At 62.8% G+C, this 43,913-nt stretch carries 33 protein-coding genes and 3 pseudogenes (1 of these 36 running past the window's edge); 24 read left to right on the top strand and 12 right to left on the bottom strand.

Annotation, left to right across the window (positions count from 1 at the left end; genetic code table 11):
• Positions 1 to 384: 384 nt before the first annotated feature.
• Positions 385 to 1,314: an aspartyl/asparaginyl beta-hydroxylase domain-containing protein gene (locus tag AC5ZG5_RS16205; RefSeq protein ID WP_456643069.1), complete on the top strand. Its 930-nt coding sequence runs from the start codon at positions 385 to 387 to the stop codon at positions 1,312 to 1,314.
• Between the two features lie 105 nt (positions 1,315 to 1,419).
• Here AC5ZG5_RS16205 and AC5ZG5_RS16200 read toward each other — a convergent pair whose 3' ends face one another.
• Positions 1,420 to 2,256 carry an alpha/beta fold hydrolase gene (locus AC5ZG5_RS16200; RefSeq protein ID WP_456643068.1) on the bottom strand — a complete coding sequence of 279 codons (837 nt, stop codon included), beginning with the start codon at positions 2,254 to 2,256 and terminating at the stop codon, positions 1,420 to 1,422.
• A gap of 396 nt (positions 2,257 to 2,652) precedes the next feature.
• On the opposite strand from AC5ZG5_RS16200, the gene AC5ZG5_RS16195 reads away from it, so the two are divergent.
• Complete coding sequence (locus tag AC5ZG5_RS16195) at positions 2,653 to 3,993, top strand: MFS transporter (RefSeq protein WP_130228951.1); 1,341 nt, start codon at positions 2,653 to 2,655, stop codon at positions 3,991 to 3,993.
• Between the two features lie 22 nt (positions 3,994 to 4,015).
• Positions 4,016 to 4,378, top strand: a complete 363-nt coding sequence (locus AC5ZG5_RS16190) for an SPW repeat protein (protein ID WP_456643067.1) — start codon at positions 4,016 to 4,018, stop codon at positions 4,376 to 4,378.
• Positions 4,379 to 4,513: 135 nt separating this feature from the next.
• On the opposite strand, the gene AC5ZG5_RS16185 is transcribed toward AC5ZG5_RS16190, so the two are convergent.
• The 3 genes and pseudogenes from AC5ZG5_RS16185 to galE all read right to left on the bottom strand — a co-directional run bounded on the left by AC5ZG5_RS16185 (position 4,514) and on the right by galE (position 8,381).
• A complete protein-coding gene (locus tag AC5ZG5_RS16185; protein ID WP_456643066.1) occupies positions 4,514 to 5,215 on the bottom strand; it encodes a fumarylacetoacetate hydrolase family protein in 702 nt (233 codons plus the stop codon).
• Positions 5,216 to 5,461: 246 nt separating this feature from the next.
• Positions 5,462 to 7,246 (bottom strand): annotated as a pseudogene (locus AC5ZG5_RS16180) (ABC transporter ATP-binding protein); the annotation flags it as partial.
• Positions 7,247 to 7,367: 121 nt separating this feature from the next.
• Positions 7,368 to 8,381 carry a UDP-glucose 4-epimerase GalE gene (gene galE / locus AC5ZG5_RS16175; protein ID WP_130228947.1) on the bottom strand — a complete coding sequence of 338 codons (1,014 nt, stop codon included), beginning with the start codon at positions 8,379 to 8,381 and terminating at the stop codon, positions 7,368 to 7,370.
• 128 nt (positions 8,382 to 8,509) lie between these two features.
• Between galE and AC5ZG5_RS16170 the strand changes: the two genes are divergently transcribed.
• Positions 8,510 to 9,556, top strand: coding sequence for a glycosyltransferase family 4 protein (locus AC5ZG5_RS16170; RefSeq protein ID WP_456643065.1), 1,047 nt, complete (start codon positions 8,510 to 8,512; stop codon positions 9,554 to 9,556).
• Here AC5ZG5_RS16170 and waaF read toward each other — a convergent pair.
• On the bottom strand, positions 9,538 to 10,599 hold the full coding sequence (gene waaF / locus AC5ZG5_RS16165) for a lipopolysaccharide heptosyltransferase II (RefSeq protein ID WP_456643064.1): 1,062 nt from the start codon (positions 10,597 to 10,599) through the stop codon (positions 9,538 to 9,540). The genes AC5ZG5_RS16170 and waaF overlap by 19 nt on opposite strands.
• A gap of 154 nt (positions 10,600 to 10,753) precedes the next feature.
• Between waaF and rfaD the strand changes: the two genes are divergently transcribed.
• The 8 genes and pseudogenes from rfaD (at position 10,754) to AC5ZG5_RS16125 (ending at position 21,654) form a co-directional block, all read left to right on the top strand.
• Positions 10,754 to 11,734 (top strand): ADP-glyceromanno-heptose 6-epimerase, encoded by a 981-nt coding sequence (rfaD, locus tag AC5ZG5_RS16160; protein WP_456643063.1) that lies wholly within the window; start codon positions 10,754 to 10,756, stop codon positions 11,732 to 11,734.
• A gap of 16 nt (positions 11,735 to 11,750) precedes the next feature.
• Positions 11,751 to 13,223, top strand: coding sequence for a D-glycero-beta-D-manno-heptose-7-phosphate kinase (gene rfaE1 / locus AC5ZG5_RS16155; RefSeq protein ID WP_456643062.1), 1,473 nt, complete (start codon positions 11,751 to 11,753; stop codon positions 13,221 to 13,223).
• Complete coding sequence (locus AC5ZG5_RS16150) at positions 13,220 to 14,524, top strand: O-antigen ligase family protein (protein WP_456643061.1); 1,305 nt, start codon at positions 13,220 to 13,222, stop codon at positions 14,522 to 14,524. Before rfaE1 ends, AC5ZG5_RS16150 begins: the two co-directional genes overlap by 4 nt.
• Positions 14,525 to 14,606: 82 nt before the next feature.
• Entirely contained in the window at positions 14,607 to 16,520 is a 1,914-nt protein-coding gene (locus AC5ZG5_RS16145) for a polysaccharide biosynthesis protein (protein ID WP_456643060.1), read from the top strand.
• Between the two features lie 26 nt (positions 16,521 to 16,546).
• Positions 16,547 to 17,767 carry a glycosyltransferase family 4 protein gene (locus AC5ZG5_RS16140; protein ID WP_456643059.1) on the top strand — a complete coding sequence of 407 codons (1,221 nt, stop codon included), beginning with the start codon at positions 16,547 to 16,549 and terminating at the stop codon, positions 17,765 to 17,767.
• Positions 17,764 to 18,714, top strand: a complete 951-nt coding sequence (locus tag AC5ZG5_RS16135; RefSeq protein ID WP_456643058.1) for an NAD-dependent epimerase/dehydratase family protein — start codon at positions 17,764 to 17,766, stop codon at positions 18,712 to 18,714. The genes AC5ZG5_RS16140 and AC5ZG5_RS16135 overlap by 4 nt, the downstream gene beginning before the upstream one ends.
• A 440-nt stretch (positions 18,715 to 19,154) precedes the next feature.
• Positions 19,155 to 20,273 (top strand): annotated as a pseudogene (locus AC5ZG5_RS16130) (IS256 family transposase); the annotation flags it as partial.
• 61 nt (positions 20,274 to 20,334) lie between these two features.
• Positions 20,335 to 21,654 (top strand): MFS transporter, encoded by a 1,320-nt coding sequence (locus tag AC5ZG5_RS16125; protein ID WP_456671206.1) that lies wholly within the window; start codon positions 20,335 to 20,337, stop codon positions 21,652 to 21,654.
• A gap of 65 nt (positions 21,655 to 21,719) precedes the next feature.
• Here the strand turns inward: AC5ZG5_RS16125 and AC5ZG5_RS16120 are convergent, their stop codons facing one another.
• From AC5ZG5_RS16120 to AC5ZG5_RS16110, 3 genes are all read right to left on the bottom strand, one after another.
• Entirely contained in the window at positions 21,720 to 23,252 is a 1,533-nt protein-coding gene (locus tag AC5ZG5_RS16120) for a class I adenylate-forming enzyme family protein (protein WP_456643409.1), read from the bottom strand.
• Between the two features lie 177 nt (positions 23,253 to 23,429).
• Positions 23,430 to 24,446 (bottom strand): MraY family glycosyltransferase, encoded by a 1,017-nt coding sequence (locus tag AC5ZG5_RS16115; protein WP_456643408.1) that lies wholly within the window; start codon positions 24,444 to 24,446, stop codon positions 23,430 to 23,432.
• Entirely contained in the window at positions 24,443 to 25,423 is a 981-nt protein-coding gene (locus AC5ZG5_RS16110) for a lysylphosphatidylglycerol synthase transmembrane domain-containing protein (protein WP_456643407.1), read from the bottom strand. The genes AC5ZG5_RS16115 and AC5ZG5_RS16110 overlap by 4 nt, the downstream gene beginning before the upstream one ends.
• 437 nt (positions 25,424 to 25,860) lie before the next feature.
• Between AC5ZG5_RS16110 and AC5ZG5_RS16105 the strand changes: the two genes are divergently transcribed.
• From AC5ZG5_RS16105 to AC5ZG5_RS16080, 6 genes are all read left to right on the top strand, one after another.
• Positions 25,861 to 27,270 (top strand): mannose-1-phosphate guanylyltransferase/mannose-6-phosphate isomerase, encoded by a 1,410-nt coding sequence (locus tag AC5ZG5_RS16105; RefSeq protein WP_456643406.1) that lies wholly within the window; start codon positions 25,861 to 25,863, stop codon positions 27,268 to 27,270.
• A 259-nt stretch (positions 27,271 to 27,529) separates the two neighbouring features.
• Entirely contained in the window at positions 27,530 to 28,546 is a 1,017-nt protein-coding gene (locus tag AC5ZG5_RS16100; protein ID WP_456643405.1) for a Gfo/Idh/MocA family oxidoreductase, read from the top strand.
• Positions 28,547 to 28,576: 30 nt separating this feature from the next.
• Complete coding sequence (locus AC5ZG5_RS16095) at positions 28,577 to 29,728, top strand: DegT/DnrJ/EryC1/StrS family aminotransferase (RefSeq protein WP_456643404.1); 1,152 nt, start codon at positions 28,577 to 28,579, stop codon at positions 29,726 to 29,728.
• Between the two features lie 43 nt (positions 29,729 to 29,771).
• On the top strand, positions 29,772 to 31,301 hold the full coding sequence (murJ, locus tag AC5ZG5_RS16090; RefSeq protein ID WP_456643403.1) for a murein biosynthesis integral membrane protein MurJ: 1,530 nt from the start codon (positions 29,772 to 29,774) through the stop codon (positions 31,299 to 31,301).
• A 133-nt stretch (positions 31,302 to 31,434) separates the two neighbouring features.
• Positions 31,435 to 33,744 carry a xanthine dehydrogenase family protein molybdopterin-binding subunit gene (locus AC5ZG5_RS16085; RefSeq protein ID WP_456643402.1) on the top strand — a complete coding sequence of 770 codons (2,310 nt, stop codon included), beginning with the start codon at positions 31,435 to 31,437 and terminating at the stop codon, positions 33,742 to 33,744.
• A gap of 191 nt (positions 33,745 to 33,935) precedes the next feature.
• Positions 33,936 to 34,385 carry a c-type cytochrome gene (locus AC5ZG5_RS16080; RefSeq protein WP_456643401.1) on the top strand — a complete coding sequence of 150 codons (450 nt, stop codon included), beginning with the start codon at positions 33,936 to 33,938 and terminating at the stop codon, positions 34,383 to 34,385.
• Positions 34,386 to 34,657: 272 nt separating this feature from the next.
• On the opposite strand, the gene AC5ZG5_RS16075 is transcribed toward AC5ZG5_RS16080, so the two are convergent.
• A complete protein-coding gene (locus AC5ZG5_RS16075) occupies positions 34,658 to 35,080 on the bottom strand; it encodes a CHRD domain-containing protein (RefSeq protein WP_456643400.1) in 423 nt (140 codons plus the stop codon).
• Positions 35,081 to 35,363: 283 nt separating this feature from the next.
• Between AC5ZG5_RS16075 and AC5ZG5_RS16070 the strand changes: the two genes are divergently transcribed.
• Entirely contained in the window at positions 35,364 to 36,293 is a 930-nt protein-coding gene (locus AC5ZG5_RS16070; RefSeq protein WP_130229694.1) for a c-type cytochrome, read from the top strand.
• A gap of 276 nt (positions 36,294 to 36,569) precedes the next feature.
• On the opposite strand, the pseudogene AC5ZG5_RS16065 reads toward AC5ZG5_RS16070, so the two are convergent.
• A pseudogene (locus AC5ZG5_RS16065) lies at positions 36,570 to 37,525 on the bottom strand (NADP-dependent oxidoreductase).
• A 251-nt stretch (positions 37,526 to 37,776) separates the two neighbouring features.
• Positions 37,777 to 39,180, bottom strand: a complete 1,404-nt coding sequence (pdxR, locus tag AC5ZG5_RS16060) for a MocR-like pyridoxine biosynthesis transcription factor PdxR (protein ID WP_456643399.1) — start codon at positions 39,178 to 39,180, stop codon at positions 37,777 to 37,779.
• 110 nt (positions 39,181 to 39,290) lie between these two features.
• Between pdxR and AC5ZG5_RS16055 the strand changes: the two genes are divergently transcribed.
• From AC5ZG5_RS16055 to AC5ZG5_RS16040, 4 genes are all read left to right on the top strand, one after another.
• Positions 39,291 to 39,929 (top strand): HD domain-containing protein, encoded by a 639-nt coding sequence (locus AC5ZG5_RS16055; RefSeq protein WP_456643398.1) that lies wholly within the window; start codon positions 39,291 to 39,293, stop codon positions 39,927 to 39,929.
• A gap of 78 nt (positions 39,930 to 40,007) precedes the next feature.
• Positions 40,008 to 40,712 carry a glutathione S-transferase family protein gene (locus AC5ZG5_RS16050; RefSeq protein WP_456643397.1) on the top strand — a complete coding sequence of 235 codons (705 nt, stop codon included), beginning with the start codon at positions 40,008 to 40,010 and terminating at the stop codon, positions 40,710 to 40,712.
• Positions 40,713 to 41,291: 579 nt separating this feature from the next.
• Positions 41,292 to 42,620: a glycosyltransferase gene (locus AC5ZG5_RS16045; RefSeq protein WP_456643396.1), complete on the top strand. Its 1,329-nt coding sequence runs from the start codon at positions 41,292 to 41,294 to the stop codon at positions 42,618 to 42,620.
• A gap of 41 nt (positions 42,621 to 42,661) precedes the next feature.
• Positions 42,662 to 42,985, top strand: a complete 324-nt coding sequence (locus AC5ZG5_RS16040; protein WP_456643420.1) for a c-type cytochrome — start codon at positions 42,662 to 42,664, stop codon at positions 42,983 to 42,985.
• 1 nt (position 42,986) lies between these two features.
• Here AC5ZG5_RS16040 and AC5ZG5_RS16035 read toward each other — a convergent pair whose 3' ends face one another.
• On the bottom strand, positions 42,987 to 43,232 hold the full coding sequence (locus tag AC5ZG5_RS16035; RefSeq protein WP_027579940.1) for an Lrp/AsnC ligand binding domain-containing protein: 246 nt from the start codon (positions 43,230 to 43,232) through the stop codon (positions 42,987 to 42,989).
• Positions 43,233 to 43,370: 138 nt separating this feature from the next.
• On the opposite strand from AC5ZG5_RS16035, the gene thiD reads away from it, so the two are divergent.
• Positions 43,371 to 43,913, top strand: the 5' portion of a protein-coding gene (thiD, locus tag AC5ZG5_RS16030) for a bifunctional hydroxymethylpyrimidine kinase/phosphomethylpyrimidine kinase (protein WP_456643419.1). 258 nt of this gene lie beyond the right edge of the window; 543 of the gene's 801 nt are visible here — the first part of the coding sequence; it begins with the start codon at positions 43,371 to 43,373; its stop codon lies beyond the right edge, outside the window.

Genomic DNA, 43,913 nt, shown 5'->3' with positions numbered 1-43,913 from the left:
CACCCGCGGCAGCTCTTGCTGCTCGCGAGCTTAGCGCCAGCGTCGGGGCGCCAGGACCACACGACTTCGCCGTCCGCTGCTGTCGCGCTCGTCAGTCGCAACGTCAGCGTCCACCGCATCTCACCGCGCGTTCGTGACGATCGCGATCCGCCCCTCTCATCGGGTGAGACGGCGCGGGTTATAGAGGTGATTTGCCCGACGGGTTAACAGGAAAATTTTGGTGAACAGGGACTGGACCGCCCGATTCGCTTTGAAATTGCACGGAAAATTTATCTCTGTGCGCTGGCCGGCGCGATCCGGAAGCCCCCTCCGGGATTGGCTTGCGGGACCTGCTTGCGCTATATGACAGCAGGGCGTGGTTTGGGGGCCACGGCAGGGACTGTTATGCTGAAAACGGTATTCGCACCGCAGCTTGTGATCCTCTACATCCTGGCGGCATCAACGATCTATGTGCATTTCCGCGGCCGCGAGCGGCTCCGCTTCGCGCGTCAGCTCGGCGATCACTCGACCTATCTCGCGCCCTACAATGTGTTGATGTATGCGGGCTCGGCCATTCCGAACACGCCGGTGATTCCGGTCGAGAAGTTTCCCGAGCTCGCCAAGCTCAGCGAGAACTGGGAGACCATCCGCGAAGAGGCGGTGCGGCTGTTCGACGAGGGCTTTATCCGAGCAGCCGCCAAGAACAACGACTGGGGCTTCTATTCGTTCTTCAAGAGCGGCTGGAAGCGCTTTTACCTGAAGTGGTATGACGACTTCCTGCCGTCGGCGCGCACGCTGTGCCCAAAGACCGTGGAATTGCTGAATTCGATTCCGTCCGTGCACGGCGCGATGTTTGCGATGCTGCCGCCCGGCGGCAAGCTCGGCGCGCACCGCGATCCCTTTGCCGGCTCGCTGCGCTATCACCTCGGGCTGGTCACCCCCAACTCGAACAAGTGCCGGATCGTGGTCGACGGCGTGGAATGCGTCTGGCGCGACGGCCAGGCCTTCATGTTCGACGAGACCTTCATCCACCACGCCGAGAACGCCACCGACGTCAACCGCATCATCCTGTTCTGCGACGTCGAACGCCCGATGAAGTATGGCTTCATGACCGCGATCAACCGCTGGGTCAGCCATCACATTGTCAAGGCCTCCGCCACGCAGAACGTGGACGGCGAGCATGTCGGCGTGCTCAACAAGGTGTTCGGCAAGCTCTACGAGGTTCATCTCGCCAGCCGCAAGGTCAAGGAGTGGAACCGCAACGTGTACTACACGCTGAAATATTCGCTGACGGTCGTGATCCTCGGGCTGATCGTTGCGTCGGCGTTGCGGTGAGTGCGTAGGGCGGATTAGCGAAGCGTAATCCGCCGTCTTTTGTGCAATGGTGGAATGGCGGATTACGCTTCGCGTATCCGCCCACGGTCCTTTCCGGATCATGCTCTAGGGAAGCGCTGCAGCGGCGTTGACAACGAGCGGACTGTCGGTCGGCGCAGGCGCCAGTTCGCTGCTGCTGCCCTTGGTGAGAAACTCGTCGAGCGTGGCCTGGATCCTGTGCTTGACGGAATAAGGTCCACGGTCGCACATGTCAGTGTGCCGGAATTGCGTATTGATGATATCGATAACTTGCTTCTTGGCCTGTTCGGGAGCCGGCAACACGCCGGGATCGGTCTTGAAGTTGGGATCTTTCGAGCGGAACGACAGGATCTTAAGTCTGTGGTCAAGCACGAAGGGGACGCGCAAATTGTCCAGCGTGATCACCTTTGACACCAGTTCGGGATGTTGCTTGGCGTAGTACATGGCGATATCGCCGCCGTTTGAATGGCCCACGAGGGTCAGATGATCGTAGACGGCATTGGGCTCAAGCGCCTTCAGCTTCGCGAGCACAAAGCCGATGTTGGCTTCGCCCTTTTTGTAGACGCCAATCCTGCCCACATAGGGTAGTCCGACCCTCGTCATCAGCGGAGGGTCGGATGGAATATCCTGCTGGATGCTGGCGACCAGATATCCATCCGCGGCCAGCACGTTTTCCAGGAACGAATATTCGGTGTTCTTGACCGTGTTGCCGTTGCTGATGATCGCGACCGGAAGCTTCCAGATTCCGGCATTGGCCTTCATCTCGTAATCCGCACGCACGGCAAGATCGACCGGCACCAGCCGTTGTCGGGTCTGATCATAGAGGCTCAAGCTTTCGTGCCGAATTCCCCACTTGCTCACGCCAAAGTAGGCGGCGCCGGAAAGGGCGCAGAGACAGGCGAAAACGACAATTCCTCGCTTCATTGCCTCCATCCCGTCGTTCTTTTTTCGGTATTAACTCGCTGAGTGGGTGACGGAAAAGGCTCTAAGTCCTGCGGCCATATTAAATTTCTGTCAGCTTCTTGCCGTGCGCGGGCATCGCTGCGCCCCGCGCAGGAATGAAGCGGCGCGATGCTTGCGAGGATACAAGCGGCTATGTTCGCCTTCGGTCCAACCGATCCGCTTAAGGTCTAGCTGTCGCCCCCAGCTCCCGTAGAAGACGGCGGATTACGCTGCGCTAATCCGCCCTAAGATCCTTGCTCCGCTGGACTAAAGTTCTAGCCTCTATTTCCTGGTCGGATGGAACTTTCGGCGCGTCATATCGTTTTGCGATTAAACGACCCAACAAAGTCGGGGGGCTTGTCCGAGGGAGAAGCTCCCATGGCAACGCTCGGCCTCGACGCCACTCAACTGACTCCATCCGAGCATCAGCGCCAGCTTCGGCGCGCCGTCATCGCCTCCACGATTGGGACCGCGATCGAATGGTATGATTTCTTCCTTTACAGCACCGTCACCGGGCTGGTTTTCGCAAAGCTGTTCTTCCCGCACTCCGACCCCTGGGTCGGCACGCTGGAGGCATTTGCCATTTATGCTGTCGGCTTCGTCGCGCGGCCGATCGGTGCTGCGATCTTCGGGCATTATGGCGACCGCATCGGCCGCAAAGCGACGCTGATCGCGACGCTGCTCCTGATGGGACTGGCGACCGCGGCGGTGGCCGTGGTGCCGACCTATGAGCGCGTCGGCATCTGGGGTGCGGTGATCCTGACGGTGCTGCGCTTCATCCAGGGCGTCGGTGTCGGCGGCGAATGGGGCGGCTCGGTGCTGATGTCGATGGAATGGGCGCGCGACAACCACTCCCGCGGGTTCATCGCGTCATGGCCGCAATTCGGCGTTCCGTGCGGCCTGTTCCTCGCCAATCTTGCCGTTCTGGCGTTCAGCCAGATGGCTGGGGACCAGTTTCTCGCCTGGGGCTGGCGGCTTCCGTTTGCGCTCAGCCTCATCCTGGTCGTCGTCGGTCTCTACATCAGGCTCGGCATTCTGGAAACGCCGGTGTTCAGCAAACTGCAGGCCGAGCAAAAGCTCGACCGCACGCCGATGCTGACGGTGATCAAGGAGTATCCGAAGGAAATCCTGCTGTCCGCCTTCGCGCGCATGGCCGAGCAGGCGCCGTTCTACATCTTCACCGCCTTCGTCTTTTCCTACGGCATTGCCACGCTGCACGTCTCGCGCGACTTCCTGCTCACTGCGGTGCTCACGGCTTCGGTGCTGTCGTTCGTCTCGATCCCGCTGTTCGGGCATCTGTCTGACCGGATCGGCCGCAAGAACATGTATATGATCGGTGCCGTCGTGACCGGCATCTTCGGCTTCATCTACTTCGCGATGCTCAACACGGGATCTTTGACGATCATCTTCCTCGCGATCGTCCTGTCGCTGATCCCGCACGACATGATGTACGGGCCGCAGGCCGCGCTGATCGCCGAGAGCTTTACCGGGCGCCTGCGCTACAGCGGTTCATCGCTCGGCTACCAGCTCGCGTCGGTGATCGCCGGCGGTCCGGCGCCCCTGATCGCGGCCTGGCTGTTCGGCATGTACCAGTCGGCGACCGCAATCGCGATCTACATCGCGATCTGCGCCGTCATCACCCTGGTCGCGACTGCGCTGATGACCGACTACACCGGAAAGGACATCAACGCGGCCGACGCACACGACCGGCGGGCATAAGGCAGCAAATGGAGGAAAGGGCATGTTGAAATGGCGGAATGAATCGGCGCTCGATCTCTACAATCTGGCGGCAGCGATCTTCCTGCTTGCGGCACCGTGGATGTTTGTCCGTGTCAACCCGACGGCGGCAATCGATCTGCGGGCAAGCGGCGCGGCGATCGCGATCCTGTCGCTAGCGGCGATCATTGCATTTTCCGCTTGGGAAGAATGGGTCAACCTGCTCGTCGGGGGCTGGCTGATCGTGTCGCCCTGGCTGCTCGGCTTCGCGCACACCCGCGCAATGCATTTCAGCATCATCGCCGGCGCCGTGGTGATGTTCATGTCGCTGCTTGAGCTGTGGCTGGAATACGAGAAGACGCATCTCGGCCCGGGCTACGAAGCTTAGCAATAACGGGACTGTCATTCCGGGGCGCGCGCAGCGCGAGCCCGGAATCCATTTCTCCGCCGTCACCTGCCGCCTGATGGATTCCGGGTTCGATGCTGCGCATCGCCCCGGAATGACTGCTGTTAGGGCGGAGTATTACTCCGGCTGGCCGATCGAGACCTTCAGCGTGCCGACGCCGTCGACGCCGCATTCGATTTGATCGCCGGGCTGGAGCTGGGAGACGCCGGCTGGTGTTCCCGTCATGATGAGGTCGCCGGCGGCGAGCTTCACCTGCTGGGAGAGCTGCCAGATGATCTCGGGCACGTTCCAGATCAGTTCGGTGAGGTCGCCCTTCTGGGTTTCCTTGCCGTTGACGGTGAGCCAAATCCTGCCCTTTGACGGATGGCCGATCTTGGAGGCGGGTTGCAGCGCAGAGCAGGGCGCCGAATAGTCGAAGGACTTTCCGATCTCCCAGGGACGCTCCTTCTTGCGCGAGGCGATCTGCAGATCGCGGCGGGTGAGATCGATGCCGACGGCGTAGCCATAGACATGGTCCAGCGCCTTGTCGGCGGGAATGTTGAGGCCGCCGCTCTTCATTGCGACCACCAGTTCGACCTCGTGGTGCAAGTCCTTGGTCAGCGGCGGGTAGGGGATGGTAGCACCGTCAGGCACCAGCATGTCGGCGTGCTTGGCGAAGAAGAAGGGTGGCGCGCGCTCGTCATTGCCCATCTCCCTGATGTGTTCGAGGTAGTTGCGCCCGACGCACCAAATGCGGCGGACGGGGAAGGATTTCGTCTCGCCGACGACGGGGAGCGAAGGCTGCGGCGGGGCGGGGACGACGTAGTCTGCGGCGGTCATGAAGCGCTCTCGTTGTTGAGTGAATGAGTTATGGCATCGATCGGTGCGGCGAGCTTACTTCACCTCTCCCGCTTGCGGGAGAGGTCGGCGCGTAGCGCCGGGTGAGGGTTCTCTCCCCGCGGAAAGTCCTATCGTGGAGACACCCTCACCCCGACCCTCTCCCGCAAGCGGAAGAGGGAGTGTAGCGTCGTCCTGGTTGGCTCCGTGACTCAATCTCTTCATATCCCTAGCCGGTGGCGCTGATCGCAGCGTGAGCGGGCGGGTGTCGTAGTGCTGCAGGCGGAAGAACGAGGCGTAGCGGCCGCCGCGGCGGAGCAGTTCGTCATGGCGACCGCGCTCGACGATCTGGCCGCCCTCGACCACCAGGATCGCGTCCGCATGCATGATGGTGTGCAGCCGATGCGCGATCACGATCGTGGTGCGGTTCTGGCAGAGATGCTCGATCGCCTCCTGCACCTGCTTTTCGGATTCGGAATCGAGCGCGGCGGTCGCTTCATCAAGCAGGATGATCGGCGCGTTCTTGATCAGCGCGCGCGCCACCGCGATGCGCTGGCGCTGCCCGCCGGACAACTGCGTGCCGAGCTCGCCGGCCGGGGTGTCGTAGCCGAGCGGGAAGCTGGTGATGAAGTCGTGCGCACAGGCCGCCTTGGCCGCGTCCACGATCTCATCTTCGGTGGCGCCGGGCTTGCCGAAGGCGATGTTGTTGCGGATGGTGTCGCGGAACAGATAGACGTCCTGGCCGACATAGGCGGTCTGCTGGCGCAGCGAGCGCCGCGACACCGAAGCGATCGATTGGCCGTCGATCAGGATGTCGCCCTCACTCGCTTCATAGAAGCGAAGGAGCAGCGCCAGCACTGTGGACTTGCCGCCGCCGGAGGGGCCGACCAGCGCGGTGACCTTGCCGGGTTCGGCGACGAAGCTCATGTGGTTCAGCACCGGCGCGTCGGCGCGATAGGCAAAGCCGACATCGCGCAGCTCAATCCGCGCTTCGGTCAGCCTCAAGGCCGGCTTGTCGTCGTCGGAGCGTTCGCTCGCGGGGCTATCGACGACTTCGAGCAGCATCCGCGCGCCGACCAACTGGCTGTTCAGATCGATGTTGAGCCGCGACAGACGTTTTGCCGGCTCGGTTGCCATCAGGAAGGCGGTCATGAAGGAGAAGAACGCGCCGGGGGTCGCGTTGAGCGCGACCACGCTGTAGCCGCCATAGAGCAGGCAGCCGGCCACTGCGAAGCCGCCGAGCATCTCCATCAGCGGGTTCGAGCGGTTGGCAACCCGCGCCATCTTGTTGGCGTTGCGCTCGACGGCCGTGATGTTCGCGTCGATGCGCTGCTTCATCGTCTCTTCCAGCGTGAACGCCTTCACGGTGCGGATGCCCTGCAGCGATTCCTGCATGGTCTCGAGGATGTCGGCGGTGCCGGTGAACTGGTTGTAGGCGAGGCCCTTGATGCGCTTCACCAGCTTGCGCAGGATCAGCATCGCCGGCGGCACCACCACGAGGCCAATGAACGACAGCACCGGATCCTGGAACACCATCACGCCGATCATGGCGATCAACGTCAACAGATCGCGCCCGATGGCGTTGATCAGCATGTTGAGGACGTCGGTGATGGATTTGGCGCCGGCAGTCAGCCGGGCCAGGAATTCCGACGAATGCCGTTCGGAGAAGAAGCCGATGCTTTCGCTCATCAGCTTGGCGAATAACTGACGCTGATTGTTGGCCAGGATGGCGTTGCTGATCTTCGCCAGGATCACGGAGTGGCCGTAGGTCGCCACGCCCTTGATGAACAACAGAATGACGGTCACGCCGGAGAGACGCGCGATGCCGGCAATGTCCCTGTCGATATAGGCCTGGTTGATCACCTGACCCAGGATATAGGCGGCGCCGGCGGTGGCGCCGGCCGATATTGCCATCAGGACGAACGCTTGCAGATAGCGCCGCCAATAGGTGAGCCCCTGCTCGGCGATCAGACGGCGAATCAGGATCGCCGCCCCATAGGGGTCGTCGGTTATCTTTCTTGGAGGCTCGGTCATCCGCGTTCCCTTGACGCCGCGTTGTTCGGAAGCGGGCGCGCGTCAGCGTCAGGCGAACGACTCCTTGCCTGCGAAACAGATGTTTTTCAAGCCATATTCAGGTCAAATAACGGCTTGATTTTCAGGCCGATTCCGCCTGCTGGAGCGGGCCGCCGCGCTCCAGGAACAGCTTTTGCTCCCAGGCCAGCGCATGCGCCGCGATGGTCTCGAGATCGTCGTATTTCGGCGTCCAGTCCAGGAGCGTGCGGATGCGGCTGGTGTCGGCGACCATGGTCATGATGTCGCCGGGACGGCGCGGCGCAACCGACACGGCGAAATTGCGCATCGAGACGCGGCGCACCGCCTCGATCGTCTCCAGCACCGAATAGCCGCGGCCATAGCCGCAATTCAGCGTGACCGAACCTCCGCCAGCACGCAAATAAGACAGCGCGGCGTGATGCGCCTCGACGAGATCGGTGACATGGATGAAGTCGCGGATGCAAGTACCGTCCGGCGTCGGATAGTCGCTGCCGAACACGTCGACCTTGGCGCGCTGGCCGGTGGCGGCCTCGACCGCGATCTTGAGCAGATGCGTCGCGCCGATGGTGGAAAGCCCGATGCGGCCCAGCGGGTCGGCGCCGGCGACGTTGAAATAGCGCAGCACGACATAGCTCATGCCATAGGCGGTGGCCACATCATGCAGCATGATCTCCGTCATCAGCTTCGACATGCCGTAGGGCGACAGCGGCCGCGTCGGCGCGGTTTCCGGCACCGGCACCTCTTCGGGATTGCCATAGACGGCGGCGGTGGACGAGAAGATGAAGCGGCTGACGCCGGACTTGACCGCGGCGTTCAACAGGCTCTGTGTGGTCATCGTGTTGTTGCGGTAGTAGCCGAGCGGATCGCGCATCGATTCCGGAACCACCACCGAGCCGGCGAAATGGATGATGCTCTCGACGCCGTGCTGGGCGATCACGCCCTCGACGAGATTTTCGTCGCCGGCATCGCCGATGAACAGCGGCACGCCTTCGGGCAACAGGGCGGAGAAGCCGGTCGAGAGGTTGTCGACCACCACGACGCTTTCGCCGGCATCGACCAGCGCGCGCACCATGTGACTTCCGATATAGCCGGCGCCGCCGGTGACGAGCACGGTCATGACTTCACCTCTCCCCGCTATTTTCCCGGGATGTTAGCGGGGGCGCGATGAAGAGGGGGTTTCGTGGCCTCAGAACTGGCCCCTATGCTTAATGTTGCGTATACGAACTCCTGCAAAGGGGGACTTACGTGCCGATCGAGAACAATCCGGCCGCTGAGCTGCAACTGATCGTGCCGAATCTGCACAGGCGCTATTCGGGCGTGACTGCGACCAACCGCATGGTCGCACCGAAGCTTGCGAAGATGTTCCGCGCCGCATGGCTCGGCTCGCATGCGCCCGAGGGCATCGCGCGCATGGGCTTCGCTGACCTTCTAAAATTATGGCGCCGTCCTGCGCCGCTGATCTGGCACGCGCGGCGCAATGACGAGATGATCGTGGGCGTGCTGCTGCGCGCGCTCGGCTGGCCGTTGAAACTCGTGTTCACGTCCGCCGCGCAACGCCACCACACCTGGCTGACTCGCTGGCTGATCCGGCAGATGGATGCGGTGATCGCGACGAGCGCGTTGTCTGCGTCCTTCCTCAAGCGCGAGGCGACGGTGGTGATGCATGGCGTCGACACCGAACGTTACGCGCCGCCGGCCGACCGCGCGGCGGCGTTCGCCGAAAGTGGCCTGCCCGGGCGCTACGCGATTGGCTGCTTCGGCCGCGTGCGCGCGCAGAAGGGCAGCGACGTCTTTGTCGAGGCGATGTGCCGGCTGTTGCCGCGCTATCCGGATTTTTCGGCGGTGCTGGTCGGCGCCGTGGTGCCGGAGCAGCAGGGGTTTGCGAACGGGCTGAAGCAGCGGATCGAGGCTGCGGGGTTGACGTCGCGGATCAGGATATCAGGTGAAGTCCCGATCGAGGAGGTCGAGCGCTGGTATCAGCGATTGACCATCTACGCTTTCACCTCGCGCAACGAGGGCTTTGGGTTGACGCTGATCGAAGCGATGTCATCAGGCGCGGCGCTGGTGGCGGCGCGCGCGGGCGCGGCCGAATTCGTGGTCGAGGATGGCATCACCGGCCTGCTGGTGCCGCCGGGTGATGTCGATGCGCTCTGCGCCGCGCTCGAGCCGTTGATGCGCGATCCGGCGGCTGCGGCTGCGATGGGAGAGCGGGCGCGGGCCCGCGTGGTGGAAAAATTCAGTCTCGACGCCGAGGCGAACGGGATCGCCGCGGTCTATCGCGTGCTCGCCTGAGCCAGCACGCGCTCGGCGATATCGGCCACGTCAGAGGCCGGAATATCGCGCATGCAGCGGTGGTCGTTCATGGTGCAGACCGGGCGATGGCAAGGCTGACACGGCACGTGCGTCTTGGTCACCACGGTTGCGGCGAGGCCGTTGAGCGGCGCCCAGTGGTAGGGGCTCGTAGGGCCGAAAATGCCCATGGTCGGGGTGCCGAGCGCGGCTGCGACATGCATCAGGCCGGAATCGTTCGAAATCGCGACGCTCGCCGCAGCCATCGCGAGGATACCGTTGCGCAAGTCCGTGCCGGTGAGGTCGCGGACACCGGCGCCGCCGGCGGCGACGATCTCCGCAGCCAGCGCCTTCTCGCCGGGGCCTCCGACCACCCAGACGTCAAAACCGCGCGCGGCCAGCAGCCGTGCCGCCTCGCCGTAATAGGTCCAGCGTTTACCCGAGCCGACCGAGCCGGGCGCCAGCGCGATCGCGGGGCCGCGGGCCAGACCGTTGGCTTGCCGCCAGCGCTCGGTTTCCTCCGTGGGAACCCGCAGCTGCGGCACCGGCCATTCGGGCGGAAATTTCGCGCCCACGGGCAAAGCGAGCGCCGACATCTGGTCGACCATGCGATCCAGCTTCTTCTCGCCCCAGCGCATGTGGTTGATGAGGCCGAACCTCGCCTCGCCGCAAAAGCCGACCCGCTCCGGGATGCCGGCCAGCGTCGGCGCGATCGCCGACTTCCATGTGCGGAGCATGACCAGGGCGGTGTGATAGCCGCGGGCGCGAAGTTCCCCTGCCAGGCCGAACTGCTTTGCCACGGCCAGGCGGCCGCGCGGCAAATCCCAGACCACCTTGCCGCGGACACCCGGCATGTAGTCGACCAGAGACGCGCAGAGCGAGGTTGTAAGCATGTCGACCGGACGATTCGGCCAGCGCTGTTTCAGCACCCGCACGACGGTATGGCCGCGGACGAAATCGCCGATCCACATATAGGGGATGATCAGGATCGGGCGGGTATCGCCGGCGTCCTCGACCTCAATGCTTTCTATTGAATCAATATTCATATCTTCTGTGCGGGAACCCGGCGCTTTTGCGGCCCCGTCGGTAGCCGCTCTCCATCCGGAGGTAAAGTCAGCCGCATTTCATCCACCGCGCAAGTTGCCTGCGCCGCCGGACTGGGGCAAAGCTGGCGCCGCACAAATCAGGGCAGGGATCGGCATGTTGCTGGTGACCGGCGGGGCCGGTTTTATCGGGTCGAATGTCGTGGCCGCGTTGAATGACGCCGGCCGCACGGACGTCGTCGTGTGCGACGCCCTTGGCCATGACGGCAAGTGGCGCAATTTGGCAAAACGCCAGCTTACCGATGTCGTGCCGCCATCGGAGCTTTCGGCGTGGCTGTTGGGCCGGCGGCTCGATGCGGTGATCCACCTCGGAGCGATCTCGGAGACGACGGCGACCGACGGCGATCTCGTGATCGAGACCAATTTCCGCCTGTCGCTGCGGCTGCTCGACTGGTGCACGGCGAATGCGACGCCGCTGATCTATGCGTCCTCGGCCGCGACCTATGGCGACGGTGAAGCGGGATTTCGCGACGAGCAGACGGTCGAGGCGCTGAAGAAACTGCGGCCGATGAATCTCTATGGCTGGAGCAAGCATCTGTTCGATCTCGCCGTGGCCGAGCGCGCCGCGCGCGGTGAGAAATTGCCGCCGCAATGGGCGGGCCTGAAATTCTTCAACGTGTTCGGGCCGAACGAATATCACAAGAGTACCATGATGAGCGTGCTGGCGCGGCGCTTCGACGACATCAAGGCAGGCCGCACGGTGCAATTGTTCAAGTCGCATCGCGATGGCATCGCCGATGGCGACCAGCGGCGCGACTTCATCTATGTCGACGACACCGTGCGGGTGATGATGTGGCTGCTCGCCACGTCTTCGGTCAGCGGATTGTTCAATGTTGGAACCGGCACTGCGCGCAGTTTCCGCGACCTGATGCTGTCGGCTTATGCCGCGCTCGGGCTAAAGCCGAACATCGAGTATGTCGACATGCCCGAACAGATCAGGGGCAGCTATCAATATTTCACGCAAGCCGATGTCGATCGCCTGCAGCGTGCGGGCTATAACGGCGGTTTCACGCGGCTCGAGGACGCCGTCGATGCCTACGTGAACGGCTTCCTCGATCGTCCTGACCGCTACCGCTGACGGGCCAAGGAAACAGATGCTCGATTTCGAAACCCTGTCGCAGGCGCTTTCCCGTCAGACCGTGCTCTGCATCGGTGACCTGATGCTGGACGAGTTCGTCTATGGCGAGGTGTCGCGGATTTCGCCCGAGGCGCCGGCGCCGGTGATCGCGGTCCAGCGCAGCGAGACCAATGTCGGCGGCGCCGGCAATGTCGCGCGCAACATCGCGTCGCTCGGTGGCCGCTGCATTTTTGTCGGCCTCATCGGCGAGGATGAGACGGGCGCGAGACTGAAGACAGCACTGGCGGCCGAGAGCGGGATCGAAAGCCGGCTGGTGTGCGACAGCGCGCGCCCGACGACGCGGAAGGTGCGCTTCGTCTCCGAGCATTTTTCCACCCACATGCTGCGCGCCGACTGGGAGCAGGCGCAGCCGGCGACAGGCGAGATCGAGCAGCAACTGATCGATACGATCCTCCCCGAGCTCGCCCGTGCCGACATCGTGCTGCTGTCTGATTATGCCAAGGGCGTGCTGACCGCGCGGGTGATCCGCAACACCATCGATGCCGCGCGCAAGCTTGGCAAGCGCGTGATCGTCGATCCTAAGAGCCTCAATCTTGCGATCTATCGCGGCGCGACGCTGCTCACCCCCAACCGCAAGGAATTCGCTGAGGCGACGCGGAGCCGCGCCGATACGCCCGGTGCGATCGCCGAAGCGGCGGAGGACGCGATGCGGCTCGCCGATTGCGAGGCGATGCTGGTGACGCAGGGCGAGCGCGGCATGACTCTGGTGGTGCGTGACGGCGAAACCGTCCACGTGCCGGCGCTGCCGGTGAAGGTTCGCGACGTCTCCGGCGCCGGCGACACGGTTGCGGCTGCACTCGCGCTGTCGCTCGCCGCCAACGCCGATTGGGAGACCGCGTTGCGGGCGGCAAGTGCGGCGGCCGCGGTCGCCGTCGGCAAGACCGGAACCGCGACGGCCACGCCGGCCGAGCTCAGGCGCAAGATCCTGCCGCATGCCTCGCTTGCGGCGGAAGAGAAGATCGTCGCGGCCGGCGGCGATCTCGGCGCCCAGCTCAGCGAATGGCGCCGGCAGGGCCTGCGCGTCGGTTTCACCAATGGCTGTTTCGACATCCTGCATCCTGGCCACGTCAAGGTGTTGACGGCGGCGCGCGGCGCTTGCGATCGACTGATCGTCGGCCTCAACAGCGATGCCTCCGTCCGGCGGCTGAAAGGGCAGGGGCGCCCGGTGCAGGACGAGCGCGCACGTGCCGAAGTGCTGGCGGCGCTGGAGGCGGTCGATCTCGTCGCCATTTTCGAGGAAGACACGCCGATCAACCTGATCACGGCGATCAAGCCGAGCGTGCTGGTCAAGGGCGGCGACTATACCCGCGCGCAGGTGGTCGGCCATGAGATCGTCGAAGCCAATGGCGGCGAGGTGCTGCTGGTCGACATCCTGCCCGGCTTCAGCACGACCTCGCTGGTCGCCCGTGCCCGCGGAGGCAAGGCGTGAGCACGGCGGCGGGCTTTTCTCCCGCAAGCGCGGCGCTGCCGGCCTGGCGCAACCCGGCCGCCTGGACCAAAGCGGCCGACATCGTCGCCGTGCTGCTCGCGCTGTCGCTGCCCTGGTCGACCTCGCTGGTCGGCATCTTCGGCGCAGTGTTCGTGGTCGTGGTCGCACCGACGCTGGATCTGAAGTCGTTCCTGCAATCGCTGAAGCAGCCGATCGTCGCGCTGCCGATCGCACTGTTCGTGCTCGCGGCGGTCGGCATGCTGTGGTCGGACGCGCCCTGGGGTGCGCGCACTTATGCGGTGAGCCCGACGGCCAAGCTCTTGGTGCTGCCGTTCCTGCTCTACCATTTCGAGCGCTCGACCCGCGGCACGTGGGTGTTCACCGCGTTCCTGATCTCCTGCACGCTCCTGGTGGTGATGTCCTGGCTGGTGGTCCTGCAGCCCAGCCTGTCGTTGAAACCGCCAATCGATGCCGAGCGCGGCATCTTCGTGAAGAACTATATCGACCAGAGCCAGGAGTTCACGCTCTGCGCGGTGGCGCTGGCCTATCCCATCGTCACCCTGCTGCGCGCGAAAAAATTCGCGCTGGCCGGCCTGCTGGTTGCGATTGCGTTGAGCTTTTTCGTCAACATGGCCTTTGTGATCGTCTCGCGGACGGCACTGGTGACGGTGCCCGTGATGTTTGCGGTGTTCGCGTTCCTGCATCTAAAATGGCGCAACATCCTGATGATAGTTGGAGCGGTGGCAGTATTGGCGGCGGTCGCCTGGCAGGCCTCGCCGCAACTGCGCGGGACAGCAGCGAGCTTCAGCAAGGACTATCGGGAATACAAGGAGCAGAACCGGGCGACCTCGATCGGGCTCCGGCTCGAATACTGGCGCAAATCGCTGGGCTTCATCGCCGATGCGCCTTTGATCGGCCATGGTACCGGCTCCACCCGCGGGCTGTTCGCGCAAGTCGCGACCGGGGGGACCGCCGAGGAGCTCAAGGCGACCAGCGATGTGGTCGGCAATCCGCACAACCAGACATTGAATGTTGCCGTTCAGTGGGGCATTGTTGGCGTCGTCATTCTCTATGCCATCTGGTTTTGGCATCTCAGACTGTTTCGGGGCGAGGGGCTGGTCAACTGGATCGGGCTCCTGGTCGTCGTGCAGAATATCTTTACCTCGTTGTTCAACTCGCACATCTTCGATTTCCACGAGGGTTGGATGTACGTGCTCGGCGTCGGCGTCGCCGGCGGTATGGCGCTGAAGGCGAAATCGGACGGCGCGGCCGTAAAACCGCCGAGCTCGGTCACGCCATGATCTCTGGCCTGCGCGCTGCATATGGGCTATCAGCAGGCCCGAACGCTGTTGCAAACCTGTTGGTCCTTGGCCCATCCGTCACATGACGCGCTTCTCTCAACTCACGGCACGCAACTTCCTGATCGTGACGCATGACGCGGTCGCGACCGCATTCGCGCTCCTGGCCGCATTCTATCTGCGCTTCGAGGGCGATCTGCTCACGGATCGCCTGCCGCTGTTGCTGCGCATCCTGCCCTGGTTCGTCGTCTTCAGCGTGATCATCTGCTACGTCTTCAATCTCACGACCTCGAAATGGCGTTTCATCTCGCTGCCGGACGCCCTCAACATCCTGCGGGCCTCGGCAGTCCTGACGCTGGCACTGGTCGTGCTCGACTACGTCTTCTTCTTCATCGCGCCGAGCTTCCACGGAACCGTGTTTTTCGGCCGCATCACCATCGTCCTCTATTTCTTCCTCCAGGTATTCTCGCTGGGCGCGCTCCGCTTCGGCTACCGCTATTTCCGCTACTCGCGCACGCGCCACCATGCCCGCACCGAGGATGCTGCGCCGACGCTTCTGGTCGGGCGTGCAGCGGATGCCGAGATCGTGCTGCGCGGGATCGAGAACGGCGCCATCAAGCGGATCTGGCCGGTCGGCGTACTGTCGCCGTCGAATTCCGATCTCGGCCAGCAGATCCGTAACATCCCGGTGCTTGGCAGCGTCGACGATGTCGAAACCGTGATCCGCGAGTTCCAAAGCCGCGAGAAGCCGATCAAGCGGCTGGTGATGACGTCGTCGGCGTTCGAGCCCGACGCGCATCCGGAATCGGTGCTGATGCGGGCAAAGCGGCTGGGCCTGATGGTCAGCCGCCTGCCGTCGCTGGAGGGCGGCGATGCGCCGCGGCTGACCAATGTCGCGGTCGAAGACCTGCTGCTGCGTCCGACCGCGACGATCGACTATGCCCGCCTGGAGGGGCTGGTGAACGGCAAGAGCGTCATCGTCACCGGCGGCGGCGGTTCGATCGGCGCCGAAATCTGCGATCGCGTCGCGACGTTCGGTGCCGCCCGCCTGCTGGTGATCGAGCATTCGGAGCCGGCGCTCTATGCGGTCACCGAGGCGCTCGCGGCGCGCGGGGCCCAGGCGGCGGTGGAAGGCCGCATCGCCGACATTCGCGATCGCGAGCGCATCCTGCGGCTGATGCGTGAATTCAAGCCCGACATCGTGTTCCATGCCGCGGCGCTGAAACACGTGCCGATTCTCGAGCGCGACTGGAGCGAGGGCGTCAAGACCAACATCTTCGGATCGGTGAACGTTGCGGACGCCGCACGCGAAGCCGGCGCCAAGGCGATGGTGATGATCTCCACCGACAAGGCAATCGAGCCGGTCTCGATGCTGGGCCTGACCAAGCGCTTTGCCGAAATGTATTGCCAGGCGCTCGATCACGATCTTGCGGCGCAGTTCGGCGACAAGCCGCATATGCGCCTGATCTCGGTCCGGTTCGGCAATGTGCTGGCGTCGAACGGCTCGGTGGTGCCCAAATTCAAGGCGCAGATCGAGGCGGGTGGCCCGGTCACGGTCACGCATCCCGACATGGTGCGTTATTTCATGACCATCCGCGAAGCCTGCGATCTCGTGCTGACTGCGGCCACGCATGCGCTGACGCTGGCGCGACCCGACGTCTCGGTCTACGTTCTCGAAATGGGCCAGCCGGTCAAGATCGTCGAGCTGGCCGAGCGGATGATACGTCTGTCCGGCCTGCAGCCCGGCATCGACGTCGATATCGTCTTCAGCGGGATGCGGCCGGGGGAGAGGCTGAACGAGATCCTGTTCGCGAGTGAGGAGCCGACAGTCGAGATCGGGATTGCCGGAATCATGGCAGCCAGGCCGAACGAGCCGCCGATGGCGACCTTGCGCAAATGGCTCGCCGCGCTGGAAGAGGCGATCGCCAGAGACGATCGTACCACGATCCGCGGCGTGCTGAAGGATGCCGTGCCTGAATTCGGATCGAACGCCGCGTGATCCGCTCCTGATCCGCGAGACCCCCGATGCAGAAGCCCGGAAAAGTCGTCGTCGTCAGTCAGCACTATCCGCCGGACCGGAGCACGACCGCCGCGATCATGGCTGCGATAGCGAGCCGCCTTGCGAAGGAGGTGGACGTCCTGGTGCTGTCGGGATGGCCGGGCTCGGCGTCGAAATTGGCAGCCGATCGGCCGGTGGTCGAGGAGATCAAGAACTGGATGCCTGGCAAGGCCGCGCTCCTCAAGCGCGCCGCCGCCGAGCTGCTGTTCACCGCGCGTACCTTCTTCGCCGTTCTCAGGCGGCTTGAGCGCGGCGACGTCGCGCTGACGGTGACGGCTCCTTTTGTGCTGCCTTACGCGGTCGCCGCCGCGGCCAGATTGAAGCGCGCCCGGTCGATCCTGATCATGCACGATCTGTTTCCGGAGGTGCTCGTCCTGAGCGGCCTGTTGAAGCCGGGCTCGATCGTCACCAGAGCGATGCGGGCCATGAACGGGCTGATGTTCCGCGCGTTGACCACCGTCGTCATCATCGGCCGCGACAGTGAGAAATTGCTGCTCAGCTATCGCGGCATGACGCGGGACAAGATCGAATTCATTCCGAACTGGACCACCATCGACCCCGCGGTTCGTCCGGTTGCGGCCGACAATGCCTTCCGTCGCGGGCTTGGTGGCCGTTTTGTCGTCGGCCTTTCCGGTAATCTCGGCTTCACCCACGATCCTGTGATCGTGTTCGAGGCGGCGCGCCGGCTGAAGGATGATCCCAGCATTCATTTCCTGCTCTCGGGCTGGGGGCTGGGTTTCGACAAACTGAGATCGATGCAGTCCGAGGCGAAGCTCGCCAATATCACGCTGGTGGACCGCGTTGCGGATGAAGATCTGCAGGATTTCCTGTCGGCGGCGGACCTCTGGCTCATTCCTTATCGAAAGGACGTTGCCGGTGTCTCGGTGCCGAGCCGGTTCTACAATCTGCTTGCGGTGGGGCGGCCCGTCATCCTCATATCCGAGCCGGATGCCGAAGCCGCGCTGACGGTAACGGAGCACGATCTCGGGCGGGTTGTGACGCCGGGCATGCCGGCGCAACTGGCCGAGGCGATTCGTGCAGCATCGCGAACTCCCGATCCGACGCTGCCGGAGCGGGCCGTCGCGGTGGCGAGGAGCTATAGTCCCGAGCGTGCCTTGACAGGATACGCAGCCCTCATTCAGAGACTGATTGGATCGGAAGAGCGGTGTCGGGAGTTACGGTCGTGACTAAAGACCAGCCCGTGGTGTTGGTGACGGGAGCGAGCGGGTTCGTCGGCCGGCATATGTCGCCGGTGCTGGCACGCAACGGTTGGGTGGTGCGACGTGCCGTCCGCAAGCCGACAGGCGGCGCCGACGAGGTGCCGATCGATTCGATCGGCCCCGTCACTGACTGGCGGGCCGCGCTCGAGGGCGTCGATGCGGTCGTGCATCTGGCGGCGCGCGTGCATCACAGGCGGGAGGAACACACCGTCGAGCTTTATCGCACCGTCAATCTTGAAGGCACGTTGCATCTGGCCCGTTGCGCGGCCGACGCCGGTGTCCGCCACTTCATCTTCGTCAGCACCGTGCTGGTGCACGGCCGAAGCACTGACGGCCGCGCGCCATTCAGCGAGAACGACGTCCTGACCCCGCGCGGCCTCTATGGAATGTCGAAAGCGGCGGCCGAAGCAGGATTGAGGCATTTGGCGCAGGCGAGCCAGATGAAGGTCACGATCATTCGACCACCATTGATCTACGGGTTCGGCGCCAAAGGTAATCTCGCGTTGCTCGAAAAGGCGATCGGTCTCGGCGTCCCGCTCCCGTTTGCGAACGTGCGCAACCGTCGTGCGTTCGTCTCGGTGGAGAATCTGACATCATTCGTGCTGCATCGGCTTTCTCATCCGGACGGCCAGTTCAACATTTTCCTTGTCGCGGATGACGAGCAGGTGTCGACGCCCGAATTCATCGAGCTCCTCGCGGCCGCAGCAGGCAAACCGGCGCGCCTGTTTTCCATGCCGCGGCTAGTGTTGAGTTCGTTGTTCAGCATCACCGGCCGCAACGAGGCCAATGAGAGCCTGTTCGGCTCGCTCGAACTCGACCTGTCCAAGGTCGCGTCTACCGGCTGGCGGCCGCTCATCGGCCTCAACGAGGGCTTGAAGCGCGCCTTGCGGGGTTTCGACCACCTGATCGATTAACCGACCGTTGAGCACCTTCTCGCCCCGATGGCGATATTTCACGGGCCCGGAAAAAGCTCACAGGCGCGTACGCAAGGTGCGTGCGCTCCTATAGCTCTTTGGCAACCGTTCGCTTGCTGCTGACAGACGAATATTGAACGGGCGGCTCGGCCTACCTCCATGATGTTCGCCGTTGGCCATCGCCCATGGGTTGCTCAAAAAAGGCCAGCCAAATCATCAAGAGTGGCCCGCTGCGCAACTACAGCCGTAACGTGATTCCCGTCAGTCGACATACGGCGGTAACTGACGTGACCGTACTGCTCTTCAGTCACTGAGGATCAACAGCCGGCATCGCACGCGGTAGTGTGCGGAAGGTTCTGCAAAAGCCTGAGAGGCTGGAGCGGTCATGGTAAGTCCGGTGATTGCGAAGATCACCGCTCAGAGAGGAGCTTGGACCCGCCATGACCGTGACGAAGATTAGGACGGACGTCTCTGCAGTCAAAGAGTTGTTGAGGTCGGACAAGGAGTTCCTGAAGCCGCTGATCCAGGGTGCGGTGCAGGAAATTCTCGAAGCCGAGATGACGGAGACGCTGGGTGCGGAGAAAGGCGAGCGCAGCGAGGGACGGCTTGGCTATCGCTCCGGCTACTATCCCCGCTCGCTGATCACCCGGGCCGGCAAGATCGAGCTGAAGGTGCCGCAGGACCGTCAGGGGCGGTTCTCGACCGAGCTGTTCGAGCGCTACCAGCGCTCGGAGAAGGCGCTGGTAGCGGCCTTGGCCGAGATGTACGTGCAAGGCGTCTCGACGCGGAAGGTCAAGCAAGTCACCGAAGAACTTGTGGGGCATGCGTTCTCGGCCTCGGCGATCAGCGCCATCAACAAACGGCTGGATGCGTCGCTGAAGGCGTTTTGCGAGCGCAAGCTCAAGGAACCATTCCCCTATCTGATCCTGGATGCGCGCTATGAGCGGGTGCGCGAGGACGGCATCATTGCGAGCCAGGCGGTGCTGATCGCGATCGGCGTCGACTGGGAAGGCCGGCGTCAGGTGCTCGCGGTCGAGCTTGCCAACCGGGAGAGCCGGTCGAGCTGGAAGGAGTTTTTGGAAGCGTTGAAGGCGCGCGGCCTGCATGGCGTTGAGTTTGTCGTCTCCGACGATCATCCCGGCTTGAAGAAGGCGATCGCCGAAGTCCTCGCCGGCGTGTTCTGGCAGCGCTGTTATGTGCACTTCCTGCGCAATGCGCTCGATTATGTGCCGCGCAAGGTCGACGATTGCCTGCTCGAGCTCCGCTGGATGTACGACCGACGCGATCTTGGCGAGGTGCGGCGCGATCTGGCGGCCTGGCTTGCCAAATGGAGCGGCAAATACCCCAAGCTCACCGGCTGGGTGGAGGACAACATCGAGGAGACGCTCACCTACTTCGGTCTGCCGCTGGTGCACCGCAAGCACATGAAGTCGACCAACATGCTGGAGCGCCTCAACGAGGAGATCCGGCGGCGCACCTACGTGGTGCGAATCTTCCCCAATGCCGAGAGCTGCCTAAGGCTGGTGCGGGCGCTGACCGTCGAGCGCCACGAGGCCTGGCACGCAATCCGATGGGGGGTCGCGTAGGACGTCAGAACGATGTTCGATCGGATACAGGAGGATGGCCTTGCTGGATACGTCAGAGCCGCTGGAATCCGAACAAGGCAAATATCGTGCATTGCTGCTTGCCGCACTTGGCGGTGTTCTGGAGAATTACGACTTCATCGTCTTCGCCCTTTTCGCAAGGGTCCTGGGGCAGCTTTTCTTTCCGCCCGAGATGCCCGAATGGATAGCAGTCGCGCAGACCTTCGGCATTTTTGCCGCCGGCAATTTGGCACGTCCGCTCGGAGCGGTCATTCTGGCACATTATGGCGACCTGCTCGGCAGGAAGCGGACCTTTGTTTTCAGCATATCGCTGATGGCCATTGCCACCTTTGGAATTGCCTTTGCGCCGACTTACGCGAACATCGGCAGCGCGGCGCCGGTCCTTCTGTTGATGCTGAGGATATTGCAGGGCGCTGCATTGGGCGGCGAACTGCCGGGAGCCTGGACCTTCGTGGCCGAACAAGTGGCTGCGCCTCGCATCGGCTTCGCCTGCAGCATGTTGAGCAGTGCGCTTGCGATCGGCAATCTACTGGGAGCGTTGGCTGGCGTCATCGTGAACCGGCTGTACAAACCGGCAGAGGTCCTGGCCTTCGGCTGGCGACTTCCATTCGTTGCTGGCGGCATCATTGCGCTGCTGGCAGTCTATGTGCGTCGCTCGTTGACGGAAACTCCGATCTTTCGCGCCCTGCAAAACAAGGGTGAACTTGCCGCCGAACTGCCGTTGAAGATCGTGCTTCGAAGCTATGGTCGCGGCGTCCTTGCCTCCTCCGCGCTGGCTTCACTCATCGCAGTGACGATCGTCGTCATGTTTGTCATGGTGCCGACGCTGATCCAAACCAGCTACGGCATCGATACCGATCGGGCGTACGAAGCCGTCAGCCTCGCGACCGCCTGCCTCGCAGTGAGCTGCATCTGCTGCGGCATGCTGGCCGACATGTTGGGCGCCAGCCTTTTTCTGGTCGTGTGCACACCCGTTTTGGCAGCCTCGGTCTATCTGTTCTTTGCGTTGCTGCCGGGACATCCCGAAAGGCTGTTCCCGCTTTATGCGCTGGCCGGCACGTCCGCCGGCGTTCTCGCAGGCATCCCGCCGATGCTCGTGGAAAGCTTCCCTCCCGCCGTGCGATATACCGGTGTCGCGCTCTCATACAATGTCCCCTATGCTGTATTCGGCGGAGTCACGCCGCCGCTCATTGCGTTGGCGCTCCGCGTCGATCCTTTGGCGCACGCGCATGCCGTCCTTCTTGCCTGCGCCGCCGCCTTCCTCATAGGTTCAGCGCGACTGGTCCGCGGCCAAAAACAAAAACCATCAGTGCAACTGGAAGCTTTGCCGCGATGAAAGCGACGGCAATCGGTAAGGAATCGGGATCTCCCGGCAACGAGCGGCTGCGGTTCTCCCATAGATTAACTTGCTGATTGGCCGCTATTGTCTTCGAAAGCCATCGCCTGCAACCTTGTGCGGTCGACCTTGCTCAGGGCGTTGCGTGGAAATGTTTCGAGTACCCTTAAGGCTTCCGGGACCTTGTAGGGCGCAAGCCGCGTCGCGACGTTTTGCAGGGTCTCCGCAACGACGGTTTCGCTCGTGCCGGCCACCAGTTTCACGAAGCCAAATATGCGCTGACCTAGCACCGTATCGGGCTTGCCGACTACAACCGCTGCTACGACCGCGGGATGACAGGCAATCAGGGCTTCCTCAATTTCGATCGGCGAAATGTTGGTTCCGCCGCGGATGATGATGTCCTTTTTTCGCGACACGAACCAAAGCTCATTGCCTTCGCCGCGCCGCATCAAGTCGCCACTGTGATACCAACCGTCCTTGAGGCTTTGCGCGGTTGCGATCGGATCGTCCCAATACCTCGTGAAGACGTTAGGACCGCGGATCAGGAGCTCACCAATCTCGCCGTGGAGGACATCCGCCCCATGATTGTCGACCAGCCGAATCTCCGCCCCCTCGACGATCCGGACAACGGGTCCTGATGCCAGTCCGAACGTGAAGGTTCCGACCGCTTCCGTCGCATTCCAAAGGTTGTAGAGAGGCGCTCCAAGAACCGATGCAGCCTTTTCCTGAATCTCGATTGGACAGGCGTCCGCACCAGTGGTGCAGAACCGCAGCGAAGACAGGTCTCGCGGCCTGGCGAGCTGGGCCTCGATCAGCGCCGCGTATTGGGCAGGAAAGCCGAGCAGACAGGTGCCGCGATAGCGTTCGACATTGTCGAGCACGACATCAGAATCAAAGCTCTCCAGCATGATGAAGGGGGTGCCGAGTCGGACAAGAGCCAGTGAGCGAAAGACGCCGCTGGCATGCGTCATGATCATCGACAATATGACGACATCCTCCGCCAATAAGCTACCATGCTTGCAAACGAGATCCGTCGCTGCCGCCAGCGTGCCCGGCGTATGTGCGACGAATTTGGGATAGCCACTGGTGGTGCCGGATGTATTGATCAGTACAGCAGGCTCGTCGGAAGGGGGCTTCGGGAAATGCACATGCGCTGCCTGTTTCAGGTCATTCCATGGCCGCAGGCCGAGCGCATTGGCGTCTCCATCCACCAGAATACGGCTCGTCCGCGGAAGGATCGCATCGTCGATCGGGGCAACATTCTGATAGAGCGCGGCTTGACCGATATAGAGCGCAGGCTGCAATCGCTGCAGTAGCGGCGCGAGTTCGGCACATTTGAAGGCGGTTCGTAGTGGCGCCGCAATCGCGCCCAGTCTGTAACACGCGTAGTAGCCGACCAGAATTTCGGGGCAATTCATCATGTGAAGCGCGACGCGGTCGCCTGGTTTGACGCCGTTCGCGGCGAGACCTTGTGCGACAGACTCGGCTTCGGCCTCCAGTCGGCTGTAGGTCCACACGTCTTCGGTAAAAACAAAGGCCGTGCTCTCGGGGCGCACACGCGCCTGATGCATCAACGCTTCGGTCGGCGTGAGCGACATGGAAACCGTCTACGAGATGAGTAGGCTGTATTTTATGCTGGCTGGACGGCGTTACTCCGTGATTTCACATTGAGAGAAATGGTTGCATCCGTAAGAAACGCGCTTGGCGACTTCGAAAGATCGTTGATTGACGCGTTTTCTTCGCGTGAACCGGTGTCCGCTTCGATCGAAGACGCTCTATCGTCCCCGTCTGTGCGAAAATCTATAGAGCTGCCACGCCACCGCACTCGCGCCAACGAGCAGCAGAACGAGGCTCGCCGCGGCCGAATCCAATTGGATCGACAACATCGCGAGCAGCGTGAGCGCGACATTGAGCGCGAAGACTTCGCCGACAATGCGCGACACGGAAAATCCATTGTCCGTCGCGCGCTGGTAAAAGTGCGAGCGGTGAGCCGCCCAGAATGGCTCTCCGTTGATCAGCCGGCGCAGCAGCGTGATCGTGGCATCAGCCAGGTAATAGAGCGGCAGCAGCAACGCCGCGGCGACCTGCTGGTGATAGGCGAGCTGGAGCAGGCACCAGCCGAGCAGAAGCCCGATTGGCAGGCTGCCGACGTCGCCGAGGAAGATCTTTGCCACAGGGCGATTGAAGGGAGAGAAGCCGAGCAGCGCGCCGCAGAGCGCCGCCGCCACCAGCGCTGTCGAAGGCGGAACCTGCGCCCAAAAGCCAAGCAGTGCGACTGCCACCGTGATCGGCACCGCTTCGGCCGCCGTCATCAGGTCGAGCCCGTCCATGAAGTTGACGAGGTTCACGAACCATAGCCCCGCGATCAGCAGCAAGCCGCGCTCGATCCAGAACGGGACGGTCGGTACGATCCTAAGATCGGCGGGCGCGGCGAACACGACCACAGCCACCGCCAATCCCTGCAGCAACAGGCGCGGCAGCACGGGCACGGGCTTGATGTCATCGGCAAAGCCGACAGCGGCGATGAACAACGTCGCAGCGAAGACCGCAAGGGGGACTTGCAGCGTGCCGTTGCCGCTCAATGCGACGAGCGTGCCTGCCGCGACCAGCGTCGCCACGATCACGGCGATCCCCGCGCCCTGCGGCGTCGGAATTCGATGGGATGAGCGCGCATTCGGCTTGGCGAGCGCCACGCGCAACAGCATCGGCCGCAGCAGCCAAACGAGGAGCGCCGACAATAACGCAGCAAGCGCCGCGGCGACGACCGAAAGCGCGATATCAGCGTTGGTCATTCGATTGGCGAGAGCGATTGTGCGGGGACATCGATCGGCTTGTCCCCTTGTGCTTTCTTTTCCGCGCTAAGAATCCACACCAGTCCGCCAAATGCGCCGACGATGAAGGACACGGCGCCGAACAGCAACGAAACGTTGACGCCCTCGTTGGCCGCCAGCCCGGCGTAGCCGAAGGCGAGACCCATGCTCGCCTCGCGCACGCCCCAGCCGGCAATCGAAATCGGCAGCATGGTGATCAACATCACCGGCGGCACCAGTTGAAAGATCTGGCTGAACAGCAGCGGTGCGGAAATGGACTGCGCCACGCACCAGACGATAACGACGGCCAGAACGTGAACGAGCAGGGAGAGCACCGCGACCTTCGGCCCGCGATCCCAACTGAACAGCACCTTGTTTGCGATAACGGCGCAGGCGTGGATGTGGTGCGTTCCCCACCAGCGCTTCAGCCACGGCCAGTTCAATGCGCCGAGCAGGAGAAAGCCGCCGCCGGCCGCAAGCGCCGCGAAATCGATCAGGAGCAACGCCGACCGTCCCTGAGGATCGTTGATCAACCGATAGCTCCACGGCAGGCTCGCAACGATGAGCACGGCCAGCGCGATCAGGCCGATGGCGCGGTCGACGAAGATCGAATAGGTCGCCGCGCGCCAGCCGGCGCCCGCGCGCGCGACCAGCCACAGCCGCACCGCATCGCCGCCGATCGACGATGGCAAGGTCTGATTGAAGAAGGTCCCGATCACGTTGAAGCGCATCGCCTGCCGGGTTTCGAGCGGCGCGCCGCATTCGGCGCTGATCTCGCGCCATCGCAATACGCCGAGGAAGATCTGCAGAAAGGTCACCGTGATCGCGAGAGCGATCCAGCCCAGGCTTTCGACGCGGATGCGCGCAGCGAGATCATACAGGTTGACCTTGCGGAGCGAGAGGTAAAGCAACGCAGCCGAGATCAATATCTTGATGGTCGAAAGCAGTATCCGGCGCATCTCGTCAGCGCTTGCCAGGTTCGAGAAAGACGTCAAAAACGGCGCAAATCGGCGCCGTGCGCCGAATTTGGTGGCCTTGGTATGGGTTTAGGACCGATCTTGCAATAGCCGTTCGATCGCTCTTGCGGCAGCCTCCAACCGGCGGCTAAAGAGGGCCTGAATGGGGGCTGCCGGGTTGCCCGGATATTTGGCTTGCATGCTCATAAAGGTTTACGCTGCCCACAAAAACTCATCTGAAGGGACTAACCGGTGTGGTAGCGCTTGTGGGTGGAAAACCCGCCCGCCAAGGGCTGTCATCTACTGCTGGTCGCGTCCGTGACCCCGGGCATTTCGCCGATGTCGATAATGTGAAGGGGATAGGGACATCGGTTCCGGAGGGACGATGAGGACGTTAACTATTGTCGGGCAGCCCGATCATTACAGAATTCGAGGTTAGGATGGACCGAATTATTCCACTGATCATGTGCGGCGGGGCGGGCACGAGGCTGTGGCCGGCGTCGCGCGAGGTCCATCCGAAGCAGTTCCTGCCGTTGTTCGGGACCCGCTCGACCTTTCAGGAGACGCTGCTGAGGGTGTCGGATCCAGCGCTGTTCGAGCGGCCGATCGTGATCACCAACAACGCCTATCGTTTCATGGTGCTGGAGCAACTGGCCGGCATCGGGCGCGAGGCGGACGTGCTGCTGGAGCCGGCGCGGCGCGACTCGGGGCCGGCGATCGCGGCCGGCGCGGCCTTTGCACAAGCGCGCGACAGGGACGCGACCGTGCTGGCGCTCGCCGCCGATCACGTGGTCGGCGACACCGCGGCCTTCGTCGCCGCCTGTCGCGAGGGGCTGGCTGCCGCGAAAGCAGGCCGCATCGTCACCTTCGGCGTCAATCCCGAGCGCCCGGCCACCGAATACGGCTATATCAGCCCCGGCGATACCATTTCGGGACAGGTGCGCGCGGTCGCAAAATTCGTCGAGAAGCCCGACGCCGCAACCGCGGCCGACTACATCACGTCGGGCTATCTCTGGAACAGCGGCAACTTCATGTTCCGCGCCGCCGTGCTGCTCGATGAGTACCGCAGTTTCGATACCGCGAGCGTGCAGGCGGTGACCGAGGCGGTGACGAAGACCGAACGCGATCTCGGCTTCGTCAAGCTCGATGCGGATGCGTTCGGAGCGGCGAAGGCGATCTCGATCGATTACGCGGTGATGGAGAAGACCGCGCACGCGGCGGTGGTGCCGGTGTCCTGCGGCTGGTCGGATGTCGGCTCCTGGCACGCGGTGTGGGAATTGTCTGATAAAGACGGGCAGGGCAATGCCGCGCGCGGTGCTGCGGTGTTCGAAGATTCGCGCAACTGCAACGTCGTGACCGACCGCGCGCTGGTCGCGCTCGAGGGCGTCGACGACCTCGTGGTGGTGGCGACACAGGACGCCATCCTGGTGTCGCGGCAGAAGGACGCCAACGGCCTGAAGCGCCTGGTGGCGAAACTGAAGACGGTGGCGCCCGAGGTCACCGAGAACCACATCAAGGTGCATCGGCCCTGGGGCTCGTACCAGTCGGTCGACAATGGCGAACGCCACCAGGTCAAGCGCATCATCGTCAAGCCGGGCGAGCGGCTGTCGCTGCAGAAGCACCATCACCGTTCCGAGCACTGGATCGTGGTCCGTGGTGCTGCGCGCGTCACCGTCAACGAAACGGTGAAGACCGTGCACGAGAACGAGTCGATCTACATCCCGATCGGCGCCGTGCACCGGCTGGAGAACCCCGGCAAGATCCTGCTGGAATTGATCGAGGTGCAGACCGGCAGCTATCTCGGCGAGGACGACATCATCCGCATCGAGGACGACTATCAGCGCACCTGATGATGCGCTGTGCATCGATTTTGTCCCCGATCGCCGGCGAGATGGTGTAATCTTTTGAATCAAAACGTGTCCGGATTTGCGCGTTGGCATTCGCCACATTTGTGACAGCATGCTATAGCGTGTGCGTGACGATGCTTCGGGGAAAGAAAGCACGTCAGGACAAGGGGATAGGGCTGCGGCCTGATTCGGTGGAATCAGGCTGGTCCGGGGAAGAACGCGCAACCGATGGGCGCCACCAAAAGTCTGTTGGGGTAACCACATGAGTTCCAAAGGGTCGGGGTTGGCCGCAGAAGCCGGGATCAGGCGTGCCTTGCGCGTCGGGGTTATCGGCGCGGGGGTGATGGGCAGCAACCATGCCCGCGTGCTGGCGGGATTGCCCGAGGTCACGCTGGTCGGGATCGTCGATCCTCTGGCTGAACATCGCGCGCGCGCCATTGCGCTGGTCGGGTGCCGGGCCTTTGCGACGCTCGATGAGTTGCTCGCCGAAGGCGTCGATGCCGTGACGATCGCGGCGCCGACCCATCTGCATCACGAGATCGCGCTCACCTGTATCGCGCAGAACGTCCATATCCTGGTCGAGAAGCCCGTCGCCTCCACGGTCGAGGAGGGCAACGACATCGTCAACACCGCGCGGCAGGCTGGCGTGACGCTGATGGTCGGACACGTCGAGCGCTTCAACCCGGCGGTGGTCGCGATCAAGCAGGCGATATCGGGCGAAGACATCCTCTCGATCGGCATTACCCGCGTCGGTCCGTTTCCGCCGCGCATGTCCAATGTCGGTGTCGTCATCGATCTGGCCGTGCACGACATCGATCTGATCCGCTGGTTCACCGAGTCTGAAATCGTCGACGTGCAGCCGCAGCTTTCGAGCGCCGTGGCCGAGCGTGAGGACATCGCGCTGTTGCAATTCCGTACCGCCTCGGGCGTGCTTGCGCATATCAACACCAACTGGCTGACGCCGTTCAAGGCGCGCAGCGTCACGGTCGCGACGCGCGGCAAATATGTGATGGGCGATCTCCTGACCCGTCAGGTCACGGAGTGTTTCGGCTTCAAGCCCGACGGCAGCTATTCGATGCGGCATTTGCCTGTCGGCCACGACGAACCGTTGCGCGCCGAATTGATTGCGTTCCTCGACGCGGTGAGGGGCGGGAAGGAGCCGGCGGTATCAGGCAATGAGGGCGTCGCGAGCCTCGAGATCGCGATCAAATGTCTGGAAACGCCGGCCACGCCCGCCGCGACCGTCGCCCGCAAGGCCCCGCGCCGCGTCGCCGGTTGACAGCTTCCCTCACGCCTCCCGCAAGGTCCCATGAACCAGCATCTACGCCCCGAACCCATTCCCTTCATCGACCTTGCCGCGCAGCGCCGCCGGCTCGGCACCTCCGTCGATGAAGCGGTTTCCCGCGTGCTCTCCCATTGCCAGTTCATCAATGGGCCGGAAGTGTCAGCGCTGGAGGCGGAACTTGCAAAGTTCTCGGGCGCAAAACATGTGGTGGCCTGCGCCAGCGGCACCGACGCGCTTCTGATGGTGCTGATGGGCAAGAAGGTCGGCCCGGGCGATGCGGTGCTGTGCCCGTCCTTCACGTTCTGCGCGACCGGCGAATCGGTGGCGCTGACCGGCGCTACGCCGGTTTTTGTGGACGTCGATGAAACGACGTTCAACATGGATGCGGCCTCGCTGAAGCGCGGCATCGCGACCGCCAAGGCGCGCGGCCTCAAGCCAGTCGGCGTCATTCCAGTCGACCTGTTCGGGCAGAGCGCCGATCACGACGCGATCGCTGCGGTCGCCAAGGCCGAAGGTCTGTTCGTGCTCGATGACGCCGCGCAGGGCTTTGGCGCTACTTACAAGGGGCGGCGGATCGGCACTTTTGGCCTGGCGACGGCGACCAGCTTCTTCCCGGCAAAGCCGCTCGGTTGCTTCGGCGACGGTGGTGCGATCTTCACCGACGACGACGAGCTAGCAGAGACGCTGCGCAGCATCCGCGTGCACGGCCAGGGCTCCGACAAGTACGACAACGTGCGCCTGGGCCTGACCGGGCGGCTCGACACCATGCAGGCGGCGGTACTGCTCGAGAAGCTCAAGATTTTCGAAGAAGAGATCGCGGCGCGCAATGAGGTCGCGGAGCGCTATGCGCGCGGGCTCGGTAACGTCGTGACCGTGCCGCGCCTTGCCGCCGGCTGCAGCTCGATCTGGGCGTGCTATACCATCCGCCTGCCCGAGGGCACCGACCGCGACGGCTTTGCCGCGGCGCTGAAGGCGCAGGGCGTTCCGACCGCGATCTACTATACGAAATCGATGCATCAGCAGACCGCCTACCGCGACTTCCCGGTGGCGGAGGGCGGCCTGCCGGTCAGCGAACGGCTTTCGAACGACGTCATCAGCCTGCCGATTCACGCCTATCTCGACGAGGCGACGCAGGGGCGAATCATCGAGGCTGTGCGCGGCGCGCTTTCGTCCTGATTTCGCCGTTTTGCGGCGCCGGTGCTTGGGCTAGAACCGGCGCATGCTTGGACGCATCTTCACGGTCGGCGGCTACACCCTGCTTTCGCGGCTGACGGGGCTCGCGCGCGACATCATGCTCGCAGCGATCCTCGGCGCGGGACCTATTGCCGACGCCTTCCTGGTCGCCTGGCGCCTGCCGAACAATTTTCGTGCGATCTTCGCCGAAGGCGCGTTCAACACCGCGTTCGTCCCGGCTTACGCCCATGTCCACGGCAAGGGCGGCGATACGTCCGCGCGCCTGTTCGCCGACCGCATCTTTACGCTGCTGTTCTTGTCTCAGCTCATCCTGCTGGTGCTGGCCTGGGCCTTCATGCCGCAGGCATTGCGCGTCCTGGCGCCCGGCTTCACCGATGACGCCGAGCAGCGCCAGCTTGCGATCGAGCTGACGCGGATCACCTTTCCGTATCTGCTGCTGATCACCATGGTGACGCTCTATGGCGGCATGCTCAACGTGATGCAGCGCTTTGCCAGCGCGGCCGGGGCGTCCATCCTCCTCAATCTGTCGATGATGGCAACGCTGGCGCTGGCGGCCTTCTTCCCGAGTGCGGGGCATGCCGCGGCCTGGGGCGTGCTGATTTCCGGCTTCCTGCAATATTTCCTGCTCGCGGGCGATCTGGCGCGGCACGGCACGCTGCCGCGCTTTGCCATGCCGCGGCTCGACGAGGACGTCCGCGCCTTTTTCCGCGCGATCGGACCGGCGACGCTGGGCTCGATGGGCACGCAGGTCGCCGTGTTCGCCGACACCATCATTGCGACCTTCCTCGCGGCCGGCGCGCTGTCGGCGCTCTATTACGCCGAGCGGCTCTACCAACTGCCGATCGGCGTGATCGGGATCGCGGTCGGCACGGTGCTGCTGCCGGAAATGTCGCGGCGGATCACCGCGCAGGATGTGGCGGGGGCAGCGGGTGCGCAGCGCCGCGCGTTCGATTTCACCCTGCTTGCGACTGTGCCCTTTGTCTCGGCCTTCCTCACCGTGCCCGACATCATCGTGCGCGCGGCGTTTGCGCGCGGCGCCTTTACCAAGGCCGACGCGGCGGCGGCTGCCGCGACGCTGGCGGCCTATTCGATCGGCCTGATCCCGTTCGTGATGATCCGCAGTGCGGTTGCGACATTCTATGCACGCAAGGATACGGCAACGCCTGTGAAGGCGTCGCTGACGGGGCTCGGGGCCAATCTGCTGCTGAAGATTGGCTTGATGGCCCCGCTCGCCCAGATCGGGCTTGCGCTCGCTACCGCCGTAGGCGCCTGGATCAACCTGCTCCTGGTGTTCGGCTTTGCGGTGCGCGCCGGCTATCTCGAGCTCGATCGCCTGATGATGCTGACCTTTGCGAAATTCGCCGTCTCCGGCCTCGTGCTTGCGGGGGCGCTTTGGTGGACCGAGCGATTCGCAGCCGTCTATTTCGCGCAGATGCATGTGCTGCGTGATGAAACCATCCTAGCGCTCCTGATTGCAGTCGGCGCCTTCGTCTATGGATTTTCCATCCTGGTGCTGTTCGGGCGCGGATGGCTCTTCGCCCTGCGGCGCGGATAGTTTTCAAGTCAAATCAGCTTTTTGTTGCGGTGCTTCCAAGCTCCGCAATTCGCGGTTTGCGCTTCTTTCCCAACCGCGCCAATATGGCGGGAAACACGCCAAGATGGCGTGGACAACAACAATTGGAGTGACGATGGCAGCCCCCATCAAATTCGGCGTCGGCCAGAGCGTACGCCGCAAGGAAGACGATGCCCTCATTCGCGGCAAGGGCCGCTACACCGACGACGTCGCGCCGCAGCCGGCGCTGCATTCGCTGGTGCTGCGCTCGCCGCATGCGCATGCGAAGTTCACCATCGACGTCACCAAGGCGCGCGGCCTGCCGGGCGTCAGCCTGATCCTGACTGCGGCCGAGGTCGCCGATCTCGGCGACCTGCCATGCCTGTTCAATCTGGAGACCGATCCGTTCACCGGTCCGCCCTATCCGATCCTGGCCAAGGACGAAGTCCGCCATGTCGGCGACGCCGTCGCCTTCGTCGTCGCCGAGACGATCGACCAGGCGCGTGATGCGATCGAGGCGATCGACGTGCAGTGGACGCCGCTGCCGGCCGTGATCGGCGTCGTCAATGCCGTGAAGCCGGGCGCGCCGCAGGTGTGGCCCGACAAGCCGGGCAACGTGCTGTTCGACGTCTCGATCGGCGACAAGAAGGCGACTGAAGAAGCTTTTGCGAAGGCGCATGCGGTCGCGGAAATCTCGATCGTCAACCCGCGCATCGTCACCAACTTCATGGAGACGCGTGCGGCGGTCGCCGAATATGACGCCAAGAAGGACCATCTGACGCTGACGATCGGCAGCCAGGGCAGCCATCGCCTCCGCGATATCCTCTGCCAGAACATCCTGAAGATCCCGGTCGAGAACATGCGGGTGATCTGTCCCGATGTCGGCGGCGGCTTCGGCACCAAGCTGTTTCCCTACCGCGAATATGCTCTGGTCGCGGTCGCTGCGCGGCAGTTGAAGAAGACGGTCAAATGGACGGCTGACCGTGCCGACCACTTCATGGGCGACTCGCAGGGGCGCGACAACGTCACGACCGCGAAGATGGCGCTCGCCGAGGACGGCAAGTTCCTGGGCATGGACGTCGATCTGATGGGCGACATGGGTGGCTATCTCTCGACCTTCGGCCCATATATTCCGCATGGCGGCGCCGGCATGCTACCGGGCCTCTACGACATCCAGGCCTTTCATTGCCGCGTCCGCACCGTGTTCACCAACACCGTGCCGGTCGATGCCTATCGCGGCGCCGGGCGGCCGGAGGCGGCTTACGTTGTCGAACGTCTGGTTGATGCCGCCGCGCGAAAACTCGACATGACGCCGGATACGATCCGCCGCAAGAATTTCATCCCGCCGAAGGCGCTGCCCTACAAGACCGCGACCGGGAAGGTCTATGACTCCGGCGATTTCGCCGCGCATATGAAGCGCGCGATGGAGATCGCCGAGTGGAAAGAATTTCCCAAGCGCGCCAAGGCGGCGAAGAAGGATGGCCTGGTGCGCGGCATCGGGCTCGCGACCTATGTGGAGATCTGCGGCACCATGGGCGAGGAGACTGCGAATGTCGCGCTCGACCCCAATGGTGACGTCTCGATCCTGATCGGCACGCAATCGAGCGGGCAGGGCCACCAGACTGCTTATGCACAGATCGTTGCTGAACAGTTCGGGGTGCCGCCCGAGCGCGTCCATATCCTGCAGGGCGACACCGACAAGATCGCAACGGGTCTTGGCACCGGCGGCTCGGCATCGATCCCGTCGGGCGGCGTCAGCGTGCAGCGCGCCACCGCTGCGCTCGGCGACAGGCTGAAGGAGATCGCGGCGCAGGCGCTGGAAGCGAGCGCCGGCGACCTCGAGATATCGGACGGCGTGATCCGCATCGCCGGCACCGACCGCTCGATCAGCTTTGCGGATCTTGCGAAGCGCCCTGGTGTCGATCCGTCGAAGCTGAACGCCAGCGCGACCTTCGCCAGTGCCGACGGCACCTATCCGAACGGCACGCATCTCGCCGAAGTCGAGATCGATCCGGCGACCGGCATCATCAAGATCGTGAACTATGTCATTGTCGATGACTTCGGCGTGACACTGAACCCGCTGCTGCTCGCGGGCCAGGTTCACGGCGGCGCGATGCAGGGCATCGGGCAGGCGCTCATGGAGCAGGCGGTCTATAGCGCAACCGACGGCCAACTCGTCACCGGCACCTTCATGGACTATGCGGTGCCGCGCGCCTCCGACGGTCCGTCCTTCGTGTTCGAGACCCACAACGTGCCGTGTGCGACCAATCCGCTTGGCGTCAAGGGCGCGGGCGAAGCGGGCGCGATCGGCTCGTGTCCGGCGATCGTCAACGCGATCGTCGAGGGCCTGTGGCGCGAATACAAGATCGACCACATCGATATGCCCGCTACCCCCGAGCGGGTCTGGATCGCGATCCGCGAGGCGCAGCGACGCCATAATCTCTGATGACGACATCGTAGCGCGGGAATAAACGCCCGCGCACGGGTTCTAAAGCATGATCCGGAAAACTGGCTAACCGGTTTTCCGGAAAGATCATGCTCAAACGAGGCGCTGGATCATGATCCAGCGTGAGGCGCCGCGAGCGCAAAATGCGCGCGGCGGCGTCCGGCAAGCTTCACGAAAAGGAGAATTCGCCGATGAAGCGGATGGTTTTGGTGGCAGGTGGCGTGCTGCTCGGTGCAAGCGCTGTCATGGCTCAGCAGGAGATCGCCGTTCAGCAGGACAACCTGATGCGGGCGCAGGCGAAGAGCATGTACACCGTGATCGGGAAAATGGTGAAGGGCGATATCCCCTACGACCAGAAGGCGGTCGATACGGCGCTCGCCGATCTCGAAACGAACGTCGCCAAGATCGCGACCGTCTTTGCCACCAACCCCAAGGAAGACGTGAAGGACGCCCATTACACGTCGTCGCCCAAGATCTGGCAGAACAAGGCCGATTTCGATTCCAAGATCCCGCCGGTCACGAAGGCGATCGGTGACTTCAAGGGCAAGGTCAAGAATCTCGATCAGTTGAAGGTGGCCTACACCACGATCAACGATCGCTGCGGCGCGTGCCACGACACCTATCGCGTCAAATTGAAGTGATGCGGCGCTTGCGCTCTTCACCTCTCCCGCTTGCGGGAGAGGTCGGCGCGTAGCGCCGGGTGAGGGCTCTCTCCGCGCAAAGATAATCTCTGTTCTTTTCGCGCAGACACCCTCACCCCAGCACTGCCGGAGCGAGCTTTGCTCGTCTCGCCCGCAAGCGGGAGAGGGGGCGCAGCTTCATCGTGGTCACCGCCGATCTAACTCATTAGGTGCAAAACGAAAAAGGCGGATGCCGCAGCATCCGCCTTCAGGAATGGACGCTTGTGGCTCGCCTATTTCACGACCTGGCCGCGGATTTCGCCGCCTGGATTGGCCGCGGTGTGGACGTTCACGTAGTACTTACCGGCGAGGAAATCGGCGGCCTGCGCGTCCGTCAGCGTGGCGCTGCCTTCGGCGGGGCTCGAGGCGATATTCGGGATCGGGACCGCGACGCCGCCGTTCTTGCCGGCTTCGGCGGGACCATGGAAATGCGCTGCGGTGGCGGGACCGGTGAGGCCGGAATAGGTCACCTTCCAGCTCAGCTTCTTGGTCGTGGGATCGTAGTCGATATCGGCGGTGCCGGTTCCGGTGCTGCTGTTCGGCGGCACTTCCGATTTGCCGTCCAACGGCACCTTGTACTTGTCGGCGAGAGCAGGACCGGCAAACACGACGGCGGCTCCGAGCGCGAGCGTGGCAAGCATGGTCTTGTTCGGCATGGTTTTTCTCCCTGTTGGCGTCGGCCTGAGTGTCGACCTCAAAACAATGGCCTTTCTGCTTTATTCCCAAAATCGCCCGCGAGCGCGGAAAATTTCGAGCAAGCGCATGGCCGAAACTCTCGCCATATTAGCCGTTCGATCGACGAACTGGAGCATATTCGGTTCTGATTGAACCGAAGCGCCAGATTTTTGTTTTTGACGCGTTCACACGAACCGGTGCCCAGCCTCGGATCAAGTCCGAGGGCATGCTTTGCTCGAAGACGTTCCAATGACAGGTCGGACCATGTTGCGACGAATATATCCCGCGGCCATCCTCGCCGGCATTGTCGCCGCCGGCGTCTACTGGTGGCTGACCATACCTGCGACGTTCGCGGCCAGCGTATTGCCGGCCTATGAGCCTGACATTGGCAATGGCTCGACCATCTTCAACGCGGGCGGATGTTCGTCCTGTCACGCCGTGCCCGACCAGCCCGATCGCACCCGGCTCGGCGGCGGGCTCGCGATTCCATCGCCATTCGGCACCTTCTATGCGCCGAACATCTCGCCCGATCCCAATGACGGGATCGGCCGATGGAGCGAGGCCGATTTCGTCACAGCGGTCATGAAGGGCACCTCGCCGGAGGGCGCCCATTTTTTCCCTGCCTTTCCCTACACGTCCTACCGGCATGCGAAGATCGAGGACGTCCGCGACCTCTTCGCGTTCATCAAGACGCTGCCGCCGGTCGCCGGCAAGGTGCGCGATCACGACGTGCCGTTCCCCTTCAACATCCGCCGCAACATCGGCGTGTGGAAATTCCTGTTCATGGATGACAAGCCCTTTACGCCGGATCCGGCGCGCTCCGCGCAATGGAATCGCGGGGCCTATCTCGTGAACAGTTTTGGCCATTGCGCGGAGTGCCACAGCCCGCGCAATTTCCTGGGCGGCATCATCAGCGCGCAGCGTCTTGCCGGCGGACCGAACCCGGAAGGTGAGGGTTGGGTGCCCAATATCACGCAAAAGAATCTGGCGGACTGGAGCGTGAAGGACTTCACCTATTTCCTGAAGACCGGTGAACTGCCGGACGGCGACAGCGCCAGCGGATTGATGGCGCGCGTGATCAAGAACACGTCGCAATTGTCCGATGAAGATCGTGCGGCCATGGCCGATTATCTTAAATCCCTGCCACCGGTCGAGGGCCCCACGCCGCCGAAGCGGACCGGGGGCAGGAGCTAGGGCGTTTACTCACAGGCGCTTGATCAAGTTTCCCGAAAACCGGACACATGACGGTTGGAGGATGATTTCCGCCTGCGACTCCTTCCAAATCTGCGCCGCGTGGCGCCCCGATAGAGCGTTTTCGAGCGAAGTGGATACCGGTTCGCGTGAAGAAAACGCGTGAAAACAAGAATCTAGAGCTTCGGTTCTGCCGGCGTCGTTCTCGGCCATGTGTTCCAGACTCGCGCGGAGCCGTCGGCCTTCACAGCTGCTCGCCGCCACACTCATAGCCCCAATTCAAGCGCGCGCGGTGGCTTCGTCCGAGCCTCCCACATCGAGAATGATCTTGCCTTTCGGCGGCACTCGTTGACCTTCCAACATCATGTGCGCGTCTCGCGCAGCGGCAAAAGGAAGAACTGCGCCGACACGGGTTTTCAGGTCACCGCGATCGATGAGATCGGCAATCTCGCGAAGGCGCTCGGTGGTCACTTCCACCAGGAAGAAGGCTGCGGTGACCCCGTGGTGCTTTGCGCGGTCTTGATCGGGCTGGGACACAGCGGAGATCAGCTTGCCGCCCGGGCGAAGAACCTGAAAGGAACGTATTTGCGTTTCGCCTCCGACGAGATCCAGTACCGCGTCCGCATCCTTCACCTCTTCCTCGAAGCGTTGCGTGTGATAGTCCAATACTCTGCCGGCACCAAGGGACAGCACGTATTCGATGTCTTTGGTCCCCGCGGTGGCGATTGAACGCAGGCGAGCGCGACGAGCGAGCTGAACCGCGTAGGCTCCGACGTTTCCCGCAGCTCCGTGAATGACGACCGTCTGCCCGGCTTCGAGGCGAGCGTGGTCGAACAGAGCTTGCCACGCCGTGACCGCAACGACGGGAACGGAAGCCGCTTCGGCATAGCTCAGCGAGCCTGGTTTCTTCGCGAGCATCCCAGCAGAGGCCACGGCGTATTCTGCGTAAGCACCAAGGAACTGGCTGTTGGTCACTCCGAAAACCTGGTCCCCAACAGCGATCTCGGATACGCCCGATCCCACGGCCGCGACTGTTCCGGACAGATCAGAGCCGAGCGTAAGAGGAAGAGGCTGCGGCAACGCGCTCTTGCCGGCCCTGATCCAGCCGTCCCAGGGACCGACCCCTGCTGCGTGAACATCGACAAAACCTCGCCCGTACCAGGAACTGGCCTCGGAACCCGATCCAAAATCATCACTTCCGGCGGTCCGAATTCGTGCACTCGCCATGCCAACATGGAGCAGCGCGCAGGACCTTGGGACGCATCGTCGACGGGGCTGCTTGCCATTCTGAACTCCCTGTTAAGACGTGAGTCGGCTTGAAGGCCGTGCGCCGGTCATGGACCCAAAGCCGGTCTCGCGCATCCGCTTCAACCGGTGTTACCAACCGAAGATGGAGGGCAGCCTGATCCAGAACAGTACCAAGATCGGCAACTCTCAATGTACCATCGATAGTCGCTTAGGTCGCAGCGACGTTCATTTCGCAGTGCTAGCGTGCCAATTCCAACAGCCGGCGAACATCCGCCGGCAGCCGCCGTTCATTGAGGTTGGTCACGCTGAGCAGCAATCCTTGCTGTCGGGGAGGCTGCATGTACCACGGCGACAGGGGAGCCGGCGCCAAGCCGAACTGTAGAGCGCGCAAAGCGATGTCCACGTCTGAAGCAAACTCGGGAAGCAAGAGAACCACTGCCAGACCGGCGGTTGCTTGTACCTTTATCGGGTCTGACGCCATCTCTCCCAGGCAACGAAGCAAAGTCTCCCGTTGGGCGGCGTAGAGCCGCTTCATGCGGCGCAGATGGCGAAGGTAGTGCCCTTCTCGCAGGAATTCCGCCACGGCGCGCTGCACGGCCGCAGCCGGCGCTGGTGCCAAGCAAGCAGCGAGCTCACCGAACGGACGACTCAGTTCCGGCGGCATGACCATGAACCCCAGGCGCAGCGCCGGGCTGATCGTTTTGCTGAAACTGCCGATGTGCAGCACCCGGCCTCCATGATCGAGCGATGCAAGAGCCGGGGCCGCCCGTCCTTTCAGCTGCAGTTCGCTGAGGTAATCGTCCTCGATGATCCAGGCGTCGTTCTGCCGAGCCCAGGCGAGCAGTGCAAGTCGCCGCGGCAGCGACATCGTCATCCCGAGCGGCGCCTGCTGGCCTGGTGTGACGACTGCCAGTGTCGCTCCACCGGCGGTTTGCACCCCGGCGGCAACATCCAGCCCTTCCGCATCGACCGGGACAGCTGTCACATGCATGCCAGCCAGGCCGAGCGCGGTGCGCGTGAGCGGAAAGCCTGGATCTTCGATCCAAGCTCCCAACCTTCCAAGCTGAAGCCCTCGGATAGCCAGACCGAGCGCGCCGGAGAATCCGCTCGTTATGAGCACCTGAGAGGGGCTGCACCGAATTCCGCGGGCCAGCCCTAAGTAAGCCGCAACTTCCTTTCGCAGCTCCGGATCGCCGCGCGGATCCGGATACGTCACCGGCGCAGCCGCGGCTAGCCGGGTCTCACGCGTCAGGATGCGTGACCACAGCTTAAAAGGGAAGGCGTCCTGAGAGGGCACGCCCATCTGAAATGCCCGCGGCGCGCTTCCGAACTCATAAAAGAGGTCCGGTAGAGGCGGCGCTTCTGGCGACCACTCGGGCGTTGAGGATCGGGATGGCCGGTCGGCCACACGAGTTCCTGCCGGCCCGAGACCGATCGCGAATTGCTCCGTGATGAGACGTTCGTAGGCCACACGCACGGTGCCGCGGGAGACGCCGAGCTGAGCGGCCAGATCGCGCCAGGAAGGCAATCGCGCGCCCGACGCGAGCCGCCCGCTCTCGATGCTCTCTCGGATCGCGCAATAGATCTGGGCAGCCAGTGGGGTCCTTCTGGCACGATCTAGTTGGATGGGGAGGACAGCCATCGCGCGATGGTACAGTCAAAATTGGCAATCTTGGTACTGTTTTATGATCAGGTCCGGACCGATCTATTTCCTGCAACCAGCACCACAGACACGGAGACGGGAGTTCGACAATGGCCGACGTTATTTCTGGCGTTAGGATCCCCGATAGCAAGATCGCACGCGAGGCCGCCGAACTCGTGCGGCAACATGAAACCGAGATGTTGTTCAACCACTCGGTTCGCGTATTTGTGTTCGGTGCGATGAAAGGAATTCGTCAGAATCTAAAATTCGATTCTGAACTGCTTTATGTCGCAGCGCTGTTTCACGATCTGGGTCTTATCCACCCTTACCATACCGATACGAAACGGTTTGAAGTCGACGGCGCCGATGCAGCCCGCGAATTCCTCAAGAGCCACAGCATCCCGGATCCGAAAGCGGATCTGGTGTGGGAAGCAATCGCTTTACATACCACGCCAGGCATTCCCCAATACATGCGGCCAGAAATAGCTCTCACCAACGCAGGTGTTCTAGTTGACGTCGTCGGCATTGGATATGACGACTATACGCGAGAGCAACGCGACCAGGTCATTGCCGCGTTTCCTCGTGGTGATTTCAAGAATGAGTTCATCCAGGTTCAGACGTGCTCGGCCTTGAAGAAGCCCCAGACCACGTTCGGCACAGTCAATGTCGATTATATCGAAGATCACGATCCCACATTTCGCAGGCCAAACGCCTGCGTTCGGATACGCAATACTCCGTGGCTCAGCTGAACCGTCATTGCGATGAATTCACCCGCCGTGATGCTTGCCACCTCTTAAAGTGTAATCGAGCCGCAAGAGCGAGTTGAGATGCCAAACTTTGCTGATTTCCCGATCACACGGCGCTGGCCTGCGAAATACCCGGATCGCTTGCAACTCTATTCACTGCCGACACCCAACGGCGTAAAGGTCTCGATCATGTTGGAGGAGATCGGGCTCCCCTACGAAGTTCATCTGGTCGACTTCAACAAGGGCGACCAGCACACGCCAGAATTTCTTTCATTGAACCCCAACGGCAAGATCCCGGCGATCCTCGACCCCGATGGCCGCGACGGAGAGCCGCTGCCCTTATTCGAATCCGGAGCCATCTTGCAATATCTCGCGGAGAAGACGGGCAAGCTTTTGCCGGCAGATGCGGCTCGCCGCTACAAGACTATCCAGTGGCTGCATTTCCAGATGGGCGGGATCGGACCGATGTTCGGCCAGCTCGGCTTCTTCAACAAATTCGCAGGCCGTGAATACGAGGACAAGCGCCCACTTCAACGATACGTCAACGAGTCAAAACGCCTGCTCGGCGTATTGGAAACGCATCTCGCCGGACGACTATGGATCATGGACGATGAATATACCATCGCCGACATTTCCATGCTCGGCTGGGTGCGTAACCTGATCGGCTTCTATGAGGCGCGCGAACTCGTCGACTTCGACAGTCTTCAAGCGGTACCAGCCTGGCTCGATCGCGGCCTGGCGCGGCCCGCGGTGCAGCGTGGATTGACTATCCCGCACAGGCCATGAGAGACGGGAAGGTGCACTGATCGACCCTGCACCGCATCGCACGATGCTGCTGAGTCTCTCCCGTCTGTCGAAGTTCAGGGCTGCGAAATTGTCGCGCCAATGGCCAAGCTGCCCGGTCAGGAAACCCTGATCACCGAAGATCTCGCTTATCGACTTGCCTAAGCCAACCGGGAGGTCAGCCGGCAGCTTGAATTGCTGGCAATGAGCCGGGAAGCGGATATCGTGCAGAGTTGCGGCAGCAGGTCAGTCCGCGAGCTTGAGCGACCGTTGAATAATCTGATCGACAGCGCGATCTGACCGGCTCAAGCACTACTGCAGTGCGGAACTCGCTTCTACTCGGCCGCAACAGCTCGACGCGTTGGTAGATTATCATTGGATTGATCGCACTTGGCGCGATCTGAGTTGCTCATTCCTGCACGCAAGCTTTTGTGACCAGACGCATTGCGAGTGTAGCAATTCACGCCGGATCCGACATCGGGGCGTAACAGCAAACCTGCCAACATCTGGTTGCGTCACTCAGCTCGATCACTCTTGTCGGCTCGAGTGGCCTTCGTCTCAGGATATCCAGAGTAGGATTATATGAAAATCATCATCGCTACGACCCCCGCGCCCGGTCATGTCAATCCAATGCTTGGTATCGCGCGCATCCTGTTGGCTGACGGTCACGAGGTGGTCGCCTTCACAGGAAGCGCTTTCCGCGACCGCATCAACAGTATTGGTGCAGCATTTCGTCCTATTCCTGCCAGCGCAGATCAGGATGTGGTGGATCCTTTCGCGAAGTATCCCGAACTGAAAAGCCTGCCTCCGGGGTTGGAGTTGTTGCGCGTCACCAAGGAGCGCTTATTTGTTGACCACATGCTCGTGCAGCACGAGGGCTTGCAACGATTGTTGCGGGAAGTCCCGGCCGACATCGTGATGGGGGATGAGTACTTCTTGGGCCTGCTACCAATGCTGCTGGGCCCTCGCTCGAAGCGGCCTCCGATTGTCTGCTTTGGCACCACGATCCTCCATTGGCCTCGCACAGACGGGGCGCCAGAACTCCTCGGCTTGCCTCCGGCGGCAGCCCCGGCGCAGCGCGAGAAGTATGCAGCCATTGCCCAGGAACATGAGAGGGTCGTCAATCAACCGCTCGCGCATCGTTTGAACCAATGCCTGGAGGAAATCGGCGTCAAGTCGCTGCCGAGGCCTCCTTTCGAGGCAATGGTGGAATTAGCAGATGCCTATCTGCAGCTGACGGTGCCGAGTTTTGAGTTTCCGCGTCCCGCCCCCGCTTCGGTGCAATTCGTGGGTACCCCGCCCATTATGCCCAAACAAGCGCCGCTGCCACCCTGGGCCGATGAGCTGGACGGCAGGCGCAAGGTGGTCCTCGTGACCCAAGGGACAGTGGCCAACCACGACTTCAACCGCTTGGTAACACCGACCCTGGTGGGATTGGCCGACGAGCGGGACCTGCTCGTGGTCGTCACCGCTGGCGGCCGCCCGGTCGACACGATCCCTGGCCCCATTCCGGCTAATGCGCGTTTGGCGAGCTATCTGCCGTTCGAGTGGATCCTGTCCAAAGCCGATGTATTTGTCACCAATGGAGGTTATGGCAGCGTCAACCAAGCCATGAGCTTTGGTGTTCCTCTGGTCTGCGCTGGACTCACCGAGGACAAGGCCGATGTGAATGCGCGGGTCGGCTGGTCCGGGGTCGGCATCAACCTTGAGACGAGCACGCCGGCGCCGCAGGTGCTGCGCGAGGCTGTGCGGGCCGTACTCGATACGGAGAGGTATCGCGCACGTGCTTCGCTCATGGCTAAGGAATTCCAGCGCATCGACACCCGTGGCGAGATTCTCCGCGCGATCAAGCGGGTGTCTCAGAACGGGGCTGATCGGCCGTCCCGCGCCGCTTTGCTGTCGGCGAAGTAGATCGACGATACCGACCTCAGCACAATCGTTTCACGACACCGATCGAAAGCAATGATTGGCTGGGTCGCAAGCTCGTTGCGGTCGCGCTCGGCGATCGCATCTTCCACGGCGAGGCCAGCAACGGCACCTGCAGCGGATGTCATGGGGCCGATGCGCGAGGGACGTCAGTCGGTCCGGACCTGACTTCCGGCAATTGGGTGTGGAGCGACGGCAGCCTTGCGGCGATCACCAAGACGGTTGTCGACGGCGTCCCGCACCCACGCAACTATACCGGCGTCATGCCGCCGAAGGGAGGCGCCGAGCTGTCGGACGCCGACACTGCCGCAGTGGCCGCCTATGTCTGGGCAGTCGGCCACGTCAACTAGTCTAGGTGGTCCCGAACGCCTTGAAGGTGATGATGGTGTGGGTGTCCTGGATACCCGGGATGACCTGGACCTTTTCGTTGACGAAATGGCCGATGTCGGTGTCCTTGTCGACGTAGAACTTCACCAGGAGATCGTAATCGCCCGCGGTGGAGTAGATCTCGGAGGCGATCTCGGCCTCCGCCAGCGCATTGGCGACGGCATAGGACTGGCCGAGCTTGCACTTGATCTGGATGAAGAAGGGAACCATCGCTGTTATCTCCGGGGCAGGTAGCCGGCCCATAGAGCCAAATTCGCCGTGCAATGGCAAGCCAGCTTGCCGGCGTTGGTTCGCCGCGCTAGGAGGGACCATGGTATTATGCCTATCCCACTGCGCGGCAGCTTTCCGATGACGACGCCGATCGCACTCACCATTGCCGGTTCGGATTCCTCTGGCGGCGCCGGCGTCCAGGCGGATTTGAAGACCTTTGCCGCGCTCGGTGTCTACGGCGCATCCGTCATCACCGCGCTCACCGCGCAGAATACGATGGGCGTGCGCGGCATCCATCAGGTGCCGGCCGGGTTCGTGACGGCGCAGATCGATGCGGTGTTCTCCGATCTTGCGGTCGGCGCGGTCAAGATCGGCATGGTGGCGGAGCTTTCGATCATCGATGCGATCGCGGCCGGGCTCGAGCGCTGGTCGCCGAAGCATGTCGTGTTCGATCCGGTGATGGTTGCAACCTCGGGCGATCGCCTGCTTGCCGCGGAGGCGGTCGATGCGCTGCGCACGAGATTGATCCCGCTTGCGTCGTTGATCACCCCGAACCTGCCGGAGGCCGCAGCACTGCTCGACGAACCGATGGCCTCGGATGAGGCCGCCATCGAGAGCCAGGGCAGGCGGCTGCTTGCCCTCGGCTGTCGGGCGGTCCTGATTAAGGGCGGGCACGGGCAG

The sequence above is a fragment of the Bradyrhizobium sp. Ses1 genome (assembly GCF_059512365.1).
This window is presented reverse-complemented; position numbering and strand designations above follow the sequence as displayed.

Bases quoted from the DNA above. Each gene is read 5' to 3' on its own strand.
- AC5ZG5_RS16205 (WP_456643069.1), top strand. From the start codon at position 385: ATGCTGAAAACGGTATTCGCACCGCAGCTTGTGATCCTCTACATCCTG.
- AC5ZG5_RS16200 (WP_456643068.1), bottom strand. From the start codon at position 2,256: ATGAAGCGAGGAATTGTCGTTTTCGCCTGTCTCTGCGCCCTTTCCGGC.
- AC5ZG5_RS16195 (WP_130228951.1), top strand. From the start codon at position 2,653: ATGGCAACGCTCGGCCTCGACGCCACTCAACTGACTCCATCCGAGCAT.
- AC5ZG5_RS16190 (WP_456643067.1), top strand. From the start codon at position 4,016: ATGTTGAAATGGCGGAATGAATCGGCGCTCGATCTCTACAATCTGGCG.
- AC5ZG5_RS16185 (WP_456643066.1), bottom strand. From the start codon at position 5,215: ATGACCGCCGCAGACTACGTCGTCCCCGCCCCGCCGCAGCCTTCGCTC.
- galE (WP_130228947.1), bottom strand. From the start codon at position 8,381: ATGACCGTGCTCGTCACCGGCGGCGCCGGCTATATCGGAAGTCACATG.
- waaF (WP_456643064.1), bottom strand. From the start codon at position 10,599: ATGAATATTGATTCAATAGAAAGCATTGAGGTCGAGGACGCCGGCGAT.
- rfaD (WP_456643063.1), top strand. From the start codon at position 10,754: ATGTTGCTGGTGACCGGCGGGGCCGGTTTTATCGGGTCGAATGTCGTG.
- rfaE1 (WP_456643062.1), top strand. From the start codon at position 11,751: ATGCTCGATTTCGAAACCCTGTCGCAGGCGCTTTCCCGTCAGACCGTG.
- AC5ZG5_RS16145 (WP_456643060.1), top strand. From the start codon at position 14,607: ATGACGCGCTTCTCTCAACTCACGGCACGCAACTTCCTGATCGTGACG.
- AC5ZG5_RS16140 (WP_456643059.1), top strand. From the start codon at position 16,547: ATGCAGAAGCCCGGAAAAGTCGTCGTCGTCAGTCAGCACTATCCGCCG.
- AC5ZG5_RS16125 (WP_456671206.1), top strand. From the start codon at position 20,335: ATGGCCTTGCTGGATACGTCAGAGCCGCTGGAATCCGAACAAGGCAAA.
- AC5ZG5_RS16120 (WP_456643409.1), bottom strand. From the start codon at position 23,252: ATGTCGCTCACGCCGACCGAAGCGTTGATGCATCAGGCGCGTGTGCGC.
- AC5ZG5_RS16115 (WP_456643408.1), bottom strand. From the start codon at position 24,446: ATGACCAACGCTGATATCGCGCTTTCGGTCGTCGCCGCGGCGCTTGCT.
- AC5ZG5_RS16110 (WP_456643407.1), bottom strand. From the start codon at position 25,423: ATGCGCCGGATACTGCTTTCGACCATCAAGATATTGATCTCGGCTGCG.
- AC5ZG5_RS16105 (WP_456643406.1), top strand. From the start codon at position 25,861: ATGGACCGAATTATTCCACTGATCATGTGCGGCGGGGCGGGCACGAGG.
- AC5ZG5_RS16100 (WP_456643405.1), top strand. From the start codon at position 27,530: ATGAGTTCCAAAGGGTCGGGGTTGGCCGCAGAAGCCGGGATCAGGCGT.
- AC5ZG5_RS16095 (WP_456643404.1), top strand. From the start codon at position 28,577: ATGAACCAGCATCTACGCCCCGAACCCATTCCCTTCATCGACCTTGCC.
- murJ (WP_456643403.1), top strand. From the start codon at position 29,772: ATGCTTGGACGCATCTTCACGGTCGGCGGCTACACCCTGCTTTCGCGG.
- AC5ZG5_RS16085 (WP_456643402.1), top strand. From the start codon at position 31,435: ATGGCAGCCCCCATCAAATTCGGCGTCGGCCAGAGCGTACGCCGCAAG.
- AC5ZG5_RS16080 (WP_456643401.1), top strand. From the start codon at position 33,936: ATGAAGCGGATGGTTTTGGTGGCAGGTGGCGTGCTGCTCGGTGCAAGC.
- AC5ZG5_RS16075 (WP_456643400.1), bottom strand. From the start codon at position 35,080: ATGCCGAACAAGACCATGCTTGCCACGCTCGCGCTCGGAGCCGCCGTC.
- AC5ZG5_RS16070 (WP_130229694.1), top strand. From the start codon at position 35,364: ATGTTGCGACGAATATATCCCGCGGCCATCCTCGCCGGCATTGTCGCC.
- pdxR (WP_456643399.1), bottom strand. From the start codon at position 39,180: ATGGCTGTCCTCCCCATCCAACTAGATCGTGCCAGAAGGACCCCACTG.
- AC5ZG5_RS16055 (WP_456643398.1), top strand. From the start codon at position 39,291: ATGGCCGACGTTATTTCTGGCGTTAGGATCCCCGATAGCAAGATCGCA.
- AC5ZG5_RS16050 (WP_456643397.1), top strand. From the start codon at position 40,008: ATGCCAAACTTTGCTGATTTCCCGATCACACGGCGCTGGCCTGCGAAA.
- AC5ZG5_RS16045 (WP_456643396.1), top strand. From the start codon at position 41,292: ATGAAAATCATCATCGCTACGACCCCCGCGCCCGGTCATGTCAATCCA.
- AC5ZG5_RS16035 (WP_027579940.1), bottom strand. From the start codon at position 43,232: ATGGTTCCCTTCTTCATCCAGATCAAGTGCAAGCTCGGCCAGTCCTAT.